At 61.4% G+C, this 56,169-nt stretch carries 59 protein-coding genes and 2 tRNA genes (1 of these 61 only partly in view); 17 read left to right on the forward strand and 44 right to left on the reverse strand.

From position 1 onward, the window contains the following. From VGO04_RS19145 to VGO04_RS19180, 8 genes are all read right to left on the reverse strand, one after another. Positions 1–103, reverse strand: a 103-nt coding sequence (locus VGO04_RS19145) for a flagellar basal body protein (RefSeq protein WP_327497620.1), incomplete at its 3' end; no start/stop codon positions are given. A gap of 11 nt (positions 104–114) precedes the next feature. Beyond that, on the reverse strand, positions 115–456 hold the full coding sequence (locus tag VGO04_RS19150) for a flagellar hook-basal body complex protein FliE (RefSeq protein WP_327497556.1): 342 nt from the start codon (positions 454–456) through the stop codon (positions 115–117). Further along, entirely contained in the window at positions 456–875 is a 420-nt protein-coding gene (gene flgC, locus VGO04_RS19155) for a flagellar basal body rod protein FlgC (RefSeq protein WP_327497557.1), read from the reverse strand. Before flgC ends, VGO04_RS19150 begins: the two co-directional genes overlap by 1 nt. Before the next feature lie 5 nt (positions 876–880). Then, entirely contained in the window at positions 881–1,261 is a 381-nt protein-coding gene (flgB, locus tag VGO04_RS19160) for a flagellar basal body rod protein FlgB (protein ID WP_327497558.1), read from the reverse strand. 170 nt (positions 1,262–1,431) lie between these two features. Continuing rightward, complete coding sequence (locus VGO04_RS19165) at positions 1,432–1,986, reverse strand: flagellar protein (RefSeq protein ID WP_327497559.1); 555 nt, start codon at positions 1,984–1,986, stop codon at positions 1,432–1,434. Further along, positions 1,986–3,377: a flagellar protein export ATPase FliI gene (gene fliI, locus VGO04_RS19170; RefSeq protein ID WP_327497560.1), complete on the reverse strand. Its 1,392-nt coding sequence runs from the start codon at positions 3,375–3,377 to the stop codon at positions 1,986–1,988. Before fliI ends, VGO04_RS19165 begins: the two co-directional genes overlap by 1 nt. Before the next feature lie 18 nt (positions 3,378–3,395). Continuing rightward, the gene (flgF, locus tag VGO04_RS19175; protein ID WP_327497561.1) at positions 3,396–4,121 is read right to left on the reverse strand and encodes a flagellar basal-body rod protein FlgF; all 726 of its coding nucleotides are present in this window, start codon (positions 4,119–4,121) and stop codon (positions 3,396–3,398) included. 2 nt (positions 4,122–4,123) lie between these two features. Next, on the reverse strand, positions 4,124–4,903 hold the full coding sequence (locus VGO04_RS19180; protein ID WP_327497562.1) for a DUF1217 domain-containing protein: 780 nt from the start codon (positions 4,901–4,903) through the stop codon (positions 4,124–4,126). Between the two features lie 182 nt (positions 4,904–5,085). Here VGO04_RS19180 and motA point away from each other — a divergent pair, with 182 nt between their 5' ends. The 6 genes from motA to VGO04_RS19210 all read left to right on the forward strand — a co-directional run bounded on the left by motA (position 5,086) and on the right by VGO04_RS19210 (position 10,405). Next, positions 5,086–5,964 (forward strand): flagellar motor stator protein MotA, encoded by an 879-nt coding sequence (gene motA / locus VGO04_RS19185; RefSeq protein WP_327497563.1) that lies wholly within the window; start codon positions 5,086–5,088, stop codon positions 5,962–5,964. 4 nt (positions 5,965–5,968) lie between these two features. Next, complete coding sequence (locus VGO04_RS19190; protein WP_327497564.1) at positions 5,969–6,913, forward strand: FliM/FliN family flagellar motor switch protein; 945 nt, start codon at positions 5,969–5,971, stop codon at positions 6,911–6,913. A 60-nt stretch (positions 6,914–6,973) separates the two neighbouring features. After that, positions 6,974–7,582: a flagellar motor switch protein FliN gene (gene fliN, locus VGO04_RS19195; protein ID WP_327497565.1), complete on the forward strand. Its 609-nt coding sequence runs from the start codon at positions 6,974–6,976 to the stop codon at positions 7,580–7,582. A 29-nt stretch (positions 7,583–7,611) separates the two neighbouring features. Continuing rightward, positions 7,612–8,643, forward strand: a complete 1,032-nt coding sequence (gene fliG, locus VGO04_RS19200; protein WP_327497566.1) for a flagellar motor switch protein FliG — start codon at positions 7,612–7,614, stop codon at positions 8,641–8,643. Positions 8,644–8,882: 239 nt separating this feature from the next. Further along, the gene (gene flhB / locus VGO04_RS19205; protein ID WP_327497567.1) at positions 8,883–9,959 is read left to right on the forward strand and encodes a flagellar biosynthesis protein FlhB; all 1,077 of its coding nucleotides are present in this window, start codon (positions 8,883–8,885) and stop codon (positions 9,957–9,959) included. A gap of 5 nt (positions 9,960–9,964) precedes the next feature. Further along, entirely contained in the window at positions 9,965–10,405 is a 441-nt protein-coding gene (locus VGO04_RS19210) for a hypothetical protein (RefSeq protein WP_327497568.1), read from the forward strand. Positions 10,406–10,523: 118 nt separating this feature from the next. Here VGO04_RS19210 and visR read toward each other — a convergent pair whose 3' ends face one another. The 20 genes from visR to VGO04_RS19310 form a co-directional block, all read right to left on the reverse strand. Then, on the reverse strand, positions 10,524–11,270 hold the full coding sequence (gene visR / locus VGO04_RS19215) for a transcriptional regulator VisR (RefSeq protein WP_327497569.1): 747 nt from the start codon (positions 11,268–11,270) through the stop codon (positions 10,524–10,526). A gap of 12 nt (positions 11,271–11,282) precedes the next feature. Continuing rightward, on the reverse strand, positions 11,283–12,023 hold the full coding sequence (visN, locus tag VGO04_RS19220; protein WP_327497570.1) for a transcriptional regulator VisN: 741 nt from the start codon (positions 12,021–12,023) through the stop codon (positions 11,283–11,285). 840 nt (positions 12,024–12,863) lie between these two features. Continuing rightward, complete coding sequence (fliF, locus tag VGO04_RS19225) at positions 12,864–14,540, reverse strand: flagellar basal-body MS-ring/collar protein FliF (protein ID WP_327497571.1); 1,677 nt, start codon at positions 14,538–14,540, stop codon at positions 12,864–12,866. Positions 14,541–14,898: 358 nt separating this feature from the next. Then, positions 14,899–15,291 (reverse strand): chemotaxis protein CheT, encoded by a 393-nt coding sequence (cheT, locus tag VGO04_RS19230; RefSeq protein ID WP_327497572.1) that lies wholly within the window; start codon positions 15,289–15,291, stop codon positions 14,899–14,901. Positions 15,292–15,364: 73 nt separating this feature from the next. Then, a complete protein-coding gene (gene cheD, locus VGO04_RS19235) occupies positions 15,365–15,919 on the reverse strand; it encodes a chemoreceptor glutamine deamidase CheD (protein WP_327497573.1) in 555 nt (184 codons plus the stop codon). Further along, positions 15,916–16,305, reverse strand: a complete 390-nt coding sequence (locus VGO04_RS19240) for a response regulator (RefSeq protein WP_025425902.1) — start codon at positions 16,303–16,305, stop codon at positions 15,916–15,918. Before VGO04_RS19240 ends, cheD begins: the two co-directional genes overlap by 4 nt. Then, entirely contained in the window at positions 16,305–17,366 is a 1,062-nt protein-coding gene (locus VGO04_RS19245; RefSeq protein ID WP_327497574.1) for a chemotaxis response regulator protein-glutamate methylesterase, read from the reverse strand. The genes VGO04_RS19240 and VGO04_RS19245 overlap by 1 nt, the downstream gene beginning before the upstream one ends. Continuing rightward, on the reverse strand, positions 17,363–18,271 hold the full coding sequence (gene cheR, locus VGO04_RS19250; RefSeq protein ID WP_327497575.1) for a protein-glutamate O-methyltransferase CheR: 909 nt from the start codon (positions 18,269–18,271) through the stop codon (positions 17,363–17,365). Before cheR ends, VGO04_RS19245 begins: the two co-directional genes overlap by 4 nt. Further along, positions 18,268–18,738 carry a chemotaxis protein CheW gene (locus VGO04_RS19255; RefSeq protein ID WP_327497576.1) on the reverse strand — a complete coding sequence of 157 codons (471 nt, stop codon included), beginning with the start codon at positions 18,736–18,738 and terminating at the stop codon, positions 18,268–18,270. The genes cheR and VGO04_RS19255 overlap by 4 nt, the downstream gene beginning before the upstream one ends. Positions 18,739–18,743: 5 nt before the next feature. Then, positions 18,744–21,023, reverse strand: coding sequence for a chemotaxis protein CheA (locus VGO04_RS19260; protein WP_327497577.1), 2,280 nt, complete (start codon positions 21,021–21,023; stop codon positions 18,744–18,746). Positions 21,024–21,042: 19 nt separating this feature from the next. After that, entirely contained in the window at positions 21,043–21,408 is a 366-nt protein-coding gene (locus VGO04_RS19265; RefSeq protein WP_065784641.1) for a response regulator, read from the reverse strand. Between the two features lie 3 nt (positions 21,409–21,411). Next, positions 21,412–21,705, reverse strand: a complete 294-nt coding sequence (locus tag VGO04_RS19270; RefSeq protein ID WP_327497578.1) for an STAS domain-containing protein — start codon at positions 21,703–21,705, stop codon at positions 21,412–21,414. A gap of 41 nt (positions 21,706–21,746) precedes the next feature. Continuing rightward, complete coding sequence (locus tag VGO04_RS19275; RefSeq protein ID WP_327497579.1) at positions 21,747–23,360, reverse strand: globin-coupled sensor protein; 1,614 nt, start codon at positions 23,358–23,360, stop codon at positions 21,747–21,749. 692 nt (positions 23,361–24,052) lie between these two features. Then, positions 24,053–25,435, reverse strand: a complete 1,383-nt coding sequence (locus VGO04_RS19280) for an FGGY-family carbohydrate kinase (RefSeq protein WP_327497580.1) — start codon at positions 25,433–25,435, stop codon at positions 24,053–24,055. Between the two features lie 4 nt (positions 25,436–25,439). Continuing rightward, a complete protein-coding gene (rhaM, locus tag VGO04_RS19285) occupies positions 25,440–25,754 on the reverse strand; it encodes an L-rhamnose mutarotase (RefSeq protein WP_327497581.1) in 315 nt (104 codons plus the stop codon). A gap of 7 nt (positions 25,755–25,761) precedes the next feature. Beyond that, positions 25,762–26,766: an ABC transporter permease gene (locus VGO04_RS19290; protein ID WP_327497582.1), complete on the reverse strand. Its 1,005-nt coding sequence runs from the start codon at positions 26,764–26,766 to the stop codon at positions 25,762–25,764. Continuing rightward, on the reverse strand, positions 26,766–27,746 hold the full coding sequence (locus VGO04_RS19295) for an ABC transporter permease (protein WP_327497583.1): 981 nt from the start codon (positions 27,744–27,746) through the stop codon (positions 26,766–26,768). Before VGO04_RS19295 ends, VGO04_RS19290 begins: the two co-directional genes overlap by 1 nt. Continuing rightward, positions 27,743–29,239 carry a sugar ABC transporter ATP-binding protein gene (locus VGO04_RS19300; protein ID WP_327497584.1) on the reverse strand — a complete coding sequence of 499 codons (1,497 nt, stop codon included), beginning with the start codon at positions 29,237–29,239 and terminating at the stop codon, positions 27,743–27,745. Before VGO04_RS19300 ends, VGO04_RS19295 begins: the two co-directional genes overlap by 4 nt. A 281-nt stretch (positions 29,240–29,520) precedes the next feature. Beyond that, complete coding sequence (gene rhaS / locus VGO04_RS19305) at positions 29,521–30,510, reverse strand: rhamnose ABC transporter substrate-binding protein (RefSeq protein WP_327497585.1); 990 nt, start codon at positions 30,508–30,510, stop codon at positions 29,521–29,523. Between the two features lie 118 nt (positions 30,511–30,628). Then, on the reverse strand, positions 30,629–31,441 hold the full coding sequence (locus tag VGO04_RS19310) for a DeoR/GlpR family DNA-binding transcription regulator (protein WP_034796966.1): 813 nt from the start codon (positions 31,439–31,441) through the stop codon (positions 30,629–30,631). A gap of 202 nt (positions 31,442–31,643) precedes the next feature. Here VGO04_RS19310 and VGO04_RS19315 point away from each other — a divergent pair, with 202 nt between their 5' ends. The 7 genes from VGO04_RS19315 to VGO04_RS19345 all read left to right on the forward strand — a co-directional run bounded on the left by VGO04_RS19315 (position 31,644) and on the right by VGO04_RS19345 (position 38,572). Next, positions 31,644–33,743 (forward strand): bifunctional rhamnulose-1-phosphate aldolase/short-chain dehydrogenase, encoded by a 2,100-nt coding sequence (locus VGO04_RS19315; protein WP_327497586.1) that lies wholly within the window; start codon positions 31,644–31,646, stop codon positions 33,741–33,743. A 14-nt stretch (positions 33,744–33,757) separates the two neighbouring features. After that, positions 33,758–35,050, forward strand: coding sequence for an L-rhamnose catabolism isomerase (gene rhaI, locus VGO04_RS19320; RefSeq protein ID WP_327497587.1), 1,293 nt, complete (start codon positions 33,758–33,760; stop codon positions 35,048–35,050). A gap of 154 nt (positions 35,051–35,204) precedes the next feature. Further along, complete coding sequence (locus tag VGO04_RS19325) at positions 35,205–35,459, forward strand: GlsB/YeaQ/YmgE family stress response membrane protein (protein WP_025425884.1); 255 nt, start codon at positions 35,205–35,207, stop codon at positions 35,457–35,459. A 141-nt stretch (positions 35,460–35,600) separates the two neighbouring features. After that, on the forward strand, positions 35,601–35,789 hold the full coding sequence (locus VGO04_RS19330; protein WP_327497588.1) for a hypothetical protein: 189 nt from the start codon (positions 35,601–35,603) through the stop codon (positions 35,787–35,789). Positions 35,790–35,880: 91 nt separating this feature from the next. Then, positions 35,881–36,342: a YbaK/EbsC family protein gene (locus VGO04_RS19335; protein ID WP_327497589.1), complete on the forward strand. Its 462-nt coding sequence runs from the start codon at positions 35,881–35,883 to the stop codon at positions 36,340–36,342. A gap of 102 nt (positions 36,343–36,444) precedes the next feature. Then, entirely contained in the window at positions 36,445–36,831 is a 387-nt protein-coding gene (locus VGO04_RS19340) for a DUF930 domain-containing protein (RefSeq protein ID WP_327497590.1), read from the forward strand. Positions 36,832–37,324: 493 nt separating this feature from the next. After that, positions 37,325–38,572, forward strand: a complete 1,248-nt coding sequence (locus tag VGO04_RS19345; RefSeq protein WP_327497591.1) for a glycosyltransferase family 2 protein — start codon at positions 37,325–37,327, stop codon at positions 38,570–38,572. Positions 38,573–38,660: 88 nt separating this feature from the next. Here VGO04_RS19345 and VGO04_RS19350 read toward each other — a convergent pair whose 3' ends face one another. The 4 genes from VGO04_RS19350 to VGO04_RS19370 form a co-directional block, all read right to left on the reverse strand. After that, a complete protein-coding gene (locus VGO04_RS19350; protein WP_327497592.1) occupies positions 38,661–38,882 on the reverse strand; it encodes a hypothetical protein in 222 nt (73 codons plus the stop codon). 240 nt (positions 38,883–39,122) lie between these two features. Further along, positions 39,123–40,886: a flagellin gene (locus VGO04_RS19355; protein WP_414650571.1), complete on the reverse strand. Its 1,764-nt coding sequence runs from the start codon at positions 40,884–40,886 to the stop codon at positions 39,123–39,125. A 181-nt stretch (positions 40,887–41,067) separates the two neighbouring features. Then, on the reverse strand, positions 41,068–42,114 hold the full coding sequence (locus tag VGO04_RS19365; RefSeq protein WP_327497593.1) for an acyltransferase: 1,047 nt from the start codon (positions 42,112–42,114) through the stop codon (positions 41,068–41,070). A 364-nt stretch (positions 42,115–42,478) separates the two neighbouring features. Beyond that, positions 42,479–42,554 (reverse strand) — tRNA-Phe (locus VGO04_RS19370). A 140-nt stretch (positions 42,555–42,694) separates the two neighbouring features. On the opposite strand from VGO04_RS19370, the gene VGO04_RS19375 reads away from it, so the two are divergent. Then, complete coding sequence (locus tag VGO04_RS19375) at positions 42,695–42,952, forward strand: hypothetical protein (RefSeq protein ID WP_327497622.1); 258 nt, start codon at positions 42,695–42,697, stop codon at positions 42,950–42,952. Here the strand turns inward: VGO04_RS19375 and yacG are convergent. The 9 genes from yacG to VGO04_RS19420 all read right to left on the reverse strand — a co-directional run bounded on the left by yacG (position 42,890) and on the right by VGO04_RS19420 (position 49,024). Then, complete coding sequence (yacG, locus tag VGO04_RS19380; protein ID WP_327497594.1) at positions 42,890–43,114, reverse strand: DNA gyrase inhibitor YacG; 225 nt, start codon at positions 43,112–43,114, stop codon at positions 42,890–42,892. The genes VGO04_RS19375 and yacG overlap by 63 nt on opposite strands. Before the next feature lie 5 nt (positions 43,115–43,119). Next, positions 43,120–43,740: a Maf-like protein gene (locus tag VGO04_RS19385; protein ID WP_327497595.1), complete on the reverse strand. Its 621-nt coding sequence runs from the start codon at positions 43,738–43,740 to the stop codon at positions 43,120–43,122. A gap of 44 nt (positions 43,741–43,784) precedes the next feature. Beyond that, positions 43,785–44,003: a translation initiation factor IF-1 gene (gene infA / locus VGO04_RS19390; protein ID WP_004435948.1), complete on the reverse strand. Its 219-nt coding sequence runs from the start codon at positions 44,001–44,003 to the stop codon at positions 43,785–43,787. Between the two features lie 272 nt (positions 44,004–44,275). Then, positions 44,276–44,743 carry a low molecular weight phosphatase family protein gene (locus tag VGO04_RS19395; RefSeq protein ID WP_327497596.1) on the reverse strand — a complete coding sequence of 156 codons (468 nt, stop codon included), beginning with the start codon at positions 44,741–44,743 and terminating at the stop codon, positions 44,276–44,278. 14 nt (positions 44,744–44,757) lie between these two features. Further along, the gene (locus VGO04_RS19400; RefSeq protein ID WP_327497597.1) at positions 44,758–45,234 is read right to left on the reverse strand and encodes a UPF0262 family protein; all 477 of its coding nucleotides are present in this window, start codon (positions 45,232–45,234) and stop codon (positions 44,758–44,760) included. Then, positions 45,231–46,535: a histidinol dehydrogenase gene (hisD, locus tag VGO04_RS19405; RefSeq protein WP_327497598.1), complete on the reverse strand. Its 1,305-nt coding sequence runs from the start codon at positions 46,533–46,535 to the stop codon at positions 45,231–45,233. Before hisD ends, VGO04_RS19400 begins: the two co-directional genes overlap by 4 nt. Before the next feature lie 148 nt (positions 46,536–46,683). Then, entirely contained in the window at positions 46,684–47,124 is a 441-nt protein-coding gene (locus VGO04_RS19410; protein WP_327497599.1) for a DUF2948 family protein, read from the reverse strand. Between the two features lie 105 nt (positions 47,125–47,229). Beyond that, the gene (murA, locus tag VGO04_RS19415; RefSeq protein WP_327497600.1) at positions 47,230–48,522 is read right to left on the reverse strand and encodes a UDP-N-acetylglucosamine 1-carboxyvinyltransferase; all 1,293 of its coding nucleotides are present in this window, start codon (positions 48,520–48,522) and stop codon (positions 47,230–47,232) included. Between the two features lie 250 nt (positions 48,523–48,772). Continuing rightward, positions 48,773–49,024: a hypothetical protein gene (locus tag VGO04_RS19420; protein WP_327497601.1), complete on the reverse strand. Its 252-nt coding sequence runs from the start codon at positions 49,022–49,024 to the stop codon at positions 48,773–48,775. A 151-nt stretch (positions 49,025–49,175) separates the two neighbouring features. Here VGO04_RS19420 and VGO04_RS19425 point away from each other — a divergent pair. Then, positions 49,176–49,250: transfer RNA gene (locus VGO04_RS19425), tRNA-Thr, on the forward strand. A 316-nt stretch (positions 49,251–49,566) separates the two neighbouring features. Then, on the forward strand, positions 49,567–50,280 hold the full coding sequence (locus VGO04_RS19430) for a DNA helicase (protein ID WP_327497602.1): 714 nt from the start codon (positions 49,567–49,569) through the stop codon (positions 50,278–50,280). Between the two features lie 406 nt (positions 50,281–50,686). Here the strand turns inward: VGO04_RS19430 and pncB are convergent, their stop codons facing one another. The 3 genes from pncB to VGO04_RS19445 all read right to left on the reverse strand — a co-directional run bounded on the left by pncB (position 50,687) and on the right by VGO04_RS19445 (position 53,993). Then, positions 50,687–51,991, reverse strand: a complete 1,305-nt coding sequence (gene pncB / locus VGO04_RS19435) for a nicotinate phosphoribosyltransferase (RefSeq protein ID WP_327497603.1) — start codon at positions 51,989–51,991, stop codon at positions 50,687–50,689. Positions 51,992–52,030: 39 nt separating this feature from the next. Beyond that, on the reverse strand, positions 52,031–52,630 hold the full coding sequence (gene pncA, locus VGO04_RS19440) for a bifunctional nicotinamidase/pyrazinamidase (RefSeq protein ID WP_327497604.1): 600 nt from the start codon (positions 52,628–52,630) through the stop codon (positions 52,031–52,033). Positions 52,631–52,811: 181 nt separating this feature from the next. Continuing rightward, positions 52,812–53,993, reverse strand: a complete 1,182-nt coding sequence (locus tag VGO04_RS19445; protein ID WP_327497605.1) for a polysaccharide biosynthesis/export family protein — start codon at positions 53,991–53,993, stop codon at positions 52,812–52,814. A 405-nt stretch (positions 53,994–54,398) separates the two neighbouring features. Between VGO04_RS19445 and VGO04_RS19450 the strand changes: the two genes are divergently transcribed. Then, positions 54,399–56,169, forward strand: the beginning of a protein-coding gene (locus VGO04_RS19450) for a type I polyketide synthase (RefSeq protein ID WP_327497606.1). 5,738 nt of this gene lie beyond the right edge of the window; the window shows 1,771 of its 7,509 coding nt (coding positions 1–1,771); the start codon lies at positions 54,399–54,401; its stop codon lies off the right edge, out of view.

Genomic DNA, 56,169 nt, shown 5'->3' on the forward strand with positions numbered 1-56,169 from the left:
GCTTGTAGCCGGTCGTGTTGATGTTCGCGATGTTGTTCGCGATCACTTCCAGGTTCAGCTGCTGGGCGTTCATGCCGGTGGCGGCGATGGAAAGGGCCTTCATGTCTCGTTCCTTCAGATCTGCATGCGCGCGATTTCGAGATAGGCGGTGACCACCTTGTCGCGGATCGCGATCGCGGTCTGCAGCGATTGCTCGGCGTTCATGACCGAATCGACGACCTCGCGGGTGTTTGCCTGACCGCGGATGCCGTCGAGCGACGCGCCCTCGGCCTTCTTCATTGCATTGATGGTGTCGGTCGCCATGTCGCCGAGAACCGAAGCGAAGCTTTGCCCCTGCGGCACGCCCGGGGTCGCTGCAAGCGAACCAAAGACCGACGAGGACGAAGACGAGGCACGTGTGCCATCCGTCTCTTTCGTGACGGAGAATGCTCCGAGGGATTTAACTGCATCGATCATTATTGCGAGGCTCTCAACAGGTCGATTGTCTGGGAAATCAGGTCGCGGGACTGCTTGATGGTCTGGAGGTTGGCCTCATAGGCGCGGTTGGCTTCGCGCATGTCGGCCATCTCCACCAGGATGTTGACGTTCGGCAACTTGACCATGCCCTTTTCGTCGGCGGCCGGATTGCCCGGATCGAACTCGATGTTGAAATCCGAATCGTCCGTGCCTTGCCGCTCGATCTCGACCAGCGAGGCGCCGCTTGCGCGATCGACTTCGGCGGCAAAGCTGATGGTCTTGCGGCGATAGGGATCGGCGCCCGGCACGTCGCCGGTGGAGCGGGCGTTGGCGATGTTTTCGGAGACGACGCGCAAGCGGGTCGATTCCGCCTGCAGGCCGGAGGCCGATACCTTGAGGGCCGAGGTCAATGGATCCATGGTTCTTACTTCCGTACCGTCATCAGCATCATTCGGTGAAAGGCTTTCACGAGACCGGCGCTGAGCTCGTAATCGCGCTTGATCTCGCCGGTCTTCATCATTTCCTGCTCGATCGCGACGGTGTTGCCCGACTGCTGGATCTGCACGCCGTCGACCATGCCGACTTCGGCCACCTGGGAGGCTGCAAAGCTGTCGGTGAAATGCGCCTTATTGGTCGCCGCCATCTGGAAACCGCTGTCCTGCAGAACGCTTTCGAACGGCTTGACGTCCTTGGCCTTGTAGTGCGGCGTGCTCGCATTGGCGATGTTGCCGGCCACCACGTTCTGGCGAACGGTCAGCCATTGCGCTTGCCTGGACGCCAGTTCGAAAAGCTGAATCGGTTGCATCAAAAGCTCCATGCTTGGTGATGCGAACCTAGGCCGGTAATCTTGCGTGGGACTTTCGTCGGAAGCGCGTCGCCCGAGAACGCGGACTGGGGCGCACGGGGCTAAAGGCAAACGCAGAATGCCGCGCACTCGTAGCGAAGGCGCGGTGAAAAGCGGTCAGGCGTCCCGGGTCAGTTGGCCCGATAGACTTCTCCGGACGAAGTAATCATCACCCAATCGCCATCGCGCTGTTCGAGTGTGGCGAGACGGCTGTTGTCGGGCAAGATCGAGCCGATGCGCACGATATACATGCCGTGCGTGTCTTCAATGAGCGCGCGGCCGTTGGCGACGTGCATCAGCTTGAAGCCCGATTTGCCGGGAAAGGGCTGCGACAGCCCCTCTTCCGAAGCGGCGCCTTCGGGACCCGGACCGCCACCAATGCCAGGCACCGTTGCAGTGGTCAGCTGGTCGATCGCGGCCATCGTCTCGCCATCCGCATCGGGCATGGCCAGCGGCGAGACAGAGACGACGTTGCGCGCCGCACCCTCGGGCAGGTTGCGGGTCGAGCCCTGCCACAGCGGCGGCATGGTGAACTTGTCCTGGTGGAAGAAGGCATACCAGGGAAAGAAGGTCGCGAACGCGGCAAGGGCGACGCCGGTCGCGGCCAGGAACTTGTCGGTCATCGGCATGCGGCTTCGCTTGCGCTGATGCACCGTTTCGTCCGCATCGTAGTCGGTCAACGCCATTACCTCGCTCTCGCACCCGGCTGATTGCCCATCGCCGCCGCCTTCAACGCGTTGGCGAGGTCGCCAAAGGCGTCCTGTGCCGGGCGCTCACCGGCCGTTTGCGTCAACACGTCGTAGATGACCGGCACCTGCTTGATCGCCATGTCGAGGTCCGGATCGCCGCCGGGGCGATAGCCGCCGATCAGGCGAAGGTCGCGGGTTTCTTCGAAGCGGTGGATCAGCGCCTTCAGCCGCGACACCAACTTCTCCTGATCCGGCGTCCAGGCCTTGCGCGCCAGGCGCGAGATCGAGGCGAGCGGATTGATCGGCGGGTAACGCCCTTCCTCGGCGAGGCTGCGCTCGAGAACGATGTGACCGTCCAGAATACCGCGGGTGCTGTCGGCGATCGGATCGTTGTGATTGTCGCCGTCGACGAGAATGGAAATAATCGCCGTGATCGTGCCTGCGCCTTCAGTGCCGGGGCCGGCACGCTCCAAAAGACGCGGCAGTTCGGTGAAGACCGAGGCCGGATAGCCGCGCGCAATCGGCGGCTCGCCGGAGGCGGTCGCAACTTCACGGATCGCATGGGCGAAACGGGTGACACTGTCGACGATCAGGAGCACGTTGTCGCCGTTGTCGCGGTAGTGCTCGGCGATCGTGACGGCAGTCAGCGGCGCCATCTTGCGCAGCATTGGACTTTCATCGCTGGTCGCCACGACCGCGACGGACTTAGCAAGGTTGTCGCCGAGCGTGTCCTCGATGAATTCGCGCACTTCGCGACCACGTTCGCCGACAAGCGCGATCACCACCTTATCGAAGGCATCGGCACGCGCCAGCATCGAAAGCAGGGTCGATTTGCCGACGCCGGAGCCTGCGAAAATGCCAAGGCGCTGGCCGAGGCAGAGGGGCGAAAAGATGTCGATCGCTCTGACGCCAGTGAGGAACCCCTTCTCGACCCGCTTGCGGGTCATCGACGGTGGCGCCGTGTTGGAGATCGAGCGGCGCGTGTCGCCCTGCGGCAGCGGGCCCAGACCATCAATCGGTTCGCCAAGCGCATTGATGGCGCGGCCACACCATTCATCGGTCGGTGCGACGCGGAAGGCACCCTTGCGGATGACCGTATCGTGGATGCCGATCGGGTCACCCGGCTCGATCGGGCAGACGACCACCCGCTCCGGCTCGACCCGCACGACTTCGCCCAGATGGGTCCCGGTGACGCTCTTGTGCGCAACGAAATCGCCGAGCCGCACATGCCGCGACAGCCCCGTCACCGTGTAGTGACCAGGCGAAATCGTCTGCACGTGCCCGCCGGGCGCGATCGAGAATTCGGGTTTGGCATAGCGCTCGACCAGGCCGGCCAGTGCCGCCAGAGCTGTCGATCCCGTACTTGATTTCAGACCTTCGCTTTGCATGCCGATGTCCGTCAGAGATTAGCGGGCGCCGCCGAGGGTCTTGATCGCTTCCTCGAGCGAACCCTCACCGTCGCGCAGCAGCGCGGTGATGTTGTCGAAAGCGCGGGTGACCATGATCAGCTGCGACATTTCCTGGACAGCATTGACATTGGACTCCTCGACGAAGCCCTGCATCACGCCCACGTCAAAACGGTCAACCACAGGCTCGGCCTGTGCGGCCGGCTGCACGGCGCTATTGTCGAGGCGCATGAAGCCCTTGCTGAAATCGGCCTCATAGAGACCGAGCGAGGCGACGGCGACGCCGCCCTGATGGAGCGCACCATCGGCGCCGACGGTGATCTCGCCGCCATTGCCGTTGAGCTGGATCGGCGCGCCGCCGGCATCAAGCACCGGATAGCCGCGGATTGTGACGAGGTCGCCGGTATCCGTGAGGGTGAACCGTCCGTCACGCGTCAGCGCCGGTCCGGAGGGCGTCTCGATCTGGAACCAGGCGTCGCCCTTGATGGCGAAGTCGAGCGCCGAGCCGGTGCGCGACAGCGAACCGTTGCTGGTATTCAGGAACTCCTCGCCCTTGCTGACATAGGCAACCTTCACCGGCTTGGTGTCGCCGAGCATCTGGTTGAACTTCACCTCGGTGCCGCGAAAGCCAACGGTGTTGGAGTTCGCAATGTTGTCGGCGAGTGTGTTGAGGCGCTTCTCAAGGGCCATCTGCGACGAAATCGCGACGTATAGACCGGTTTGCACGTTCAGTTTCCCCCGAGTTTCAGGCTGTTGATGGACAGGAGAAGATCGGAAGAAATGCCGTAGCCGCTCGATGAGCCGAAGACCGCGAGCGGATCGTAACCGTCCGTTGAATTTTTGACTTCCCAGAGTGCTGTGAACCGGTCGAGAAACTCGGTCACCTTGGTCGGATCCTGGAAGTCCTTGAAATCGAGCGCCTGTTCGTAGGCTTCGGCCTGCCGATCGACATTGGTCGCCGCGAATTCGTCCGGCAGCTGCAGTGTCGTTCGCACCACCTGGGCCAGCGCCTCGTCGGCGATGATGGCATAGCCGCTGTTGATTGTCGGCGCCATGCGCGAGAAGTAAAGCGCGAGGCGCACGCCGGCATTTTCCTCGCCGGCGTCCTGCTCCAGCGTCTGGCGGGCATACTTGTCGGCGACGCCCTTCTGCGCCCGGTCGAACGAGGTCGCAGCTGCGCCATGGGCGGCGAAGTTCAGCGATTCGACGAGCTGTTTGTAACGATTGTCCGTCAGCTTGTTGGCAAAGGCGTCTTCCTTGTCGACGCCTTCCGTCAGCGCCTTGCGGATAAACGCCTTGGCATAGGTCATCTCTTCCAGACCATGTGCCTTCATCGCGTAATTGTAGAGCCTGTTATCGGCAAAGAAGTCGTCGATCGATTTCACGTCGCCGATCTTCGACAGATAATATTCCGTCTCGCGCGCCACGTCGGGCTGCTCGGCAACGCGGGCGAGCGACTTCGTCAAGTCGGCCGTTATCAGCTTGTAGCTCGTATAGGTCGTGGTCACGATCGGTTCGCCCCTGCCGCAATAAGACAGGCAGACCATGAGCCTGCCCTAACAAATCCTGACCGGAGAGCCTTGCGCGAACCTGTTCCGACGTTGCGCGCCATTGCGGGTACCGGCCAGCCTCACGCAAGGCTGAAACCGTATCCCGTTAGCGGAAAATAAGATCGCGGCAGGTATCGAAAATGAATATCATCATCGGGCTTCTTGTGACGTTCGGCTGTATCCTCGGCGGCTATCTGGCGATGGGCGGCCATATGGAAGTCCTCAACCAGCCCTTCGAGCTGCTGATCATCGGCGGCGCCGGCATCGGCGGCTTTATCATGGCCAATTCGATGAAGGTGGTGAAGGATACCGGCAAGGCGCTCGGCGAAGCCTTTCGCCACAAGGTGCCGAAGGAACGCGAATATCTCGACACGCTTGGCGTTCTCTATTCGCTGATGCGGGATTTGCGCACCAAGTCGCGCAACGAGATCGAAAGCCACATCGACAACCCCGAGGAATCCACGATCTTCCAGTCGGCGCCGACGGTTCTGAAAAACAAGGAACTGACGGCTTTCATCTGCGACTACGTGCGCCTGATCATCATCGGCAACGCCCGCTCGCACGAGATCGAAGCGCTGATGGACGAGGAAATCCAGACCATCACCCATGACAAGATGAAGTGCTACCACGCGCTGACCACCATGGGCGACGCCTTCCCGGCGATCGGCATCGTCGCGGCCGTTCTCGGCGTTATCAAGGCGATGGGCGCCATCAGCGAAGCGCCGGAAGTTCTCGGCGCCAAGATTGCCGCCGCTCTGGTCGGCACGCTGCTCGGCGTGTTCCTGTCCTATTCGATCGTTGCGCCGCTGGTCGCCAACGTCAAATCGGTGCGTGAAAAGCAGAACCGGCTCTACATCATCGTCAAGCAGACGCTGCTTGCCTACATGAACGGCTCGGTGCCGCAGGTTGCGCTCGAATACGGCCGCAAGACCATCTCGGCCTATGAGCGTCCGTCGATCGACGCGGTCGAGCAGGAAATGATGAACCCCGGCGGCGGCGGCGAAAGCAAGGCGGCTTGATCCCATGAATTCCGCGACATCCAACGTTCACGCATTCGACAGAAAACTCCTGGCGCGCATGACCGGCGCACTCGGTGACGACAAGGTCATCGGCCGGCTGGCACTCGAACTTGGCCAGGTCTTCGGCGAATTCCTGCCCGACATGTGCCGGGCGGAAACGGGTCTCGAGATCGCCATCGGTTATGCCGGCTACAGGACGGGGCTTCGCCGCGACCTGATCGCCGCTCTCGGCACGGGCGTGCTCGTCAGCGACGTTTCCCTGCGCAACTGGTGCCCGGATTTCCAGATCGGTTGCGACAGCCCGATCATCATCACTCTGGTCGAGGCCCTGCTTGGGGCCGAACCCGCCGGCATCGAGGAACCACAGCCGCGCTCGCTGTCTCAGATCGAGATCGACGTCGCGGTGCCGCTCTTCGAGAAGATTGCCGACGTCTTGCGCACGGCCGTCAATGCGCCCGGTGGTTTCGAAGCGGTCGTCGAACGTCCGCTCAACAGCACGGCACGTCCGAAACCCGATCCGACGATCGAGGACGTCCATGCCGGCGCCATCGACATGACGATCGGCTTCGGCCCGGTCCTGTCCACGTTCTCGATCATCATTCCGCAGAGCGTGCTCTTGAAGACCACGATCGTCTTCCCCAAAGGCAGCGGCCAGCAGCGCAAGTCCAAAGCCGAATGGACCGAACAGCTTGAGGAGCAGGTTCGCCGCTCGGCGGTGACGATCGAGGCCAGGATCCGGCTCGAAAGCCTGACGCTCGACACGATCAGCCGCCTCCAGCCAGGCGACGTCATTGCCTTCCACGACACCCAGGACGTGCGCGTCGACGTCAACGCCAATGGCCGCGACCTCTATGTCTGCGAATTCGGGCGTTCCGGGGCGAAATACACGGTTCGGGTCAAGGATACCCACGGCTCCGAGCAGGATATCCTTCGCCACATCATGAGTTAAATCGGCCTGCCGCTCGCGCGCAGCATGCCTGAGGCAAGCTTCAACTGGAATAGTTCTCACATGGCACCCAAGAAAGCACCCATAAACGAACAGGCAGACGTCGCTGTCGGAGACATGGAACTCGACCAGGCGATCAACGACCTGCGCGGTGTCCTGAAGCAGGATTCGGACACGCCGGCAGCCTTCGGTTCGGAGTTCGGCGGCGAGCCTTTGGCCGCGGCAACCGATTTCGGCGGCGACTTTGGCGCACCCGCCGGTGGTCTCGACGCGTTCGGCGGCGATTTCGGCTCCAGCGACTTTGGCACCGACATCGGCGGATCCTCCACGTCGAACGACTTTGGCGGCACGGACTTTGCAGCGACGTCCTTCGACAGCGCAGACGCGACCGTCGACACGCCGCCCGGCAGTGGCATGACGTCCAACCTCGACCTGATCATGGATATCCCGATCGATGTTCAGATCGTGCTCGGCACCAGCCGGATGCAGGTTTCCGGCCTCATGAATCTCAGCGAAGGCGCAACGATCGCGCTGGATCGCCGCATCGGCGAACCGGTCGAGATCATGGTCAATGGCCGGGTGATCGGCCGTGGCGAAATTACCGTTCTCGACGGCGACGATACCCGTTTCGGCGTCAAGCTCATCGAGATCAAGGGCAGTAAGAAGTCATAGAGCCCGATGATCGGGCGAAGGATAAATCCATGATGGATTTCGAAAGTTTCGAGGCGCAGGCGCTATCAAGGCCGCTCAGCCAGACAGACAAGGCGGCGGCCGTTCTGCTTGCCATGGGCAAGGGCGTCGCCAGCAAGCTGTTGAAGTTCTTCACCCAGAGCGAACTGCAGTCGATCATCGCTTCGGCGCAATCGCTGCGCGCCATCCCGCCGCATGAACTGGAAGCCCTCGTCAACGAGTTCGAAGACCTCTTCACCGAGGGCGCCGGCCTCATGGACAATGCCAAGGCGATCGAGAGCATTCTCGAAGAAGGCCTGACCCCGGATGAGGTCGACGGCCTGCTCGGACGACGCGCCACGTTCCAATCCTATGAAGCCAGCATCTGGGACCGTCTGCAGGAATGCGACCCGGCAGCCGTGTCGGTTCAGCTCGCCAAGGAACATCCGCAGACGATCGCTTATGTCCTGTCGATGATGCCATCGAGCTTCGGCGCCAAGGTGCTGCTGCAGCTGTCCGAAGAGCAGCGCCCGGACATCCTGAAACGTGCCGTCAACATGAAGGACGTCAATCCCAAGGCCGCGGCGATCATCGAAAACCGCGTCATGGAAATGATTGCGGAGATGGAAGCGGAACGCAATTCGGCAGGCCCCGCAAAGATCGCCGAAGTGATGAACGAACTCGACAAGCCGCAGGTCGACACCTTGCTCGCTTCGCTCGAATCGCTCAGCACCGCGTCCGCCAACAAGGTGCGCCCGAAGATCTTCCTCTTCGACGACGTGCTCTACATGCCGCAGCGCAGCCGCGTTCAGCTGTTCAACGACGTATCGACCGACATTATCACCATGGCGCTGCGCGGCTCGACTTCGGAACTGCGCGAATCGGTGCTCGCCTCGATCGGCGCTCGCCAGCGCCGCATGATCGAGTCCGACCTTGCCATGGGTGACACCGGCATCAACCCGCGCGACATCGCAATCGCCCGGCGCTCGATCACCCAGGAAGCCATCCGACTGGCCGCCAGCGGCCAGCTCGAGCTCAAGGACAAGGAAACGCAGGCGGCCTAACCGGGCAGCCACCGCTTCCTGTCGGCGCGCGCCCGTGACGTGGGCGCGTCATTCCCCCCAAAAGACAGCATTTCCTGTTGAGCCCCGGTCTTTGCCGGGGCTCAACCCCTTGTCTGGCCTGCCGTCCGGGTCCACTACAAGAACGCGGTCAGCGCTGCTGCAATTGAGCATGCGGCGCACTCTGTGCGCCCGCTCGGACGCGCGACGCTGTGGTGGGAACCGGGGGGACTTCCTGTTTCATGTCGGACGATCAGGATAAAGACAGCAAAACAGAAGCGCCGTCTGAGAAAAAGATGTCCGACGCGGCCGAGAAGGGCAATGTGCCCTTTTCCCGCGAAGCGACGATGTTTGCCTCGACGCTGGCGATCTACATCTTCTTCGTCTTCTTTCTCGCCGACGGCGTCGGCACCATAACCGAAGCTCTCAAGGATATCTTCGAGCAGCCGGAGGCCTGGCGGCTGGAGAATTCCACCGACGTGGTGGCGCTCATCACCCATCTCGTCTGGAAATCGACCGCCTTGGTCGTCCCGATCTTCGTACTGCTGATCGTGTTCGGTGTCGGTGCCTCCATCTTCCAGAACCTGCCGCTGCCGGTTCTCGACCGTATTCAGCCCAAGATGGAGCGCGTTTCGCCAATCGCCGGCCTGAAGCGCATCTACGGCATTCAGGGCCTCGTCGAATTCGCAAAGTCGCTCTTCAAGATCATCATCGTTTCCGTCGCCGTCGTTCTCGTGCTTTGGAATGACTATTTCGCGACGCTCGACCTGATGTTCTCCGATCCCGTCACGATGTTTTCGACGATGTCGGGCGATCTCAACCAGATCATGATCGTCATCCTGCTTGCGACCGCGGTGCTCGCCATCGCCGACCTCTTCTGGTCGCGACACCATTGGTACACGGAACTGATGATGACCAAGCAGGAAGTGAAGGAGGAAATGAAACAGGCGCAGGGCGATCCGATCGTCAAGTCGCGCCTGCGCTCGATGCAGCGTGACCGGGCACGCAAGCGGATGATCTCATCCGTGCCGCGTGCGACGCTCGTCATCGCCAACCCGACGCACTACGCCGTCGCCTTGCGTTATGTCCGTGAGGAGAGCGATGCGCCCGTCGTGGTGGCAATGGGGCAGGACCTGGTCGCGCTCAAAATCCGTGAAATTGCAGAGAAAAACGGCGTGCCGGTCTTCGAGGACCCGCCCCTTGCACGCTCCATGTTTGCACAAGTCTCGGTGGATAGTGTGATTCCACCCGTGTTTTACAAGGCTGTCGCCGAACTCATTCACAGGGTGCATGCATCGCAACCAAAACGGATGACATAACTCCGATGAAAAAGTGCGAATTCTCCGAGACGCGAGAACAGATCGTAGCTGAAGCAATCCGCCCTGTGGCGACCGAACTGCGTCTGATCGACGCCGCTGACTTCATCGCGCTTTTGCGGTTCGAGTCCTATGCCAGCCTCGCGGATCTCGTCGAGTCGGCAGCGGAGCTCTATTTCCTGCCAGGTACCGTGAACTTCGGCCTCGGCGGCAACTACAATCTGGACTGGAACTGCGAACCGGAAATCGTCCTGGACCTCGAACTCAAGCCGCGCGGCGTCACCATCTACGCACGCCTGTCGCTCGGAAACGAGACGGCCGGTATCGAAATCAGCCACATCAACTTCCAGAACCCGTCGTCCGACCCGAACGAGAACACGGTCTTTCTGGCGCAGAGCCTGGCCGATTCGAAGTTCATCAAGTCCTACGAGTTGCCACTGGCGAGCTGAAGCCTTCGTTCGGCGGCCTCATTCGGCTTCGAACGGAAAACGCGGCGTCGGCTCCTGGCGGACAGCCGCTTCACAGCTGCGCTGGAATTTCCCAGACACCGCGATCTGCCAGACGAGTTTAGCTGATGTAGCCAAGGCGGATCGCCTTGGCGATCGCCTGGATCCGGTTCACCGAATCGAGCTTCGTCGTCGCAGCGCCGAGATAGGCGTTGACCGTATGGACGGAGAGGCCCATGCGTTCGGCGATCTCTTCGCTGATGTGGCCGTCGCCTGCCATCTGCAGGCAGGCGATTTCGCGGTCGCTCAACGTTTCCGACGGCGCAACCCGTTTTTCATCCGCCGCCAAGAGATCGGTCATGATCATGCAGCTACGACCGTGCAGGTCGACCACCAGTTCCGCCGAGGCATCGACATAGCTGCCGGCGAAGACAACGTAGCCGTTGCCCTGCGCACCGAGCCTGACCGGAAAGGCGATGCCCGAATAGGGCAACTTGCGCCCCTTCAGCCGATAGGCGAAGGGCGCCAGTTCGGAAAGTTCGGCCGCCTGGTACTCTCCTGCCCCGTTCCAGAGAACCGGCAGCAGCGATTGGTCGAGATGGGCGACCAGTTCTTCGCCATAGGCGGTGACGAGATCGTGCGCATTCGCCTCGGCAAGCGGGCCCCAGTTGTCGAGAACGCAGCTCAGCTTTCGCGCAACCCCCGTGCCTTTGCCGTTAAGGCGCAACACCGCGAAATGCTTGGCATTGATCTGACGCTGCATGGCCTGCAGGCGCGTCACCAGGGTCGCCGCGCGCGCCGCGCGATTGCCGTTCTTGGCAAGCTTCTGCTCGTCCTCGATCCGCCCGCCGCCGAGAAAATGCGTCATCGCGTCCGTTCCTCACACAAGATTGTTGCGCACCGCGTAGGCAATCGCTTCCGACCGCGTCCTGGTCGCAGTCTTGCGCATGACGCTGGTGATGTAGTTGTTGATGGTGTTGCGCGAGATGCCGAGAATGACGGCGATTTCCTCGCTTGTCTTGCCTTCCGCAATCCAGAAAAGGCACTCAAGCTCGCGGTCGGTCAGCTCGAAGTCGCGGTCGTGGCGGACTTCGGCGCGAGCGGTGAAGCTCGCCAGATAACCCGCCAGCAACGTGACGTCGCGCAGGCTCTCCTGTGACAGGATGACGTCGTCGGGAACCAGAAGCATCAGTGCGAACCGCAGCCGTCCGACGTTGAACGTGACGGCGCAGTACTCGCGGCTGATCCCCCGAGGCAGATCGATATCGTCAGGCAGCGCGTGGAAACATGGCTGCAGCACCGCCAGGCATTTTTCCAACTCGGTGGTCTTGGCATGGAGCGCGGTGATGACGCCGGAGAGACGCCGCACGACATCGAACGGCCAGTCGGAGCAGACCACGTGATCAAGCCCACTGTCTTGGGAGAGGTCGTAGCGAGCGAGCAGATAGTGACTGCCGCCAACATACTCCGTCAGCGCAGAAAGACCGCTTCCAAGAGCGCCGCGCCCGGCGACTTCGCCCAGTCGTCGCAAAAGCTGATCGCGCGAGAACCCACCGCCGCGTGCGCGTGTCGGTGCCGTCGGCAAAGGCCAGACAGCGATGTCTGCTTGCGATATGTCCATGAGTTCAGCCCCTGTGCCGGATCCACATCCCGGAACTGCACTTGCGCTGCCGCCGCCAACAGCCGGCCGAAGCCGAATATCACCACCAGTCGCAGATCAGGACGCGAATCAACTGTTAAAAATGTACATCGGGCTGCGAAAAAAAACATCGCCCTCTTCTGGCTATTTACTTCGCGCCGCGTGCGTGTCGCGATTCGCGGCAGCGACGCATCGCCATTGAAGGCTCAGCCGCGGCAGACGCCGCCGTGCGACGGCAACGCATTGATAGGCAACGTATTTTTTCCCGTCACCTTATCGACAGCGCACGGTCGCCGCGCCTGCGCACCCCATTCGGAGACGGCATGAGCGCGATTTCGCCCCGAAAAAGGACCGATTTATGCGCGCCCTGAAGATTAGCAACCCCGAGAGATTATACTTTGTTTTCACAGCTGTGGCTGAAATGCACCAATTCATATTCCGACGCTGCTCATTTTATCGATATATAAATAGTGAAATTCATAGAATAAACCGCTGTATATGGAAGGATATATTTCCAATGATCTCTGTATTGCGAGATGTCGGCATAGTAGACAGCGGCAACAAATGCACGCCATACGGGCGCGACGAATCTATAAATTAAGATACCGTTAAAACATTACCATCAGCAGCACCCGCGGGGACTCGCCCGGACTCACTACGAAACTTGAAGCAAATTGGCAGCGTGGCAAAAGATGGCAGCCGGACTCGCGCAATATTTGCCCCGAACATGGAAACAGCCACCGCGCCTGTCTTAGGCGGGAAAAAACAAATCCCGCCACAAGGGCGGGATCTGCATGAACATCGAGGTCTTTCGGGTGCCGATCAAGCGGCCTTGTCGAGAGCCCATTTGCGCAGGATCTTTGCCGCGCGCTCTTCGCTGATTTCGACCATCCGCGCTAGGCGCCGCTCCGGCCCTTCCTTGACGCGGCGGTTGAAGCCGCCGCTGTCGTCGCCCATGCTGAGCAGGTCGTCGGTGCTGTCGAAGCCGAAGTCCGATCCGAAGCCATCCATGAGCGCGCCGCCTGCACCGGCAGTGGCCGGGGAGAAGTCGGGCAGTTCGAGACCGGCGGCTTCGCCCTGGATTTGGCCGGCGCCACCACCAAGACCAAGCTGGCGGGCAAGCGGTCGCATGCCCATCCAGACGACCAGGAAGGCGACCACGATGAAGGCAAGTGCATTGATGATACCGCCGAGATTGCGGGTCAGCGTCTCCATCACGCCGGGGCCGGCAACAGCCTGGTCGAGCAGCTGCGTCTCGACGAAGTCCATGGCGGTCAAGGTCACGATATCGCCGCGGTTGGTGTCGAGACCGGCGGCCGAGGCGACGATCTTCTGCATGTCGGCGAGATAGGCATCGATCTTCGCCTGGTCGGCCGGTTCGCCGACCATGGCGGCGAGGCGACCGCGATTGACGACAACGGCGACGGAGAGCCGCTCGATCGTGTAGCTGTTCTTGACCGTCGCGATCGTCTTGCTGTTGATCTCGTAGTTGGTCTGCTCTTCCTTTTTCTCGGCTTCGTCGCTCGACTTCGGGCCGGCGCCGCCGGTCGGGGCGGCCTGAGGAATGTTCTGCTGGACGGTTGCGGCATTGTCCGGCTGCTGCTGGCTGGATTTCTGCTCTTCCTTGGTGACGCGCGTGGAGCGTTCGACACGCGATTCCGGATCGAAGACGGTTTCCTGGATCTGCTGCGTGTCGGTGTTGAGCCGCGCCGTCACGCTGGAGCGGAAGTTGTCCATGCCGAGGAAGGGGGCAAGCGCGTTGTCGATCTTCTTCTCAAGTTCGCCCTGGACGTTCTGGACGACGCCGAGCGACTGGTTGAGGGCGCTGTTGGACGGATCATCGCCGGAGGCAAGCAATTGGCCCGTCGAATCGAGCACGGTCACGTCATCGACGTCGAGCCCCGGTACGGACGAGGCGACGAGATGGCGGATGGAAGCGGCAGCGCCGCGGCCAACCGTGGCGCTGGCGCGGATCATGACCGAGGCGGTCGGGTTCTGGTCGGCTTTGCGGAAGCTGCCGCGCTCCGGCATCACGATGTGGACGCGAGCGGCGGCAATGCCGGAGATCTGCTGGATGGTACGACCGATTTCGCCTTCGAGCGCGCGAACCCGGGTGACTTCCTGCATGAAGGAGGTGAGACCGAGCGAGCCGACATTGTCGAACAGCTCATAGCCGGCGTTGGCGCTGCTGGGCAGGCCACGTTCGGCGAGCAGCAGGCGCGCCTTGCTCGTCATTCCGACGGGTACCTGGATGCTCGCGCCGTCAGCCCCGACATTGAAGTCGACGTTGGCTTCGGCCAGCGCGATACTGATCTGGGTGACATCGCTGCGTTCAAGCCCGACATAAAGCGTCTCGAACGAGGGTCTGTTGACGTAAATACCGGCCCCAAGGACCATGCCGACCGCGACGATGCCAGCTGCCGCCAGCGCAATCAGCTTGCCTTGCCCGAGATTGCTCAGGTTCTTCGTGAACGTCGAGAGTTGATCCAACAGACTCATTCTGTTTCCGCACCCAGTATCGCAAGGCCTTTGATCCGGTCATCGGACGAGAGCCCTGCGCAGTTCCTACATTCGGGTTTGCTGGGTATCGACATGCCGCGTATCGACTTCCAATTCGCACGAATCTACCAGCCCCGATCGGGACCCTAGGAAACGAAACTTGCGCGAACTTGGCTTAATGAGCTCTGACGAGCCGGCGAATGCAGGCAAATTCGGACTTGTGCACAGCCTGAAAATTGCGGAAACCGCTGCACTTTGCGAAGCGCGGCACAGCTACGACGCGCCAACAGGCGCGCCATGGTGCTGATTTTTAAGGGAATGTTGACCGGGCGTGGCCCGCGCCTGAGCGCGACAGGCGCTAGAAGGCCTCGAAATCGCCCGCTGCTTTCGTCAGTGGCTGCGAGTGGCCGTGGCGCAACATGCCGTTTCCAAGCGCCTTTTTCATATCGGCAAGCTTGACCAGGCTGACGGCGGTGGTGACGTCGACCATCCATGCGTCGGGGATCGCCGCGGTGATCGTGTCGATGAACTCGGCAAGCCCGCGTGTCTTCTGCACCGCCAGGTCGATGCCCTGCAGCACCATCATCTTGTCCGGGTTGGCAAGTGCGTCGACGCCCTGGTCGCCCAGGAGCTGCGGCTCGATGCGCTCAATCAGGTAGGCAACGTCGTGCAACTCGGTGACGATACGCATCAGCACTTCGGGGAGCGCTTCTTCCACGTGCGGCATGTGGCCCTGGTAGTCGGTCTGCATCGGTATGTCTCACGTGGCTCGGGGCTTCGGTAGAAGGTCGTATTGCGGCCTGCGAGGCGCCTGCCTCGCAGGTTTAGAAGAATTCGATCGAGCTTTCGGCCGGCTTCGGCGGTGCGACCGGACGCTGCTCCATCTGCACGGTGCGCTGGGTTTCTACACCGGTCAGCGCGTATTGCCGGGCCCGACCCGAGGAAGGCCAGTACTCAAGCTTGCGGCCGTGCTCGCCACCCGTGCTCTCGCCGACGATGCGGATGCCTTCGTCGAGCAGGAACTGCCGGGCAAAGGCGGCGTTCTGCTCACCGACGTTGGAGAAGCGGGCAATCGTCTTGGCGCCACCGAAGATCTTGGCTTCGAGGCGATCGCGCCGCGCACCCTGTTTCAGCAGGCCGTTGATGAGCAGTTCCATGAGATGGACCCCGTAGCGGGTCGCATCGCCGCCGGACGCTGGCGACGTTGCAGAACCGGGCAGCAGAAAATGATTCATGCCGCCGACGCCGACCACGGGATCGCGCATGCAGGCTGCCACGCAGGAGCCGAGAATGGTCGACAGCACCACATTGGGATCGTTGAAGACCTTGTACTCGCCCTGGATGACATGCACGCGCTTGCCGGCGGCTTCATTGTTCATTTGAGCGCCCCGAATACGGCTTCGATCGCTGCCTTCATCTTTTCGATGGTGAACGGCTTGGCCAGCACGTTGTTGGCACCAAGCGCTGCTGCCTTCTGGACCAGTGCACGGTCGCCCTGAGCCGTCAGGATGATGAACGCCGCCTTCTTGGTCGCTGGGTTGGAGCGGACCGCCTGCAGGAGGCCGAGGCCGTCCATCTTCGGCATGTTGAAGTCGGAGATCACCAGGTGATGCGGGTTCTGGGCCATGATCTTCATGCCCTGCTCCCCGTCACCGGCTGCGGTGATCTGCTTGAAGCCGAGCTGCTGAAGGGCGTCGCCCAAGAGCAGGCGGCTCGTCACCTGATCGTCGACGATCAGAACTTTGATTTTTTCGGCGATGGACATTATTCGCTTCCTTCCTTGCGGAGTGCCGCTGCTTTCAGGACCTCCTCCCCGATGGATCCGAGGGGAAGCTGAGTTTCAACGGCGCCCAATTCATAGGCGACTCTCGGCATGCCGTAGACGACACATGTTTTTTCGTTCTGGCCGAAGGTCTTTGCTCCGGCATGCCGCATTTTCAGGAGACCGGAGGCGCCGTCGCGCCCCATGCCGGTCAGGATCACACCGATCGCGTTGCGCCCGGCAAGTTCGGCCACCGAATCGAACAGCACATCGACCGACGGGCGATGTCCGTTGACCGGATCGCGGTCCACCAACCGGCAGCAAGGTGCCGTGGGGTTTGCGACCTGCAGGTGACGCTCGCCACCGGGCGCCAGATAAACCTTGCCGATCTCAAGCCGTGCGCCGTCCGTCGCCTCCTGCACCGTCGGCGCGCAGAGCCGGTTCAGCCGCTCGGCGAAGCTCTTGGTGAACGTGTGCGGCATGTGCTGCGTGATGACGGTTGGCGGGCAGTTGGCCGGGAACTTCTGCAACACCGTGATCAGGGCCTCGACGCCACCCGTGGAAGCGCCGATCGCGATGATCTTGCGGCCGGCCCGGTATTCCGAGGCGGTGTTTGCGTTGGCGGCCGCGGGAGACGCAGCGGCCTTGTTGCCGGTGATGATGAACTTGCGCTGCGAACGGGCCGCAGCCTTCACCTTGTCGACGAGACCGGCGAAGGGATGCGGGTCGCCCGGATGCGGCTTGCCGACGCAATCGAAGGCGCCGATTTCGAGCGCGGCGATCGTCGCTTCGGCACCCTTGTGGGTCAGCGTCGAAACCATGATGACCGGCATCGGCCGCAGCCGCATGATCTTGTCGAGGAATTCGAGGCCGTTCATGTTCGGCATCTCGATGTCGAGGGTGACGACGTCAGGATCGAGCTGCTTGATCGCCTGGCGTGCTTCCATGGCATCGGCCGCCTGGCCGACGACGGTTACATCAGGATCGGCGTTGAGCACAGCGGTGATCAGGCCACGCATGGTGGCGGAGTCGTCAACGACGAGAACACGAGCGGGAGCGGTCATGCCCGACCTCCATGAAATTTGCCGGTGTGGCGGTAGGTGGTGATGCCGATGTTGTCGAAGTGCGCCTTGGCGTCTCCCGACACGCGCTCGGAGTGGCCGATGTAAAGATGCCCGTCGGTGTTGAGCATGCCAGCGAAGCGCGACCAGATCTTCATCTGGGTCGGTTCGTCGAAATAGATCACCACGTTGCGGCAGAAGATCACGTCGAACGGCCCCTTGAACGGCCACTGCGCCATCAGGTTCAGCTCGTTGAAGGTGATCAGCCGCTTGACCCGGTCGTCGACCTGCCACTTGAAGCGGCCGCCGGCATTGACCTCGGAGAACCATTGCTTGCGCATGGCCGGGTTGACGGTTTCGAGCGCGGTCGCGTCGTAGGCGCCGGCGCGGGCAAGCGCCAGGATCTTCGGGTCGATGTCCGTCGCAAGGATGCGGAAGTCGTAGTCGGCGGCGTTCGGCAGCAGCGACAGCACGGTCAGCGCGATCGAATAGGGCTCCTGCCCGTCCGAGCAGGCTGCCGACCAGATGCGCACCCGGCCACCCGCCTTGGCGCGCGCGATCAATTCCGGCAGCACGTCCGTCTTCAGGTGTTCGAAGTGATGGTTCTCCCGGAAGAACCGGGTGAAATTGGTCGTCAGGTGCGAAAGCATGTCGCGGCGGGCGGCGGCACCGGCCGGCGAGGCGACCAGCTGGCAATAGTCGCGGAAGCCCTTGAGCCCGAGATTGCGGATGTGCTTGGACAGCCGCGAATAGACGAGCGATGCCTTGCTCTCGTTGAGGTAGATGCCGGCATCCGCATAGATCATCGCGGCGATCTCGGTGAGATCGCGACGGGTCAGCGGATACTCGCCGCTTGCCAGGCACTCGTCCGGCGACAGCTTCTGTTCGAAGGCGACCTGGTTCCTCATGCGGCTTCCCTTTCTTCCTGCGGGAAGATCGCTTCCAGCTCAATGAGGCAAATCATCCGGCCTTCGATCGCGAGTACGCCGCGGGCGAAGCTCTTTTCGAACTCCGACGAGATGACGTCGGGTGTCGGCTGGACCTTGTCGTCGGTGATCGTCAGGATGTCGGACACGGCATCCACCAGGAGGCCGACGACCTGACGCTTGACCTGGGCGACAATGATGACATGGCGCACAGTCGGCTCAGCCGGCTTCATGCCGAGCCGGGCCGAAAGATCAACGATCGGCAGCACGGCGCCGCGCAGGTTGATCACGCCGAGCACATAGGGTGGTGCATGCGGCATCGATGTTGCAGGCGTCCAGCCACGGATCTCGCGCACCTGCATGATGTTTACGCAGAATTCCTGATCGCCGACGCGGAAAGCGATCAGCTCTCGCCCGTCCGTGGTCAGATTTTTTGCGGCATAGGTCATTGTCATTATCCGGCAGCAGCAAGTGACATTTCAGGTTTCAGCGAATGCCCGCGCGAGGCGGCGACAATCGCATCGACATCAAGGATTAGCGCCACACGCCCGTCGCCGAGAATGGTCGCGGCGGCGATGCCTGGCACGTGGGTGTAGTTCGCCTCAAGGCTCTTGATCACCACCTGGCGCTGCCCCTGGATCGCGTCGACCATGAGGGCACGCTGGCCACCACCTTCCGACTCGACCAGCAGGGCGACACCTTCGACCGGGTTCGCCTGGGTGCCGCGGAAGTTGAGGATGCGGCCGACGTCGACGAGCGGGCAGAAGGAGTTGCGGATCGAGATCAGCCGCTGGTTGGAACCGAACGAGTGGATCGCAGACGCTTCCGGCTGCAAGGTCTCGACGATCGCGGTCAGCGGCACGACGAGGGTCTGGTTGGCAACCGTGACCACCATGCCGTCAAGTACGGCGAGCGTCAGCGGCAGACTCATGGTGAAGACCGAACCGTGGCCCGGTTTCGAGGAGATGTTGATGCGGCCGCCGAGCGCCTGGATCGAGCGCTTGACCACGTCCATGCCGACGCCGCGGCCGGAGATGTCGGAGATCTTGTCGGCCGTCGAGAAGCCGGCGTGGAAGATCAGGTTGTCGATCTCTTCGTCCGAGAGGTTTGCGTCGGCTGCGATCAGGTCGTTGTCGATCGCCTTCTGGCGCACCTTCTCGCGGTTGATGCCGGCGCCGTCGTCGGCAAGCTCGATGACGATGCGGCCCGAACGGTGCTTCGCCGTCAGGCGAACCGTGCCTTCGGCGCTCTTGCCGGCGGCAAGGCGCTTTTCAGGCGTTTCGAGGCCATGGTCGACCGCGTTGCGGATCATGTGGGTCAGCGGTTCGGCGAGCTTGTCGATGACCGTCTTGTCGACTTCGGTGTTCTCGCCTTCGGTGATGAGACGGACCGACTTGCCGGTCATGTCGGCGATTTCGCGAACGATACGCGACATGCGCTGGAAGACCGGCTTTACCGGCTGCGCACGGATCGCCATCACCGAATCCTGGATCTCGCGGGTGAGCTGCTGCAGCTCTTCGAGGCCCATGTTGATCGAAGACGTGCCGTTGGTGTCGTTTTCGACGACGCTCTGCGACAGCATCGCCTGGTTGATGACGAGCTCGCCGACAAGGTTGATCAGGCGGTCGACGCGGTCGAGATCGACGCGGATGGTCGGCGTGCCGGCCGCCTGCTGGGCAGCAGCGCTCTGTGCGGCGGCACTGGCAGCGGGTGCCGGCTTTTCCGCCGGCGCGCGGGCGGCAGACTGCGCCATCTGCAGCACGTTGCTGGCGGTACCCGCGGCGGTCACTGCGGTGCGAATGTCCTGCTGCTGGGCGGCGAGCTGTTCTTCCTCCTCGACCACGCCAACAGAGACTGCAGGTTCGTCATCAAGGATCGACAGATCGAACGGAACCGGCTGCATCGGCAGCTCTTCGCCGGGCTGCGAGGCCTCGTCCTCGACGAGCGAGATTTCGAGATCGCAATCCCATTCGGCGAATTCGAACACCGTGCGGATCGCGTCCTCGCCCTTGTCGGACTTGAGCTGGATCTTCCAGAAGAAGTAAGCGCTTTCCGGGCTCAACCGATCGAGCGTCGGCAGATCGCCCATATCGCAATGGATGCTCATCTCGCCGAGGCGGGAGAGGTCGCGCAGAAGCAGCGTCGCCTCGTTGCCCTTGGCATAGAGATCGGACTTCGGCTTGAAGACGATGTCGTAGACGGGCATTTCCATCAACAGCGGCTCTTCGGGCGTATCGAAATCGTCGAAGGAGAAGGCGACCGGCTGGAAGCCTTCGTCGTTGACGACGGGGGCCGCTGCGACCGGTGCGGCCTTGGCGACCGGCTCGGGAGCCGCCGACGCCTGCGGCACTTCACCGTTCGCCAGAGCTTCGAGTTCCTTGATCAGCTGGCGGCTGCGCGCCTCGTCGACGCTGCCGCCATCGCGGGCAGCGTTCGTCAGATCGGCCAGAACGTCGGCCGACTTGAGCATGACCTTCAGAACCTCAGGACCGGGGTCGAGCCTGTTGGAACGAACGCAATCAAGTGTCGTCTCGAACACGTGGGCGAAGGAGACGAGGTCGTCCAGTCCGAAGGCGCCCGCGCCACCCTTGATGGAGTGCACCGCGCGGAAAACGGCATTGACCGTTTCAGGGTCGCGATCGCCGTCATTGAGCTTCAGCAGACCCGATTCCAGCTCGGCGAGTTGCTCCTCGCATTCCTGGAAGAAGATCTCTTTGATTTCGTTCATATCCATTGGAGGCTATCCCCGGACTTCAGGCCGTTACGCGCTCGATTGCATCAATCAGTTTGGTCGGGTCGAACGGCTTGACGATCCAGCCGGTTGCTCCCGCTTGACGCGCACGGTTCTTCTTCTCTGCGTCGCTTTCCGTGGTCAGCACCAGGATCGGAACGGCGCGGTAACGGTCGTTCTTACGCACACCTTCAATGAAACCGAATCCGTCGAGGCGCGGCATGTTGATGTCGGTGACGATCACGTCGGGGTTGGCTTCCTCGAGAACCTCAAGACCCTCGACGCCGTCTTCCGCCTGGATCGTTTCGAAACCGGCATTGTTCAACGTGACCAGCAGCATGTTTCGGATCGTCCGGGAGTCGTCGACCGTCAGAACGCGCTTCTTCATTTCTCAAATCTCCTTTGCCATCAGATGATCGATCTCGACCCCGATGAGCTGTGTCGTTTTCTCGAAAGCGTCCGACACCTTGCTGAAGGTGAAAGACAAATGATCCTCTTGCCAGGTCTTGGCACCGGCCATCAGCACCTGGACACAAAGCGTACCCACCCGCTCGACAGCCGACGCGTCGATCACGATGTCGCTGCCCTTGAGCGCGAGCAGCTTCTCATGCAGCGCAGTCGCCTCGTTCAGGTCCAATACCGGAGCGAGGCTGAGCGTCTTTTGAGCGGTCTTCTTGCTGGCCATTCCTGTCTTCCTCGACTGCTAACTTGGTACTGCCCTTGAATTCAGCGATGCCACCCGGCGAGTTGCCGCTGCGGCCCGTCGTCAAACAAAGACGCGGCCGGCTCATCGGCCACCATGGCTGAAACCGCCCGGCGCTGCTCGCTGCCGGCTGATGCTGCAACCGGATGGCGACGCTCCAGGCGGAACTGGCGGATCGTTTCGCCGAGTTCGACGATGACCGTATGAAGGTCATCCGATGAACGGACGGCCTCGCCGGCCAAGGCGGCACTCGCCTCGACGCCCCGCGAGATCGTGCCGATCTCCGCGGCAACACCCCGGAGGTCGCCGACCTGCTGCTCCGCCTCGCGGGCAATGCCCGACACGGCCGTGTTGATCGCGGTCACCTGCTCGACAATGCTGCTGATGGCATCCTGCGTGCGGCCGACGATCTCGACGCCGGTCTCGACCTGTGCCTTGGTGCCGGTGACCAGCTGCTTGATCTCGCGCGCCGCTTCACCGGAGCGCTGCGCCAGCGCGCGCACTTCCTGGGCGACGACGGCAAAGCCGCGACCGCTGTCGCCGGCGCGTGCCGCCTCGATGCCGGCATTGAGCGCCAGAAGATTGGTCTGGAAGGCGATCTCGTCGATCACGCCGATGATCTGCCCGATCTTTTCGGCGGACGCCTCGATGTCGGCCATGGCGGTGATGGCCTGGCCGGCGATCTCGCCGCTGCGCTCGACGGCGACGCGGGTTTCATTGGTCTTGGTCTCGGTCGCACTGATGCGCCCGGACCCGGTCGCCATGCGTCCAGCCATGTCGGCGAGTGCTGCAAGCTGCCCCGTCAGCGCTTCGGCTTCGGCGCTTGCCTTGTCGGAGAAGGTCGCCGCGCCGCCGCGCATACGACCGACCAGCGTCTCGGCAGCATGGCTGCGCTGACCGGACACCTGCAAGCTCTGCTGGATCTGTTCGAGTGCGGCGTTCATGCTGGCGACGATCGGCTGATAGGCCTCAGCCGCCGCTTCCGGCAGCCGCACGCCGAGATCGCCCCGGCTCAAACCATCGGCAAAGTCGCCAAAGAGCGCCTGGACTTCGTGTTCGTCGGCGCTGCGTTGTTCGGCCAGTTGCCGCTGATGCTGCTGGCGAAGCGCGTTGAAGCGAAGCGAGACGCCGATCTCGGTGTCGACGAAGACGGTGCGCACGAGCGCGGACACAAGGTCGCAGAGTTCGCGGCGACGTGCCTTGCCCATCGGCAGGAACGATTTTGGCCAGGCCTCTTCGATGAGGCCGACGAGAAGATGTTCAAGGACCACCGCATGGCTTGCCATCTGCCAGCGCGGGTCGAGGCCCATGCGGGTCGACGTGTCGGCGAGAACCTTGACGCGCTCGGCGTAAAGGCCATCAAAGCGCGCGTCGGTCAGGACGTTCCAGTGCGACGACTGCAGGTCCTGTAGGCGGTCGATCTGGCGGTCATTGTCGAAATGGCGGGCAGCGTCGGGATAGGTCTGCAGCCGCTGAAACAGGTCGCGAAGCGCTAGATCGATCCGGGGAGAGAGTTTCTGCCGGTGGTCCCGGACGCGGTTGCAGCTCTCGTCGTCGAGCCCGGCAAAGCGCAAGCGCTCCAGCAGGCTGCCTGCCTGGCTCTTCTTTGCCTGTTCTGACGATGCTTCCTGCCTCAACGCTGATCCCCGGGTAATGCGCGTTTTCGAATTTGCCTCGGGAATGTCAGGGGAGCCACGGTCCACCGGACGTGCACGCCACATCGATGAGATCAGCCCCCGCCATGGCGTCTGCCGTCTGTCATCCCGCAAGTAAATTCGGTGAAGAATGGATACCGGACCTGACCGGTACGGCGGGGCGGCATCATGCCTTGAGGAGACTTGTGATTTTTCCCATTCCGACGTGTGGGACCATGTTTATGGTTAATTCCTTGCTTGAAGGTTAACGGTCCCTCGCCTCTAATCGGAATCACTAAAATTCGCAGGGTGTTTTCGCGCGCCTTTTTCGCACCGCAACAAAACTGTAATAAAAGCGCCAGAAACCAACAGGTTCTCACTCACAAGAGTTTAGAATTGTACTTTGACTTGCGCTCGCGTATCGAAGCGAAAGTGAAGTGGGCGCTGCATGCGCGAAGAAACCTTCGCACCACGCAAAGCGACACCATGACGGTGCGCTTACAGGAAACGAACAATGATTGTTCTTGGCATCGGCGCCGCACTCACAGCATTCCTGACAATGATGGCAGTATCGATCGTTCTCAATATCGAGCACAACCGATCGGCAAAACGCAGTTCCGTGTTTTGATCAGGCTCTAGGCCGTCTTTTACTGGCACACCCAGATTTTCCGGTCGGGAGCAACGGCTCTCTACGGCTATTGTTGTTCAATCGCACGCCGCTGGACTGCCTCTCGCCACGATCTGGCATATTCGGCAAGGCTCTCAGGGATGTCGCCCGCGATCGGCTCCACCCCGGTGCTGGGGTTGGAATTCTTAACCAGGCACGCCGCACCGAGGCTCGTCCCCGTGACATTGTGGGGATCGGCAAGAACCGGCCGGCCGGTCGCCGCCGCCAGCATGCGCAGGTAGGTCGCATTCACGGCGAAGGGTCCCTCGACGACGATCTCTCCGCGCGCACCGATGAGGTCGAGACAGGTGGCGGTCATCATCGCCAGGTAAAACGAAACGACCGTGAAACGCTCGCCCGGGGCAAGGGCCTGCGCATCCGTGGCCCAGGTCGCTTTCAAATTGGGAAACGGGCCTGATCCCTCGGGGACCGAAGGCAGCAGCATGTGCCCGGCGCTCGCAACGGCGTCTTCCGTCTCAGGCGAGGCTGGAACCACTTCCTCCCCCAACAGAAGCTGAAACGCCCGTCCACCCATGAAACGGGCAGAAGGCACAGGCTCCCCGAGCGCATTGACGTTGATGAGTGTATCGCGGCGCTCATCAAGTGTCTTCGGCTCGGCGCCGACCGCCAGCATGACGACCCAGGTCCCGGTTGAAACCACCGAGAACGGCGAGGCACGCGTCAGAAGATGCGGCAGCAGCGAGGCGTTGGAATCGTGAATGCCGCAGTAAACCGGCGTGCCCCGGGCGACGCCGGTTTCGGCACAAAGTTCCGGCAGCAGAACACCGGCGACGTCACCGGCCTTCACCACAGGCGCAAACAGCGGACGCCAGCCCTGGCGTTCGACCAGCGACGAATAGGTACCGGCTCTCGGGTTCCAGAGGTCCGTGTGACAGCCGAGCGAGGTGAGTTCGTTGCAGCGCACGCCGGTCAGGCGATAGGTCCAGTACTGCGCATAGGTAAGGATCGAGGCGACCCGCGCAAAATCATCCGGAAATGTTCTTTGCTGCCAGTAGAGTTGCGCGCCGACATTGAGGCCCATCGGCAGGCGCGCCGAACCCGTCTCTGAAAATGGCGGCCTTGCCGCATCATAGTCGGCGGCCAGGGTGTCCGGACCGGCGAATTCGTAGTCCAGCACCGGCAGCGCCAGGCTTCCCTCCGCGTCGAGCACGACCGCGGTCGCGCCATGGGTGGTGATCGAGATCGCCTCGAAGGCGTGCTCGGCGTTGAGGGCCGCGAGACTTTCGAGCACGAAGCGCCAGAGATGCTCGACATCGAAATGCGGATAGGGACCGTCGCTCAGCACCGTGTTTGCGGCCTTGCGAACGGCGATCTCCTCAAAACGATCGAGATCAACTGCCGCGACCTTGGCATTGGTCTTGCCGATATCGATGACGCCAACGACCCGCATGCGTTCAATCCATCTGGAACACGGTCTTGAGCGGCACCGCCACCGGCTCATTGTCGGCGCGGGTCTCCATGATATCGGCCATGTAGGCCCACCATTTCTGCATGACCGGATGCGCCGGCAGATCGGCCATGCGGTGATCGTCCGTCCGCCAGAGTACGCCGAACAGCAGCCCCGTCTCCTCATCAAGATGGATGGAGTAATCGGAGACGCCGGCCTCCTTCAAAAGCGCTGCCAGCTCCGGCCAGATCGCGTCGTGGCGCGCCTTGTATTCGGCGGCCATTCCGGGATTCAGCCGCATGCGGAAGGCGTATTTTTCCATGAAAGCCTCAATGCGCAAGACGACGACGAGCCCGCCGCCAGAGGATGGGAAGCGCGATCACCGAAATCAGCAAGAGACCGATGAAGATAGACATGACGATGCCAGGCACGTTGAGCAGGCCGAAGCCGAAAGTGACCATGCCCATGATCAGCGCCGCGAGCACGACGCCTGGGATGGTGCCGGAGCCACCGAGAATGTTGACGCCGCCGAGCACCACCATCGTCACCACCTCAAGCTCCCAACCGAGTGCGATCGTCGGACGGGTCGAGCCGAGGCGCGAGGTCAGGCAGATCGAGGCAAGCCCCGCCATCAGTCCTGTCAGGAGGAACAGGATGAACTTGATACGCCCAACCCGGATGCCGGAAAACAGCGCCGCCGTCTGGTTGTTGCCGATGGCATAGACCGCCCGACCGAAATTGGTCTTGTGCAGGACGACGCCATAGACGACGGCGAGCACGACGAAGAGCGTGAACTCGAAGGAGAACACCCACCACACATACCCCTGCCCGAACCAGGAGAAGCTGTCGGGATAGCTGGTAAAGGCCTGGTCGCCGAGGACGATGAAGGAAAGCCCGCGGAAGAGGCTCATCGTGCCGATCGTCACGACGATCGAGGGCAGCCCCAGGCCGGTGATGAGGAGGCCGTTGATCGCGCCGCAGACGAGGCCGACCGAAAGGCCGATCGCAACCAGTGCCGGCGTGTCGAAGCCGAGCTGGACGGCATAGCCCATGGCCGTAGAGGCAAGCGCAATGATCGAGGCGACCGAAAGGTCGATCTCACCGGAGATGATGACGAGCGCCATGGCAAAGGCGATCAACGCCTTTTCGGTGAAGTTGAACGTGGCGTCGGAGAGGTTCCACGGATCGAGGAAATAGGGTGACGCCAGGGAATTACCGAGAAAGATGAGACAAGCGACGACAAGGAGCAGGCTTTCCCAGCTCTTCAACAGCCGCGCGCCGCGGCCCTCCAGACGATCGGGAATGTGGCGAGGGGAAAGGTGGGTTTCGGCCATCAGACAGCCTCCGCTTTTCTGAGGATGACGCGGCCCTTGCGGCGTTCGGCACGGGCGTTGACGGCGACGGCGACAATGATGACGAGGCCCGAGATCGCCATCTGGGCAAAGGGTGAGATGTTGATGACCGGCAGCGCGTTCTTGATAACGCCGAGGAACAGCGCGCCGAGCACGGCACCTGCCACCGTGCCGATGCCACCGGCGATCGAGATGCCGCCAATGACACAGGCCGCGATGATATCGAGCTCGAAACCAAGGGCGATGTCGACATAGGCGACAGCATAGCGCGACACCCAGAGATAACCGGACAGCCCCGCAAGCGCGCCCGAAAGGCAATAGGCAAAGAAGCGGGTGCGGCCAACATCGATGCCGGTATAGACGGCCGCATGCGGATTGCCGCCGACCGCAAAGAAGGCGCGGCCGAGCGCCGTGCGGCTCATCAGCAGAAAGACCAGCCCGATCATGACCACCGAGAGCCAGGACAGAACCGGGAAGCCGAAGAGCGCGTCACGCGGCAAGGCCTTGAAGGCGTCGCTCATCTGGTGGGCGTTGATCCACTTGCCGTCGCTTATGAGGAAGATCAGGCCGCGGTAGATCGTCAACGTACCAAGTGTGACGACGATCGGCGGGATATCGAGCTTCCAGACGAGCGCGCCGTTGACCATGCCGAGCAGCGTGCCGAGCGCCATGACCGCAAGGATGATCAGCGGGATCGGGAGGCCCGGATAGGCGGCGTTCAGCATCGCCGCCACCATGCCGCAAAGCGCAAGGTTTGCCGCCATGGAAAGATCGATGCAGCGGGTCAGGATCACCGCCATCTGGCCGAGCGCCAGGATGATGAGGATCGACGTGTCGTTATAGACACGCGCCAGGTTCGACGGTGCGACGAAAGGCGGGAAGCGCCACGTGATGAGTGCGAGCAGCACGGCAATCGCCCCGACCAACAACAGTTCCCGGTTCTTGAGGATGTTTGCCATCACGCGGCCTCCTGGATGCCCGCAGCGGCACGCACCAGCTTTTCCGCCGTCAGTTCGGCGCGCTCGAAACGCCCGGCGATCCGCCCCTCGCGCATGACGATGACCCGATCGGACATGCCCATGATTTCTGGAATTTCCGAGGACACCATGATGACGCTGAGGCCTTCGGCCGCAAGCTCGCTCATGAAGGCGTGCACAGCCGCCTTGGAACCGATGTCGATGCCCTTGGTCGGCTCGTCGAGGATGATCACCTTGGGCCTCGTCGCCAGCCACTTGGCGATGACGACCTTCTGCTGGTTGCCGCCAGAGAGCGTACCGACGTCCTGGTCGAGCGAGGCGGCGCGCAGGTCGAGGCGCGACGTATATTCGCGAGCAAGCGCAAACTCGTTAGCAAGCTTCAGGAAGCCCGCGCGCGAGGTCCGCGCCAGCGACGGCAGCGTAACGTTCTGGAAGATCGGCAGACCGATGATCGCGCCCTGGCGACCGCGCTCTTCGGGCACGTAGACGATGCCGGCCCCAATCGCCTCGGCCGGGCTGCGGATTACCAGCACCTGGCCGTCGAGGCGGACAGCTCCGGCGGACGGCCGGGTAACACCGATCAGCGACTGCATGAACTCCGAACGGCCCGCGCCCACGAGGCCGTAAAAGCCGAGGATCTCGCCGCGGCGAAGCTCGAAATTGATGTCCTCGAACTCGGTCGGGTGGCGGTAACCCGAGACGGTGAGCACCGGCTCACCGATCGCCACCTCCTTCTTCGGATAGACAGAACCGACGGCGCGGCCGACCATGAGGCGCACCAGTTCATCCTGGCTGACGTCGGCGATCAACCCCTCGTCGACCATGGTACCGTCGCGAAAGACCGTGTAGCGGTCGGCGATCCGGAAGATCTCGTCGAACTTGTGGCTGATGAACAGGATCGCCTTGCCGTCGGCCTTCAGACGTTCGACGAGAGCATAGAGCTCGTGAATTTCCTTGTGCGACAGCGCCGCCGTCGGCTCATCCATGATGACCACCTGGGCATCGACGGAGAGCGCGCGGGCGATCGCGACGAGGTGTTTCTTGGCGATGCCGAGGTCACGCAGGCGGATCGTCGGATCGAGATCGGCGCCCGCGCGTGCCAGCAATGCGCGCGCATCCGCGTTCAATTTCTTCCAGTCGATCAGCCCGAAACGGTTGCGCGGCGCGTGGCCAAGGAAGATGTTCTCGGCGACCGAGAGTTCGTCGAAGAGCACGGTCTCCTGGTGGATCGCAGTCACGCCAGCGTGCGCCGCTGCAAGTGCTGTCGGAAAATGGACCTCCTGATCGGCCACGCGGATCGTGCCACCGTCCGGCTGGTAGATGCCCGTCAGGATCTTGACGAGAGTCGACTTGCCCGCGCCGTTCTCGCCGATCAGCGCCGTGACCGATCCCGGATAGAGCGACAGCGAAACGTCGGAGAGCGCCTTCACGCCGGGAAAGGATTTCGAAATCCCCTCAAGCGCAATGGCGGGCTTCATCCGCGATGTGAGCGTATCCTGGAGCAAGAGACTGTCCACCAGTTCAGTGTTTCGATAACGCAAAGGCGCTGGCCGTCCATGCCTCACGGCTCGGCAGTTTGGGCTGCCCCTCACCCTAACCCACTCCCCGCATGCAGGGAGAGGGAACGAGGACGCTGCGCTCCTGCCTCCCTTGTCGCGAAGGAGGAGCATCGGTTGCCGCTCGTCCCTTCTCCCCGCGAGCGGGGAGAAGGTGCCGGCAGGCGGATGAGGAGCCGAACCCTTCGGATCACTTCGCCCGATCAGAAGATCTTGGCGAATTCCTCTACGTTCTTGGCATCGTAGACGAACGGGTCGGCCATCGCGCCTTCGTTGTTGTCGTCGAGCTTGACTGCGCCCATGCGGCCCATCTTCAGTTCAGCACCCGGCTTGGCTTCGGCACCGTTGATCAGGTCGTTGGCGATCATCGTTGCGGAATAACCGAGGTCGATCGGGTTCCAGATGGCAAAGGACTTGGAGGCGCCAGACTTCACGTGACCTGCCATCTCCGAGGGCAGACCAAGTCCCGTCACATTGATCTGGCCGATCTTGCCGGCGTCCGTGACGGCCTGAGCGGCGGCAACGATGCCGACCGAGGTCGGCGCGATGATCGCCTTCAGGTTCGGGTAGGACTGAATGAGGCCTTGTGTTTCGCGATAGGACTTGTCGGCCAGGTCATCGCCATAGACGGTCGCCACGACGTTGATGCCCTTGTAGTTGCCCTGAACCTTCTTCATCTCGGCGATCCAGGTGTTCTGGTTGGTCGCGGTCGCCGAAGCCGAAAGCACGGCGACGTCGCCGCCCTCAGGCAGGTTGTCGGCGGCGAGCTTGATGATCATGTTGCCGATCAGCGGGTTCGACGACGGATTGAGATGCATCATCCGGCCGTCCTTGGCGACGCCCGAGTCCCAGGAGATGACCTTGATGCCGCGGTCCATCGCCTTTTTCAGCGCCGGAACCAGGGCGTCGGTGTCGTTGGCCGAAACCGCGATCGCGTCAACCTTCTGGGCGATCAGCGAGTTGATCACTTCGATCTGGCCTTCGGCGGTCGTCGAGGTCGGGCCGGTGTAGATCACCTCGACATTGCCCAGTTCCTTGGCTGCTTCCTGGGCGCCCTTGTTGGCGGCCTCGAAGAAGCCGATGCCGAGCGCCTTGACGACGAGCGCGATCTTCTTGTTTTCCGCATGCGCAGCATTGGCCATCAGCGCCAGCGAAACGGCGGCCGTGACCATCAGTGACTTCAGGATCTTCATGCTCATTTCCTCCCTTTGACCGGCGCGTGATCAGAACGCATCCAGTGCTGCCTTCCTCCAATAACAACGACCCGACTCCCTTGACCGTGATCGCCGCCTTCCCCTCTCCTCGCTCGCCTCAGGCGGACGAAGACATATTCTCCGCATCCGTGCCGGCTCTCGAACTGGCCACGACCAGCCGCACGCCGGCATTTTCGAGCATCGCGGCATGTCGGTCCTCGATGCCCGAATCCGTGATCACGGTCGCGATCCGCTTCAGCCCACACAGGATCAGGCTCGACCGCTTGTGAAATTTCGACGAGTCGACCAGCACCACCAGTTCATCGGCCTGGTCGATGAGTTTCTGTTCGGCCTGGATCAAAAGCGGATCGGCCTCCATCAGCCCGAGGGGGCCTAGGCCTTGTGCCCCCATGAACATCCGGCGCGCATAAAAATTGCGCGTCACGTCATTGTCGAAGGGACTGAGGATAATGTTCTGCTCACGGTAGATCGTGCCGCCCGACAGCATCACCGTGTTCTTCGAGTGCTTCAAAAGATGTTCGGCGATCGGGAACGAGTTGGTGAACACTTGCATCCGACGATTGCTGAGGAAATGCACCATCTGGAACGTGGTGGTGCCGCCATTGATGATGATCGGCTCGCCATCCTCGCAAAGCGCCACCGCCTCCTTGGCGATCGCCTGCTTCTCGCGGGCGTGAAGCCCCTCATTGACCTTGAACGGGCGGCCGGCGAGGCCAACGAATTGCGGCGGGTTGATCGCCTCGGCGCCGCCGCGCACCCGGCGCAGCTTCTTTTGCACGTGAAGGGCCGCGATATCGCGCCGGATCGTCGCCTCGGAACTGTCGGTCAGATCGACCAGTTCCTGGACGGTGACGACGGGCTTTTCCTGAACCGCCGACTGAATGATCCGGTGTCTTTCTTTCTCGTGCATGCGTTCCTCCGATGCCACCAATGCTTCCATCACGACCGACCATTGTCAATCACAATCAATCATATTTTTTCATTGTGCAGCGCAATATGCGCGATCTTGATCGTTTTTGATTGACAATAACGCTCAAGCGATGTGATCTGATGCCAACCATATCTCTGCGCGGCCGCCAAGCCGTGCGGCATCAGACCGGGAGGAATTCGAGATGTTGGACAAGCAGCAGGGCGCACGACTTGCAAACCTTTGGGACGAGGCGAAGGCTGCCGGCATGAGCGAATCCGAGCGGCTGCTGTATCGCTCGAACCTGCTCGGTTCCGACAAGCGCATCACCAATTACGGCGGCGGCAACACCTCCGCCAAGGTGATGGAGAAGGACCCGCTCGGCGGCGGTTCGGTCGAGGTTCTCTGGGTCAAGGGTTCCGGCGGCGACGTCGGCACGATCAAGCTTGACGGCTTTGCGACCCTTTACATGGACAAGCTCAACGCGCTGAAGACAATCTATCGCGGCGTCGCATACGAAGACGAGATGGTCGGCTACCTGCCGCACTGCACTTTCAACCTCAACCCGCGCGCCGCCTCGATCGACACGCCGCTGCATGCCTATGTGCCCAAGAAGCACGTCGACCACATGCACCCCGACGCGATCATCGCGATTGCCGCCGCCAAGAACAGCCGCGAGCTGACGGCGAAGATCTTCGGCGACGATATCGGCTGGCTGCCCTGGAAGCGTCCGGGCTACGAGCTCGGCCTGTGGCTCGAAAAATTCTGCCTGGAAAACCCTGCCGCTCGCGGTGTCGTGCTCGAAAGCCACGGTCTCTTCACCTGGGGTGACACCGCAAAAGAAGCCTATGAGACGACGGTCGAGATCATCAACAAGGCGATCGCCTGGTTTGAGGCCGAGAACACCGGGCCGGCCTTCGGTGGCGCCGTGAAGCCGGTGCTCGACGCGGCTGCCCGAGCCGATATCGCCCGCAAGCTGATGCCCGTCATCCGCGGCCTGATCAGCGCCGACGAGAAGAAGATCGGCCATTTCGACGACAGCCAGGCGGTGCTCGACTTCGTCACCTCGAAGGACCTGAAGCCGCTGGCGGCACTCGGCACCAGTTGCCCGGACCATTTCCTGCGCACCAAGATCCGGCCGCTGGTGATCAATTTCGATCCGGCAAATCCCGACGTCGCCAAGACGCTTGCCGCCCTTCCCGAGGCAATCGCTGCCTATCGTGCCGACTATGCGGCCTATTACGAGCGCTGCAAGCACGCCGACAGCCCAGCCATGCGCGACCCGAATGCGGTCGTCTATCTGGTGCCCGGCGTCGGCATGATCACCTTCGCCAAGGACAAGGCGACCGCCCGCATCTCCGGCGAATTCTACGTCAACGCCATCAACGTCATGCGCGGTGCATCCGGTGTGTCGACCTATGTCGGCCTGCCAGAGCAGGAAGCCTTTGACATCGAATACTGGCTGCTGGAGGAAGCGAAACTCCAGCGCATGCCGAAGGCAAAGAGCCTTGCCGGTCGCATCGCGCTCGTCACAGGCGGCGCCGGTGGCATCGGCAAGGCGACGGCCAACCGGCTGATGCAGGAAGGCGCCTGCGTGGTTCTCGCAGATATCGACGAGAGCGCACTTGCTGCCGCAGTGGCTGAGCTTTCGGCGCGTTACGGCAAGGATGTCGTGCGCTCGGTCAGCATGAATGTCACGAGCGAAGCAGCGGTCGAAGGCGGCTTCGCCGACACGCTGCTCGCCTTCGGCGGTCTCGACATTCTCGTCTCGAATGCCGGCCTTGCCTCGTCCGCCGTGATCGAAGACACGACGCTTTCGCTCTGGAACAAGAACATCGAGATCCTGACGACCGGTTACTTCCTCGTCTCACGCGAAGCTTTCCGCATCTTCCGCCAGCAGAAGGCCGGCGGCAATGTCGTCTTCGTTGCTTCGAAAAACGGCCTTGCCGCTTCCCCCGGCGCGTCCGCCTATTGCACGGCCAAGGCCGCCGAGATCCATCTCGCCCGTTGCCTGGCGCTCGAAGGAGCCGCGGCTCAGATCCGCGTCAATGTCGTCAACCCGGATGCGGTGCTGCGCGGTTCGAAGATCTGGACCGGCGAGTGGAAGGAGCAGCGCGCCGCCGCCTACAAGATGGATGTGGACGATCTCGAGGCGCATTATCGCGAACGCTCGATGCTGAAGCTCAGCGTCTTCCCGGAGGATATCGCCGAGGCGATCTACTTCCTGTCGTCAGACATGTCGGCGAAATCGACCGGCAACATCATCAATGTCGACGCGGGCAACGCCCAGTCGTTCACGCGCTGATCAAGGAGCGGACCATGACGACGATGATCAGCCAGGCAACGATCGACGCCGAGAACGAAAGCCGCCTCACCGCCCTTCGCCGCGACTACGAAAGCCTCGGCGAGCGGCTCGACCGACGTGGCGTCGCGATCGACGAAATCAAGAACAAGGTTGCCGCCTATGGCGTTGCCGTTCCTTCCTGGGGTGTCGGCACCGGCGGCACCCGTTTTGCCCGGTTCCCGGGCAAGGGCGAGCCGCGCAACATCTTCGACAAACTCGAGGACTGCGCCGTCATCCAGCAGTTGACGCGAGCGACGCCAACCGTCTCGCTGCATATTCCCTGGGACAAGGTCAGCGACAATTCCGAACTCAAGCACAAGGGCACGTCTCTCGGCCTCGGCTTCGATGCGATGAACTCCAACACCTTCTCCGACGCACCCGGCCAGGCGCATTCCTACAAGTTCGGCTCGCTGTCGCACACCGATGCCGCCACCCGCGCCCAAGCGGTGGAGCACAATCTCGAATGCATCGAGATTGGCCGGCAGCTTGGCTCCAAGGCGCTGACGGTCTGGATCGGCGATGGCTCCAACTTCCCCGGCCAGAGCAATTTCACCCGCGCTTTCGAACGTTATCTCGACGCGATGAAATCGGTCTATGCGGCCCTGCCGGATGACTGGCGGGTCTTTACCGAACACAAGATGTTCGAGCCGGCCTTCTATTCGACCGTCGTGCAGGACTGGGGCAGCAACTACCTGATTGCGAAGGAGCTTGGCCCCAAGGCCTTCTGCCTGGTCGATCTCGGCCACCATGCGCCGAACGTCAACATCGAGATGATCGTTGCCCGCCTCATCCAGTTCGGCAAGCTCGGCGGCTTCCACTTTAACGATTCAAAGTATGGCGACGATGACCTCGACACGGGCTCGGTTGATCCCTACCGCCTGTTCCTGGTCTTCAACGAACTGGTGGATGCGGAAAGCCGCGGCGCCAGGGATTTCAAGCCGGCACACATGCTCGACCAGAGCCACAATGTCACGGATCCGATCGAGAGCCTGATGACCAGCGCGATGGAGGTCTGCCGGGCCTATGCCCAGGGGCTGATTGTCGACCGCAAAGCGCTTCAAGGCTACCAGGACGACAATGACGCGCTGATGGCGACTGAAACGCTGAAGGCCGCCTTCCGCACGGATGTCGAACCCATTCTCGCCATGGCGCGGCTTGAGAGCGGCGGCGCCGTGGCGCCGGTCTCGGCCTATCGTGCAAGCGGCTATCGCGCGAAGGTGGCTAAGGAGCGACCCGCCGTCGCTGGCGGTGGAGGCGGCATCGTCTGACCCGGTAAAGCAACGCAGCGCCCGCATTTTCGGATGAGGCGCTGCCACCTGCGCTCTGCCATGCAAAAAATCGTCGCGCGATGAAATTGCCCCCTATCTGATTTCGATTCCTGATCTATCTTTCCTTGCAGATACAGCGGAAAGGGAACCGTTCATGGGCATTGAAAGCATTCTCGTCTTCCTGATCGTCGGCGCGATCGCCGGCTGGCTCGCCGGCCTTATCGTCAAGGGGTTCGGCTTCGGCCTCATCGGCAACATGGTGGTCGGCATCATCGGCGCCTTCATCGCCGGTTTCCTCTTCCCGGCAATCGGTATCAGCCTTGGTAGCGGCGTTCTCTCGGCGATCCTGCACGCGACGATCGGTGCCGTCATCCTCCTGGTGCTGATCCGTATCGTCAAACAGGCCTGATCCCCAGCAATCGGCGCCGGCTCACCCGCACATCCAAACCGCGTCCGGCGTCGTTTCAACTGGACGCGCGAGGGGTGCCGTAGCACTGTGCTGTGACGGGACCAACAAACCCGAAATGGCTCACCGGCCGACGGAGGCAGCATGAAAGTGCTCTATACCGACAAGATCGAAACGGCGCTCAAGTCGTTCATCGCAGATCACCCAGGCGTCGAGACCCGGGACCAGGCGATCCTCGCAATCCTGGACAACTGGTTTACCAGCCATGGCTACCTTCCGCCGCAACAGGAAGGCAGGCGTCCCGAAGACCTTGACGCCTCGAATGACGATTGAGAGATTTGCGCACCCGACGCCGGAGAACCGTGTTGTTCTTCGTGCCACGACGCCGATCGCAACAGCACTTCAATAGCGTGACCCTTTCGCCATGAGCCTTACCTCCGTCAAAGACTTCTTCTCGCAGCACGCCCCCGACATCGACGTCATCGAGCTTCAGCAAAGCACGGCAACGGTTGCGCTTGCAGCCGAGGGCCATGGCGTCGAGCCGGCGCAGATCGCCAAGACGCTGGCGCTCCGGGTCGGCGACGACGTGATCCTGATCGTCACGCGCGGCGACGCCCGCCTCGATAACAAGAAATACAAGGCGCGCTTCGGTACCAAGGCGCGCATGCTGGGCTTCGATGAGGTGGAGGCCGAAACCGGGCATCCGGTCGGCGGCGTCTGCCCCTTCGGGCTCGCCAAGCCGCACAGCGTCTATTGCGACAGGTCGCTGGAGGCCTATGACATCGTCGTGCCGGCAGCGGGCGCTACCAACGCAGCGGTGCATATCAGCCCGGCCCGGATCGTCGAATTGACCGGTGCTGAATGGATCGACGTTTCAGAAACGTGATTGCCCCGCCTTGGAATGGCCACAAAGCTTAACTGAGTACGAACACCTGTCCCGGCGGTGATTTGCCGGTCCCCCCTTTTCACGGCCAGGAGTTCGTCGAGCATGAAGACTATCGCGTATCCGCTGATCTTCGCCGCCTCATTTTCACCGGCTCTAGCAATGGATCAGTCCCTGGTGCGACAGTTCGAAAAACTCGATCCGCAAACCCGGCTCGAACAGCGCTGCGACACCGAGGCGATGGAGCGCATCAATGCCGACAAGTCGACCTTCAAGCCCGACAAGGTCATCGCCTACACCTTCGCCGAACCTGTTGTGACGGACGACAAGATGAAGGCGTCGGGTGCCGTGTTTCGCAGCAAGGGCGAGTGGTACAAGCTGAAGTTCAAGTGCCGCACGGACGCGGAGCACCTGGATATCCTGTCTTTTGAATACAAGATCGGCGAGCTTGTGCCGCACGAGAATTGGGATGAGTTCTATCTCTATCCCTGACCGCCGATGACGGGCAGGCACAAAAAGCTCGCCCGCTTAAAGAACAGCCATCAGGAACAGCAGCGAGCCGAGCGAAAGCGCGGCCATGATGCTCATCAGCAGCCTCATCATATGCTCTGCCATGTGGTGCATCCTTACTCGGCTCCCTCGCAAGAATGTGGGCATTTCGCGGCTCCGGCGCAGCGGCGCATTCGAACGGCAAGAAACGCTGCGGCTATCACCATCCAGCCTGCGCCAACATGGTTAACAAAACGCTAACAACGCTTTCCGGAGCGACCGGGCCGTCATGAGCCAGCGGGGGCAGACCAGTGCCGCCACTATCCAAGACAAGGCTCACACAAGATCGAAACGGAATAACGGACCCACTGGGATGGCTTCCCCAAGCGCGGTCCCGTTACGCCCTTTTCACAGACCTTATGGTCGGACGATGCAGGCGAGACGGCCGATCCGCCGCACGGCAAGCCGCCCGTGACGACTGACCATGGAGAGACGCGTGAGCCAGGTGAAGCTGAGCATTTGCATTCCAACTTACAACCGCGCGGCCTTTCTCGAGAAGGCACTCGACTACTTCGTCAACCTTTACCAGTTCGCCTACAAATACGAGATCGTCATCTCCGACAATGCGTCCACCGATGACACAGGCGAAGTCGTCGCGCGCTTCATCGCCAAGGGGCTTCCGATCCGTTATCTGCGGCAGGCGGAGAACTACGGCTCCGGCGCCAACGCTGTCAGCGCATTCAGCCGCGCGACGGGCGAATATGTACTTTACCTCGCCGACGACGACATCCTCATCAACGACGGCATGCGCGAGGCAATCCGTTACCTCGATCTCAATCCGGAAGTCACCGCATGCTATGCCCCCTGGTATACGCATGACGAGGTCGAGGAGCGTGACGACCCGCCGTTCTACTCCGTGGACCGCGATACGCGCTTCAAGAAAAGGGAGTTCGAGAGCGTCTTCGATTTTCTGGTCGAGCGTCACGTGTTCCCGGAGATTGGCATTTACCGGACTTCGGCACTACGCTCGGCCTGGGTGCCCCGGAACTTCGCCTATTGGGCCTTCGCCTATCTCGCTCACTTCCTGGACCAGGGGGCCGTCGCCTTCTTGTCGAAGCCATTCTATCGACAGGTCACGCGCTCCAAGATTGCCCGAGACCGGCCGCAGGCCGGCCACGCGGACGTGCTGACCGCCTGGGACAGCTATCGCGGCGGCCTTGAATACTTCCTCTATACCGGTGCCAAGCGTGGCGCGGTGCGGATCACGCCGGATCGGCGAGCCTATCTCGACGCCCAGGTGAAGGACTTCACCATGGTGCGCATGACCGTGGCCCTGCGGATGTGGATATACAAGAAGGATTACATCCGCGCCTACGAACTCTATACCCGGCTGATGCTCGCCGGCTTCGAGCATCATCCCGACGTGCAGCGAGCAAAGGCCGTGCTGCCGCTCATGGTCGCGCTCCAGACCGTCATGTGGCACACCAATGCGGTGGCGGAGATCGATCGCCTGGTGCTCCACGGCGTGGACGATCGCAGTGCGATCGAGGAGTTGCTTCGGGACCTGGGCCTGCGTCGGGAAATCGCCGTCGTGCCCGATACGACGCAGCTGACACCGGAGGAGATCGCCCGCACCGCGGTGTTCGTCACCGCTGACAGCGACCGAAAACACTATCTTCGCAAGGGTCACCTGCCAAATCTCGTGGTCAGCGAAGGCGATATCCTCAGTCACGTCCTGCTTTGAAAATGAAAGGGCGCCGCTGGCGCCCTCGTCTGTTTCGACGTTGTCGCCCCGGGAAGCGAGCGACGAACAAGCTTGTCCCGTGGCGCAGCTATTTGCGCATGATGCCCTTATAGTAAGCACCGTTGCGCGGCGGCGGACGGTTTACGACCTTGGCCTTGGGATTGTATTTCTCGCTTTTGTGGCCTTCGTTGATGGGCGTCGTCGAAACACCCTTATAGTAGCTGCCACCGGCAAACGCCGGAGCAACACCACCCGCGGCGACCGTCGCCGCCACGAAGGCCGCCAGAGACAGTTTCACAAAACTACGCATTTCCGATCCTCGTTGACCCTGCCACGCCCCGTTTTCCCCGGCGCCGTAGCTTCGATTGCGCGGCGACACGCTGCGCCGCTCAGGTCCTCCCGGGCGCCAGAATAGGCAGAAGCTGCGACACGCCTGTAACGCAGGTGACAGCGACGAAACCGGGCGTCCGCTAGCGCGAGAATCAGAGAGCGGAAGTGCGTGAGATAGACGACGGGGCGCCGTTGGCGCGGCCCGTCATCGCGGACCCGATCAGCGGAAAAGCTGCAGGATGCTCTGAGCGTCGGTGTTGGCGATCTGCAACGCCTGCACACCGAGCTGCTGCTGGGTCTGCAGGGCCTTGAGCCGCGTCGAGGTCTCGTTCATGTCGGCATCCACCAGGCGGCCGACACCCTTGTCGATCGTCGCCATCAACGTCTGAGCAAAGGTCGTTTGCATGTCGATGCGCGCAAGCAACGACCCGAGCGCCGCCGCCCCATCAATGGTCCGTTGCAGGACCACTTCAATGTATTGAAGGTAGGAACCGACCGACTGCGGGTTGGCCGCAACATCGATGTCGAGAAAGTTTCTTCGCGCGATCGGCTCGATGTTGACGGCGATGTTGCTGAATCCGACAAAGGTCCCGGCGCCCGACTTTCGATCGACGGCTGGATCCGATTTGATCTCAATGCCGCCCGCGCCGTTGTTCTGAATGATAGTGTTGGGACGGGTGATGAGCGATTGAAGCACGGTCACCATCTCGTCGGTCGTCTCGATCTTGCCGGTGTCCTTGCCAAGAAGTGCGTTGACCTGATTTCTGTCGAACGAATGTGTGCTCTGGGCTTCGCCGTTCACCGAGAAATTGAACGAAATGACGACGTCCTTGTAAACCTCGAAAGGCTCGAACGCCAACGTCATCTCCGATCCGCGCGACCCGAAGCTCGCGTTGGGTGAAAGCCCTCCAGCACCCCCTGTTGTGGTATTGACCACCAGGTTGGCAACTTCGACGTAGGAGCCGTCGAGTCCTGAATTTTGCTGCGTCTTGAAGCCAATTTGATTGATGATAGGGGCATGGGGCGGGTTGGGGTGATTGTAAGTCAGGACCGACGCGCCCGCGCCGGCGGCCGTCGCGGCGTGCGCGAGGACCGCCGCATATTGGCTGTAGTTCGATATGACCCCGTTGGCCCCGACGCCCAGCACCGCATCCACGGTTGCCCGGTCGACAGTGACCGGCGTCGTCTTTCCAGGATGCAGCGGCAGCGACAAGCCCTGGGTGCTGCTGTCCTTGTCCACGATGACGTCGAAGGTGATCTTGTCGCCGGGGCTCGTAAAGCTGATTGGGCCGCTGAATGTAAAGGTGAACTCGCCAGCCGTGCCCGCCCTGTTGTTGTAGTTGCTGTTGATCGTATATCCGTCGACGTCGACCGAAGTGACGAAACGAATGCCTCCGACGGTCCTCATGTCGCGCGTGTCGGCCTGGAGGATGCCGCCGCCTGAGCTGTTGAACAGGGAGGAGTCGCGCAGGAAGAAATCCGCGGTGTTGAGCGAAATGCCGTTTCTCGAATCGCGTGAAAACGATGACGCAACCGAGGTTCGGTTGAGGTCGCTGTCATAAATATCGGAAACATCGGTTTTCAGCCAGTTCTGCCCACTGAAGCTCGACGAATTGACGATGCTCAACACCTGCTGCTTGAGCTGATCGAGTTCCTTTTGAAGCTTGCCCTTGTCGACGCCTGGCTCGCTTGCAGCCACCAGTTTCGCCTTGAATTCGCTGAGAATGCCAGTGACGGCGTCCATAGCCGCATAGGCGGTTTCCACTTTGGCGGCGCCCAGGCCAAGCGCATCCTGCACCGCAGACACGGCCTTGCTGTCGGAGCGCATCGTCGTCGAGATCGACCAGTAGGCCGCGTTATCGGCAGCGGTCTGAATGCGAAGTCCGGAGCTGACCTGGTTCTGCGCTACCGTGAGCCCGGAACTGATATTACGCAGAGTCTGGAGCGCAGAAATTGCTCCAGCGTTCGTGTGAATGCTGACCATATTAGTGACATCTTAAAATTGAAAAATGCCCATCATGGGCCACTGTGATTGTGGCGATACAACCAGATGGATGGTTAACGCACACCTAACAAAAAGGGGCCGGCCGGAATCCCGATGCAAAAATTGCGTATAGGCTGCGTGTACTTGGCAGAAGTTGCGCTCGCCACCACGCCTCTTGGGGTCAAGCCCGCTCCGCCGCAAGCGCGGCAGGCTGGGTCACCGGGAACGATGTCTTGAGCGCATCGAAATGCTTCTCGATCAGGTGCCAGGATGCCGTCGCGACGACGACGGTGGCGGTGCTCATGACGAAGAACGTGACTGGCCCCGTTTTGTAAAGATCGGGCCACTGGCCGGCGATAAGCCACCAGAGCGCCATGTGATACACATAGGTCGCGTAGCTCACCCGGCTCAAGAAACGCGTGGCCGGATTCGCCAGAAGATACGCCGAGACGCCCTTATAGCCGTTGTAGGAACTGAGCACGATCGATGAAAGCGCATAGATGCTGAGCAGCCGATAGGTCTCCGAGTGGCCAAACTCGGCGCCGATCGCGAACGGCGAAGCGATGAGTGCGATCGATGCGAGGTTGTTCACTTTGCTCGTCAGCACCGCCTTGACGTCGGCATTGTCCTTCACCAGCGCAAGGAGGGCGCCTGCGGCCACCGGATCAAACGAAAAGACGATGTTTGACCAGGCGAGAACGCCAAGCTCACGGGGATTGGCCCGCACGATGACCGAGATCGCAAAGATGATGCAGTAGGCCACGAAGATGCGGCGCCGGCTCAGGAAGAGGATGATGAGCGGAGCGGTAAGGTAGAACTGCTCGACAATGTTGAGGCTCCAGAGATGCGCTGCAACCCAGGGCTTCCAGCTTTCGTTGATGGCGAAATAGAGGTTGGACATTTGAAACGTATGCCAAACCAGACTTTCCCGGATGCCGTCCATATTGAACAGCGCAGCCACGACAAGCATCAGCAACAGCGCCGGCACCAGGCGCAGAGACCGGCGGACATAGAAATTGATGACGTTGATCGTCGCGCCGCTGTCCTTCGCCGATAGCAATATGGTGCCGATCAGGAAGCCGCTGATGATGAAGAACAGGGAAACGCGAACCGATTCCAGCGTCGGATGCTCGTTCCAGTAATGAACATAAAGAACCCCGGTCATGGCGATCACGCGAAGCCCGTCAATTTGCTCTCGCCTGCCGCCGCGCACTTCCGTCGCAGTCATGTCAGTGTCCCGCCGAATACAATTAAATAATTGCTACTTAAGTATATCCTTGGAGAGTACGCCGCTTCCGTCCACTTGTGAAGAGGCACGACCGACTGTGACCAGTTGAGACCGATCGCTTGCAGCAGCGTCTGGCCGCAGGTGGAACGCTTCGCCTTGCCACGGTGCCACGCTCGGCCCATCTCAGCCGATCGATCGGCTCCGTCGAGCGTCGTGGCGAGAAAGACGGCGATAAGCGTCGACGCGTGACGACCCATCGAGGGGCCGCGAAAGCCCATCGCAAGCAAGGTCGTGTCCATGCTGAAAACGACAACACGAGACCGCTCGGTGTACGTCTAAGACACCAGATCTTTCAAGAGAAGAATGGTGCCCGGAGGCGGATTTGAACCACCGACACGCGGATTTTCAATCCGCTGCTCTACCAACTGAGCTATCCGGGCATCCTGCCGTTTCGGGCAGCGGCTCCTTGCGGAACCCTCGGGGCGCTTGTTTGTGCCCCGGAAGCGAGCGGGGTTATAACATCTTGTTCGGCGGTGTCCAGCGGCAAATGAAAGTTTTTTGACCGAAATCCTGTGGACAGATGAAAAAACCGAAAAATCAAGCAGATTCAGAGAGATCGCGTTTCGCGTCTCTCGCCCGCTCGCGAGAAAACAGCCTTTGGCAGCCGACAGCGGTGGCGAAAATCGCCGACCTTGATGCCGGGCAGCGACGTGCGCCTGCGACGGAGAAGATATCGGGTAACGAACGCCATGCGGCGCGGTTGGCGCACAGCGCGTCAACGCTCGTCGTCGTCGGCCTTCGATTCGTCGTCGGCGACAGGGATGGCATAGGAACCTGAAAGCCAACGGTTCAGATCGACGTTCCGGCAACGGTCCGAGCAGAATGGATAGTGTTCGCGATGTGACGGCCGCCCGCATTCCGGACAGGGGCGCGGCGCGCGCAGAGGCGCAACGTTCGAAGCGCTCTTCTTGCTATCGTCGTTCGTCGTGTCGTCGGGCACCAGCTTCAGCCTTCCAGCCAGCTATTGTGCACGTCGTAGCCTTCGCCGACAAGCAGGCCAACCGTTTCGTAGAGCGGCAGGCCGACGACGTTGCTGTAGGAACCGACGAGCTTCACCACGAAGCTGCCAGCGATCCCCTGGATGCCGTAGCCGCCCGCCTTGCCGCGCCACTGGCCGGAAGCGAGATAGCTTTCGATGTCAAAACCGGAGAGGCGCTTGAAGCGAACCTTGGTGTCGACGACCTTCTGGCGCAGCGTCTTGTCCGGCGTGATGAGGCAGACACCGGTATAGACGCGATGGCTGCGGCCGGACAGCAGATGCAGGGCGCTCGAGGCTTCGCTGACGAGCTCCGGCTTCGGCAGGATGCGCCGGCCGACGCAGACGACCGTGTCGGCCGCCAGGATATAGCTTCCGTCCCAGCCGGCCTCACCCTTGATCGCGGCAAGTGCTGCCCGCGCCTTTTCGGCCGACAGCCGCCTTGCGAGCGAACGCGGATGTTCAGCGCGCTTCGGCGTTTCGTCGAGATCCATCGGCATCAGGCGCGCGGGCTCGATGCCCGCTTGCGCCAAAAGCTCGACGCGACGCGGCGAACCGGACGCAAGTATCAGTTTCTTGGCCACTGTCATCGGAACGCGGAAATGCTCCAGGAATTGCGGAGAGCCGAGCTGGCTTACTTGAAGCGGTAGGTGATGCGGCCCTTGGTGAGGTCGTAAGGGGTCATCTCAACGAGAACCTTGTCGCCCGCGAGCACGCGGATGCGGTTCTTGCGCATGCGGCCCGCCGTGTGGGCGATGATCTCATGCTCGTTTTCGAGCTTCACGCGGAAGGTCGCGTTGGGAAGCAATTCGGTGACCACGCCCGGAAATTCAAGGACTTCTTCTTTCGCCATGTAGGACTGTTCTTTCTATCTTTGTTTAGGGAACCGTCAGGTATCCCGAAAATTTGCCGGAAACTACACAATCGACGAGGATTTGTGAACCATCTAACGCCGGCTTTTGCGCTTTTGTGACGCCTACAGCGCCTGGCGTCTTAGCAGACGGGTCAAGGTCGCTGTAGCACTTTGATCTGCTGCGTGTCTTTATCCTTAATTCGATCCGGAACTAAGGAAACGAAGGCTGCGGCCGCCCGCCGACGGTGCCGGCGGTTTTCGGCTCCTTGCCCTCAGGCCTTCTTCTGATGATGCGGACCGACCAGCCGATGATTGATCAATGTCGCAAGGTGATCGCGAACGGCGCGATAGGCATCGACAATCTGCTCGCGCGTACCGACTGCCACCGTTGGGTCCGGTGTCGGCCAGTAGACCACGTCCACCGCCATGGAGCGAGTCAATTCGAGCGCCTTGTGGTGCGCTTCCGGCGCGAGCGTCACGATCAGGTCGAAGTAGTCATCTTCAAGTTCGTCCAGCGTATGCGGCTGATGACGGCCGAGGCTTAAGCCCACCTCTGCCATGACGACGTCGACAAAGGGATCGCGTTCGCCGTGCCGGACGCCTGCGGAGGCGACGTAGGTGCCGGCAGGCAGCGCCGCCTTGGCAAGCGCCTCGGCCATCGGCGAGCGAATGGCGTTCATGCCACACATGAAGAGAACCGAGCGAGGCGTTTTTCTGTCCGGTGCATCGGTTCCCGTCATGCCGGTTCCCGCTCTCAGCCGCGCCAGTAGAGCACGCAAACGAGCGTGAACAGCCGGCGGGCGGTATCGAAATCCAGCCGGATCTTGCCGGACAGGCGATCCATCAGGGTCTGCGAGCCCTCGTTGTGGATGCCGCGGCGCCCCATGTCGATGGCCTCGATCTGGCTGGGCGTCGCCGAGCGGATCGCCTCGTAGTAGCTCTCGCAGATCATGAAGTAGTCCTTCACGATCCGGCGGAACGGCGTCAGCGACAGGATGTGCGTGGCGACGCCTTCACCCTTTTCGGTCGAGATGGCGAAGACCAGCTTCGCGTCCATCAGCGAGAGATTGAGCTTGTAGGGACCGCCGGGATGGCCGGCCGGCTCGAACAGGTTTTCTTCGAGCAGGTCGAAGATCGCAACCGCGCGCTCATGTTCCACGTCAGGGGTCGAGCGGCCGATGGTCTCGTCCAGAACGACATCGCAGAGGCGCAGGTTGCGGTCCGCCTTCATCCGGCATCCCCGAGATTGAGGCGAATGGCGACGGAGCGCGCATGGGCCTCCAAGCCCTCGGATTTTGCCAGCACGATCGCCGCCGGCCCGAGGATCCGCAGTTGCTCCGGATCGAGCCGCAGGATCGACGTGCGCTTCATATAGTCGAGTACGCCGAGACCGGAGGAAAACCGCGCCGAACGCGCCGTCGGCAAGACGTGGTTGGAGCCGCCGACATAATCACCGATGACTTCAGGCGTGTGGCGCCCGACGAAGATCGCGCCGGCATTGCGGATCTTTTCGACCATCGGATCGGGATTGGCGAGCGCCAGCTCCAGATGCTCTGCCGCAATGCGATTGGCAAGCGGCACGGCGTCTTCGAGATCGGGCACCAGAATGACGGCGCCGAAATCGCGCCAGCTGGCCGATGCGGTTTCAGCCCGCGGCAGCGTCTTCAACTGCCGCTCCACCGCTTCCTCGACCGCCTGACCGAATTGCGCATCGTCGGTGATCAGGATCGACTGAGCACCGACGTCGTGTTCGGCCTGGGCCAGCAGATCGGCGGCTATCCAGTCCGGATCGTTGTACTTGTCGGCAATGACCAGGACTTCCGAGGGACCGGCGATCATGTCGATGCCGACGGTGCCGAAGACCTGGCGCTTGGCCGCGGCCACATAGGCATTGCCGGGACCGACGATCTTGGCGACCGGCGCAATCGTCTCGGTGCCATAGGCAAGGGCAGCAACCGCCTGCGCGCCGCCGATGCGGTAGATTTCCTCGACGCCGGCAAGCCTTGCAGCGGCAAGCACCGCCGGGTTGATCTTGCCGCCCATGGCCGGCACCACCATGACGATGCGGGGAACGCCGGCGACCTTTGCCGGAAGCGCGTTCATCAGCACCGAACTCGGATAGCTCGCCGTGCCGCCGGGCACATAAAGACCGACGGCATCGACGGCCGTCCAGCGCGAGCCAAGGCCGACGCCCATGGAATCTTCGTAGATGTCGTCCTTCGGCCGCTGGCGTGCGTGATGGGCTTCAATGCGGGTGGCGGCAACTTTCAGCGCGCCCAGCACCTCCGGCTCGACCGCCTGGATCGCCGCATCGATCTCGGCGGCACTGACCACCATCGGCGTCACCGAGAAATCGACACCGTCGAAGCGCTTGGAATAGTCGGCGAGTGCTGCGTCGCCGCGCAGGCGCACCTCGTCGATGATGGCCTTGACCACCGCATTGACGTCCTCGGACACCTCACGCTTGGTCGTCAGGAATGACGCGAACTTTTGTTCGAAGTCACCGTCGAGATTATTGAGCCTGATTGCCAAAGGAAACGTCCTTGTATGCCGGTGTCGTTGCGGTCTACAGCGCCGCGCGTCTTTGCAAGACGCGCCAAGGTCGCTGTAACACTTGAAAGCTGCTGCATAATTTTGTCCTTAAACCGATTCCGATTTAAGGAATTATGCAGTAGCAGCGTCAAGCGCCTTCAGGATGCTTGGGCTTGAAAGCGGTTTCCCACGCCCCGCCGGTATCCGCAAGCTGCGTTTCGATGCATTCAACGTCAAGCGCGATCGAGGCATCGCCGGCAAGAAGCAGTTCGATCGTTCCCTCGGGTGCCTCGCCGCGAACCGTGAACTTCAGCGCCAGGAGGGCCAGCACCGCCTCGTCATCGCGCCGGCTGAAGCCGACGGAGCGCACCGCATTCACGCGCTTGAAAAGAAGAAGAGCACGCCGGCGCTCGAACGAACGACGCTTGCCCTCGGCCGTCTCCCAGACGAAGCGGTTTACGATCAGCGAAAACTGCTTGCGGCGGGCGTCGTATTCGAGCCCCGACACCTTGAACACGGCGTCCTGGACGTGAGCAGAGACGACAGCGAGATCTTCCTCGTCGAGCGCCAGCAGTTTCAGACCGTCCATGCCGTCCATTCCTTTCGTTTCGCTGCACATCGTCCGTGCCACAATTGAAATGGACATAGGATGTCACGCCTGAAACCGCAACGGTTTCAGGCGTGACGGCTCAAATCAGTCGCTGACGCGCTCGACATGCGCGCCGCAGCGGGTGAGCTTTTCTTCCAGCCGCTCGAAGCCGCGGTCGAGGTGATAGACGCGCGAGACCATGGTTTCGCCTTCGGCGGCAAGACCGGCGATGACGAGCGAAACCGAGGCGCGAAGGTCGGTCGCCATGACTGGCGCGCCCTTGAGGCGGCTCACGCCCTCGATCTTCGCCGTCTGGCCGGAGAGCGAGATCTTGGCGCCGAGACGGGCGAGTTCCTGCACGTGCATGAAACGGTTTTCAAAGATCGTCTCGGTGATGTGCGACGTGCCCTTCGCCATGGTCATCAGACCCATGAACTGCGCCTGCAGGTCGGTCGGGAAGCCCGGGAAGGGATCGGTGACGATATCGACCGGCTTGATGCCGGCGCCGTTGCGCACGACGCGGATACCGCTGTTGGTCTCGGTGATTTCGGCACCGGCGCGGCGGATCGCTTCGAGTGCGGTGTCGAGCAATGCCATGTCGGTGTCTTCGAGAATGACGTCGCCGCCGGTCATGGCAACGGCCATGGCATAAGTGCCGGTCTCGATGCGATCAGGAAGAACGCGGTGACGCGCGCCGGAGAGCGAGCGCACGCCCTCGATGGTAATCGTCGAGGTGCCCTGGCCGGTGATCTTGGCGCCCATGGCGTTGAGGCAGTTGGCAAGGTCGACGACTTCAGGCTCGCGTGCCGCGTTGCCGAGCACCGTGGTGCCATTGGCAAGGGTCGCTGCCATCATCAGCACGTGGGTCGCTCCGACGGAAACCTTCGGGAAGGTGTAGCGTGCGCCGACCAGGCCGCCTGCGGGCGCCGTCGCGTTGACGTAACCGCTATCGATCTCGATGTTGGCGCTGAGCGCCTGGAGGCCCTCGATGAAGAGATCGACCGGGCGCGTGCCAATGGCGCAGCCGCCGGGCAGCGAAACCCGCGCCTTGCCTTCGCGCGCGAGAAGCGGGCCGATGACCCAGAAGCTTGCGCGCATCTTCGAGACCAGCTCGTAAGGGGCGGTCGTATCGACGATGTTGCGGCAGGTGAAGTGGATGGTGCGGGCGTAGCTTTCGCCCTGGCGTTCACGGCGGCCATTGACCGAGATGTCGGCGCCATGGTTGCCGAGAATACGGATCAGCTGTTCGACGTCGGCCAGATGCGGCACGTTTTCGAGCGTCAGCGTGTCGTCGGTCAGAAGCGACGCGATCATCAGCGGCAGGGCCGCATTCTTTGCGCCGGAAATCGGGATGACGCCGTTAAGCTTGTTGCCGCCTACAATCCTGATGCGATCCATGAGGCCTCTCGAACGGGCTTGGCCCGCCTTTCCAAAAAAATCCGATGTTGTCTGAAGGCGCTCTTTAGTCGAGACGCCGCGAAATTAGAAGTACCTTGAACGGCGCTCATCCCCGCAAGCGCAAAGGTCGCCGCAACAATCAGTCGATCCCCTCGGATTTGCATTGATCCGGGGAATTATGCCTTGGATGTCAGACAGCCCCCGCTGCCTGCGATGGAAAGCCGACGGAAAACGCCGCCGCTTAACCGTATTAATCTTGGGATTCGTCCGTTTTTGCGGCAGGAAGGCCGCTGACCTCATCGGCGGCTCCGGAACGCCGCGCCCGCATCTGCTGCTTGCGGCGCATGAGGTTGTCGCGCAAGTTCCTGGCAAGGCGCGCCTTTTTCAGGTCCGCTTCGGTCGTGTCCTTCTTCTTTTCCTTGCGCGCTCTGCCTTCGCCCTGCAGCCCATCGGGCGCCGACGCGGCTTTTTCGCCTTCTTTATCGTCTGTTTGCATGTTCATGCCTTAGCGCAAAACCGGGACCTTCGGAAGCCGCGAGGACTTTTCTCACAGGTCTTCGCGAAAAACTTTGAAATGCTGCTTGCACTCCCCGTCCAGCTATGGCAATAGCCCCCTCGCTTGATGCGGCTGACACACGAACCGGCCGCCAGATGCTGCTATAGCTCAGGGGTAGAGCACTCCCTTGGTAAGGGAGAGGCCGAGAGTTCAAATCTCTCTAGCAGCACCATTTTCTCTCAGGAAATTCAATCAATTACTTTTGGTCTGCTCTCAGCAGAACCGCGTCCGCTTTAACGTGTGTTGATCCAGAGCTTTCGTTTCGTCCGCATCGGCTGACGCCTCCCCCTTTGCGACGACACCGGCTATCGCAGGACAATTCCTCTCCACCATCATCTGCGCTATCCTTCGATTCGGGCACGCCCATGCCTCCCCCCTCCAAATCGGGAAAGTAGACTTCATACGGGGCACCTTCATCATCGAACCGACTGTTCGGGCATTGAGCACAAGGAGGGGCTGCGAAGATCGCTCGCATCAGGAGGTTACCGATGAAACTGTCTGCGCCCATCTATCATTTGAAGCGCAGGGCCAAGCGCCTGTCGCGCGATGAAGGCATTCCGCTTCATGCGGCGCTCGATCGCATTGCCGTCGACGAGGGGTATGCCGGCTGGAGTTTGCTGGCGGCAAGGAATGCGGCGGCCCTCTCTGCACCCGAAGCGCCGGATCAACTTCGTCCGGGAGATCTCGTTCTCCTCGGTGCGCGGCCGGGCCAGGGCAAAACGTTGAAAAGCCTCGAGTTTGCCGTGGACACGATGAAGGCAGGGCATCGCGCGTACTTCTTCACCTTGGAATACACCGTGGCGGATGTTGTCGAGCGTTTCGCGGCCATCGGCGCGGACTATGCGCAATTTTCCGCGCTCTTCGACATCGACTGCTCCGATGCGATCAGCGCCGACTACATCATCAAGGCGCTTGGGTCAGCGGCACCAGGAACGCTGGTCATCGTCGACTACCTGCAGCTTCTCGACCAGAAGCGGGAAAACCCTGAACTTGGCGAACAAATCCGTAGTCTTAGGGCGTTTGCGCAAGCGCGCGGCTTGATCGTCATCTTCATTTCTCAGATCAACCGGTCCTATGACGCGACGGTGAAACCACTTCCCGACATTGACGATATCCGGATGCCGAACCCGCTCGACCTCAGGCTTTTCGACAAAGCCTGTTTCCTGAGCAAGGGCGCCATGCACTTCCGGGCAATGACCTGAGGCTCAGCCACCTGGCTGACATCGGGAACGTATTGGCCCATGCCGCGTTACCGTTTCAAAGGAAGCAACGCGGAGGCTTGCAAATGAAAGGCATCGTACTCTGGCTCATGGGCGTGCCGCTCATCGTCATCATCCTTCTCTACATGTTCGTGTTTTAGAGAAACTATACGCAACGGTAAGTTGGCACCTTAACGCAACCTTAAGATTCCACTGCCAGATTTGACATTGCGATGATGGACAATCGCAACATCTTTGATCCCCATTTGAAACCGGCTTCTGCCGGTTTCTTTTTGCTCAACAACTCCGGACGAAAAACCGCTTCGCACTTTTACTGGAGTTGTAATCTCTTGACGCTCCACAACTCCGGACGAAAAACCGCTTCGCACTTTTCCTGGAGTTGTTCTGGTCAGACCTTGACCGCCTGCTCGACGAAATCCTGCGACCCGAAGAACTTGAGGTACCGTTCGACTTCGGCCGGCTCACCGGTCGCCTTGCGTGGATTGTCGGAGAGTTTCACCGCCGGGCGGCCGTTCGCCTCGCTGACCTTGCAGACGATCGAGATCGGGTTGAGGCCACGGATTTCCGTCGGCGCGCAATCGGCGAAGTCATTGGTGAGGTTGGTGCCCCAGCCGAAGCTCATGCGCACACGTCCCTCGAAATGTCGGTAGGTTTCGATGATGGTGTCGACATCGAGACCGTCGGAGAAGATCAGCAGCTTCTCACGCGGGTCACGGCCCATCTTCTTCCACCAGACGAGGATCTTCTCCCCACCTTCGATCGGGGGTGCGCTATCGGGACGGAAACCCGTCCAGTCGGCCACCCACTTCGGTGCGTCACGCAGAAACGCCGCCGTCCCGAACGCGTCGGGCAGCACGATCAACAGGTTGCCGCCATAGAGCTGGTTCCAGTCCTGCAGCACCTTGTAGGGGGCAGCGGCCAGTTCCTTGTCGTTGCGGGCAAGGGCGGCTGCCACCATCGGCAATTCGTGCGCGTTGGTGCCGAGCGCTTCCAGATCGTTGGCCATGGCGAGCAGCACGTTGCTGGTGCCGGAGAAGGAACTGCCGATGCCTTCCTTCAGCGCCTCGACGCACCAGCGCTGCCAGAGGAAACTGTGGCGGCGACGCGTGCCGAAATCTGAAATCCTGAGATTGGGATACTGCCTGAGGCGCTCGACCTTGGACCACATCTTCGCCTTGGCACGGGCATAGAGCACGTCGAGCGTAAAGGGGCCGAGGCCCTTCATCGCCGAGCGCGAACGCAGCTCGTTGATGATCGCAAGCGCCGGAATTTCCCACATGGTGGTCTCTGCCCAGCGCCCCCGGAAGGTCAGCTCGAACTGCCCGTCGCGGCGCTTCAGCTCATAGTCCGGCAGGCGGAACTTTGCGAGCCAGGCGAGGAACTCTGGCGAGAAGATCTGCTTGCGACCGTAGAAGGTATTGCCGGCGAGCCAGATCATCTCCTTCTTGGAGAAGCGCAGCTCGCGCGCATGGTCGAGCTGCTCGCGCAGTTCATGCTCATCGATCTCGTCGGCAAGTCGCACCGTCTTCGTGCGGTTGATCAGCGAGAAGGTCGCATCGACATCCGGGTACAGCTGCCAGATCATCTGCAGCATCAATAGCTTGTAGAAATCCGTATCGAGCAGGCTGCGCACGATCGGATCGAGCTTCCAGGTATGGTTATACACTCGCCTGGCGATATCGGTCTTCGTCATCGGTGAAATTGCTCCTTCCTCTGAAGCGGGGCCTCGACCCTAATTCAGCTCGACGCCGGCATCGCGCATGCGCGTCACCATGGCCTGTAGCGAACCGTTGAGGTCGATGCCCCGACAGGCGTCGAGAACGACGGATGTCGAAAAGCCCTGGGCCACCGCATCAAGCGCCGAAAACGCGACGCAGAAATCCGTCGCCAGCCCGCAGAGCGTCACTTTGCGAATGCCGCGATCCCTGAGATAGCCGGTGAGGCCGGTCGGGGTTCGACGGTCGTTTTCGAAGAATGCAGAATAGCTGTCGATTTCCGGCCGGAAACCCTTGCGGATCACGAGCTCGGCGCGGGTCCATTCGAGTGCCGGGTGGAACTCGGCACCGGTACTGCCCTGCACACAATGGTCGGGCCAAAGCGTCTGGGCGCCGTAAGGCATGGCAATCATCTCAAACGGGGCCTTGCCGGGATGGCTGGAGGCAAAGCTCGAATGGCGGGCCGGGTGCCAATCCTGCGTCAAGACGACATGTTCGAAGCGACCGATGAGCCCGTTGATCATTGGCACGATCTCGTCGCCGCCTTCAACGGCAAGCGCTCCGCCCGGGCAGAAATCATTCTGCACATCCACGACGATCAACGCTTTATCTGCCATCACCTGACCCCTTGGGCAATCAACCTTCATCGATCACCAAAATCGATTTAAGTCCAAGATCAATCACAGAATTTGAGCGACGACAAGCCGGTTCGCGTCCCTTTGGTCTCCCGCACGCGCACAAATAAAAAGGGCGCCGACCTATCCGGTGGGCGCCCTTTTAAAAAGCCGATGAACGTCTTCAATTGCCGTTGAGATTGTCGGCGATCGAGAAGCCGGAGTTGGCGATACCAACCGGCTGAGCAACGAAGTTGAGGAATTTCGAGAAATCGACCGACGGATGACGCGAGGCATAGATGACGTCGCGGTTCTTGACCGGGAAGGTCTGGCCGACGATCAGGCTGTCCGGCTTGCTCATGTCGAAGCGATAGACGATCGGGTAGCGCCCCTGGCTGTCGGTCTTCATGCCCTTGCGCAGCATCTCGTTGAAACGCTGCTGACCGAGCAGGCTCATGACGACGTCAGGCTCTTCGTAACGGAAGATGAAGTAGCCCTTCATGTCGAGCGTGTAGTCCGAGCCGCCGCCGGCAAGGCCCATGGCTTCGAGCAGGTTCAGGTCGTTTGCGCCGAATTCGACACGCTGGTTCGCCTTGACCGCACCAAGGATGGTGAAGCGGCGCGGATCGCGCGTCACGAAGATCTGGTCGCCCGGCTTGACGTGGATGTTTTCCGACGGGTTGTCGATAATCGACTTCAGAAGCACTGTTCCGGTCTTCTTGCCGCGCACCAGCGTTACATAGGTCTCGTAGGGCTGCGCAGCCGGACCGCCGGCCTTGGCGATCACTTCGTTGATCGTCTCGTCGACGAGGCTGAGCGGCACGACGGAGGATTTGCCGACGGCGCCGGAAACGGTAACGTTGCGCGACGCAGTGCTCATGCTGGTAACGATAACGTCAGGCTCGACCGCCTTTTGCTTCAGCGCCTCGAGGATTTCCTGGCGCGCCTGCTCCAGTGTCAGACCGGCAAAGCGCACGGGGCCGACATAGGGGATTGCTGCCTTGCCGTCGGGCTGAACGACGAGATCGATACTGGTCTGCTTGGAATCCTGCGTGGAGAAGAGGCCGTCGCTGCCGGCTTCGAAGATCGAAACTTTCAGCGCGTCGCCGACGCCGATCACCACCCGGCCGACACCGCCGCCAACGCCGAAACGGCGGTTGAGCGTCGAGGAGACATAGTCGGAAACGAGGCGCGCGGAACGGCCATCCACATCGACGATATCAAAGACGGTCGCATTCTGGCGGCCGATTTCGGCGCCGGACTGCCCGGCATCCTTGACGATCGCTCCCGCCAATGGCCCCTCACCCGGAACGGCCTGGCATCCCACGAGGGCAGAACAAAGCAGAAGGGCACCGACTCGTTTCACTACGACACTCCAAATTCAGCACAGCCATGATTTTACTCACAGTTCCGTACCGCATCATCTCCCGGCAGGGATTTCGCCGGTCTCTGAAAAGCACAATCGCCGTCTCACAACAAGTCACCCGAAGACCAAGACGGGCAAATTATTTGAAGCCGCGTCTTTCTGGTCATACCTTCGATACCTTGAGCGCGATTTGCCGCCCTGTCCGACTTGGACTGACGTTGCCAGCGTGTATATCTTCAGTCTTTGGGGTTGAAAGCTAGGGACTTTAAGTTAAAAGCTGACTAATGAGGCGGGACGAATATAACCGGGAAAACCGGGTAGCATAACGATTGGCGATTGCATTTCGGCCTCCGACCGGCAATTGCAGATGCAACTTTAACGGCAGTTTAGAGCGTTCGATCATACATGGCTGTTGAGATTATTGGGCGTGCATGCCTCGCCCCTGGAGCAGAATCGCCTTCGGCGTTGTTCAAACTTCTTCGTCAAGGCAAGTGCACCGTCACCAGCATTCCGTCGGATCGCTGGGACGTGGCGCGATTCTGGCATCCGGTCATGGGCACGCAGGGCAAGACCTACTCCTTCGCCGCCGGCGTGCTCGACCAGCTCTATGATTTCGATCCTGCCGTCTTCGGCATGTCGCAGCGCGAGGCCATGTATATGGACCCGCAGCAGCGCGTGCTGCTCCAGCTCGCTTGGCGCGCGCTTGAAGACGCCAACATCTCGGCAACATCCCTGCATGGCGAAAATGTCGGCGTCTATATCGGTGCGTCCAGCCTCGACCACGCCAATCTGACGGTCGAGGATCCGGCTGCCGCTGGTCCCTACTTCATGACCGGCAACACCCTGTCGATCGTGTCAAACCGCATTTCGCACATTTTCGGCCTCAGCGGCCCGAGCATGACGGTCGACACGGCCTGTTCCTCCTCGCTGGTCGCACTCGACCAGGCGATGCGGGCGCTGACTTCAGGCGAGATCGACACGGCGATCGTTGGTGGCGTCAATATCCTTGCTCACCCCCTGCCCTTCGTCGGCTTCGCCCAAGCGCGCATGCTGTCGCCGGAAGGGCTTTGCCGCGCCTATGACAACGACGGCGCCGGCTATGTCCGCGCCGAAGGTGGCGTGGTCTTCGTCCTGCGCCGCTCCGATCGGGCGCGCCGGGAGAAGGATCGCAGCTACGCGCGCATTGTCGCGACCGGCGTGAACTCGGCCGGCCGCACCAACGGCATTTCGCTGCCCTCACGCGAGGCTCAGGCCAATCTCCTGAAGGCGATCTATGAGGGCAACGGCATCGACGCCAACCAGGTGGCCTTCGTCGAAGGTCACGGGACGGGCACCAAGGTCGGTGACCCGGCCGAAGTCTGGTCGATCGGGACCGTCATCGGCGCCAAGCGCCGGGCACCCGTGCCGATCGGCTCGATCAAGTCGAACATCGGCCATACGGAACCGGCGTCGGGCCTCTTCGGCATGCTGAAGGCCGTCATGGCGCTCGAAAACAATTACCTTCCGGCTTCGCTTCACTTCGATACGCCCAACGAACATATCGACTTCGACGGCCTGAACGTCCGCGTGACCGCGAACCCGATCGAACTTCTGCGCGGCAAGCGCGCGCGTCTCGCCGGCATCAACTCGTTTGGCTTCGGTGGCGCCAATGCCCACGTGGTCATCAGCGACCCGGAACCGGCGGTCGACGAAAAGACCTCCAACCCGTCCTCGTCCGGTCACGTCTTCCTCGCAAGCGCGCACACGGCCTCCAGCCTCGAAGCCCTGCTCAAGGACTACAAGACGGCGTTTGCAAATGCGTCCAAGGGCGAAGTCCGCTCGATGGTTGCCGCATCGGGTGCCAACCGCACCCATATGCGCCATCGTTTCGCAGCCCGCAGCGACCAGCCCGAGGATATCGTCCGCGCGATCGCAAGCCATCTGGAGAAGGCCGGCTCGGGTATCGGCGAGGTCGGCGAGGCCGTCGTTCGCGACGCCAAGGTTGCCTTCGTTTTCTCCGGCAACGGCTCGCAATGGGCCGGCATGGGCGTGGAAGCATTCCGCGAGAACCTGCACTTCCGCCAGTGTTTCACCTCGGTCAGCGCGCTGTTCAAGTTCCATTCCGACATTGCGCTCACGGACCTCCTGACCGATCCGGATCTCGACAAGAAGCTTGCCGACACGAAAATCGCCCAGC

It is taken from the genome of Ensifer sp. (assembly GCF_035999185.1).
Lineage (GTDB): Bacteria > Pseudomonadota > Alphaproteobacteria > Rhizobiales > Rhizobiaceae > Ensifer.

What these genes read in the sequence shown, in the direction of transcription:
- VGO04_RS19150 (WP_327497556.1), bottom strand. Translation starts at nt 456, where the DNA reads ATGATCGATGCAGTTAAATCCCTCGGAGCATTCTCCGTCACGAAAGAG.
- flgC (WP_327497557.1), bottom strand. Translation starts at nt 875, where the DNA reads ATGGATCCATTGACCTCGGCCCTCAAGGTATCGGCCTCCGGCCTGCAG.
- flgB (WP_327497558.1), bottom strand. Translation starts at nt 1,261, where the DNA reads ATGCAACCGATTCAGCTTTTCGAACTGGCGTCCAGGCAAGCGCAATGG.
- VGO04_RS19165 (WP_327497559.1), bottom strand. Translation starts at nt 1,986, where the DNA reads ATGGCGTTGACCGACTACGATGCGGACGAAACGGTGCATCAGCGCAAG.
- fliI (WP_327497560.1), bottom strand. Translation starts at nt 3,377, where the DNA reads ATGCAAAGCGAAGGTCTGAAATCAAGTACGGGATCGACAGCTCTGGCG.
- motA (WP_327497563.1), top strand. Translation starts at nt 5,086, where the DNA reads ATGAATATCATCATCGGGCTTCTTGTGACGTTCGGCTGTATCCTCGGC.
- VGO04_RS19190 (WP_327497564.1), top strand. Translation starts at nt 5,969, where the DNA reads ATGAATTCCGCGACATCCAACGTTCACGCATTCGACAGAAAACTCCTG.
- fliN (WP_327497565.1), top strand. Translation starts at nt 6,974, where the DNA reads ATGGCACCCAAGAAAGCACCCATAAACGAACAGGCAGACGTCGCTGTC.
- fliG (WP_327497566.1), top strand. Translation starts at nt 7,612, where the DNA reads ATGATGGATTTCGAAAGTTTCGAGGCGCAGGCGCTATCAAGGCCGCTC.
- flhB (WP_327497567.1), top strand. Translation starts at nt 8,883, where the DNA reads ATGTCGGACGATCAGGATAAAGACAGCAAAACAGAAGCGCCGTCTGAG.
- VGO04_RS19210 (WP_327497568.1), top strand. Translation starts at nt 9,965, where the DNA reads ATGAAAAAGTGCGAATTCTCCGAGACGCGAGAACAGATCGTAGCTGAA.
- visR (WP_327497569.1), bottom strand. Translation starts at nt 11,270, where the DNA reads ATGACGCATTTTCTCGGCGGCGGGCGGATCGAGGACGAGCAGAAGCTT.
- visN (WP_327497570.1), bottom strand. Translation starts at nt 12,023, where the DNA reads ATGGACATATCGCAAGCAGACATCGCTGTCTGGCCTTTGCCGACGGCA.
- fliF (WP_327497571.1), bottom strand. Translation starts at nt 14,540, where the DNA reads ATGAGTCTGTTGGATCAACTCTCGACGTTCACGAAGAACCTGAGCAAT.
- cheT (WP_327497572.1), bottom strand. Translation starts at nt 15,291, where the DNA reads ATGCAGACCGACTACCAGGGCCACATGCCGCACGTGGAAGAAGCGCTC.
- cheD (WP_327497573.1), bottom strand. Translation starts at nt 15,919, where the DNA reads ATGAACAATGAAGCCGCCGGCAAGCGCGTGCATGTCATCCAGGGCGAG.
- VGO04_RS19240 (WP_025425902.1), bottom strand. Translation starts at nt 16,305, where the DNA reads ATGTCCATCGCCGAAAAAATCAAAGTTCTGATCGTCGACGATCAGGTG.
- VGO04_RS19245 (WP_327497574.1), bottom strand. Translation starts at nt 17,366, where the DNA reads ATGACCGCTCCCGCTCGTGTTCTCGTCGTTGACGACTCCGCCACCATG.
- cheR (WP_327497575.1), bottom strand. Translation starts at nt 18,271, where the DNA reads ATGAGGAACCAGGTCGCCTTCGAACAGAAGCTGTCGCCGGACGAGTGC.
- VGO04_RS19255 (WP_327497576.1), bottom strand. Translation starts at nt 18,738, where the DNA reads ATGACCTATGCCGCAAAAAATCTGACCACGGACGGGCGAGAGCTGATC.
- VGO04_RS19260 (WP_327497577.1), bottom strand. Translation starts at nt 21,023, where the DNA reads ATGGATATGAACGAAATCAAAGAGATCTTCTTCCAGGAATGCGAGGAG.
- VGO04_RS19265 (WP_065784641.1), bottom strand. Translation starts at nt 21,408, where the DNA reads ATGAAGAAGCGCGTTCTGACGGTCGACGACTCCCGGACGATCCGAAAC.
- VGO04_RS19270 (WP_327497578.1), bottom strand. Translation starts at nt 21,705, where the DNA reads ATGGCCAGCAAGAAGACCGCTCAAAAGACGCTCAGCCTCGCTCCGGTA.
- VGO04_RS19280 (WP_327497580.1), bottom strand. Translation starts at nt 25,435, where the DNA reads ATGCGGGTCGTTGGCGTCATCGATATCGGCAAGACCAATGCCAAGGTC.
- rhaM (WP_327497581.1), bottom strand. Translation starts at nt 25,754, where the DNA reads ATGGAAAAATACGCCTTCCGCATGCGGCTGAATCCCGGAATGGCCGCC.
- VGO04_RS19290 (WP_327497582.1), bottom strand. Translation starts at nt 26,766, where the DNA reads ATGGCCGAAACCCACCTTTCCCCTCGCCACATTCCCGATCGTCTGGAG.
- VGO04_RS19300 (WP_327497584.1), bottom strand. Translation starts at nt 29,239, where the DNA reads ATGAAGCCCGCCATTGCGCTTGAGGGGATTTCGAAATCCTTTCCCGGC.
- rhaS (WP_327497585.1), bottom strand. Translation starts at nt 30,510, where the DNA reads ATGAAGATCCTGAAGTCACTGATGGTCACGGCCGCCGTTTCGCTGGCG.
- VGO04_RS19310 (WP_034796966.1), bottom strand. Translation starts at nt 31,441, where the DNA reads ATGCACGAGAAAGAAAGACACCGGATCATTCAGTCGGCGGTTCAGGAA.
- VGO04_RS19315 (WP_327497586.1), top strand. Translation starts at nt 31,644, where the DNA reads ATGTTGGACAAGCAGCAGGGCGCACGACTTGCAAACCTTTGGGACGAG.
- rhaI (WP_327497587.1), top strand. Translation starts at nt 33,758, where the DNA reads ATGACGACGATGATCAGCCAGGCAACGATCGACGCCGAGAACGAAAGC.
- VGO04_RS19325 (WP_025425884.1), top strand. Translation starts at nt 35,205, where the DNA reads ATGGGCATTGAAAGCATTCTCGTCTTCCTGATCGTCGGCGCGATCGCC.
- VGO04_RS19330 (WP_327497588.1), top strand. Translation starts at nt 35,601, where the DNA reads ATGAAAGTGCTCTATACCGACAAGATCGAAACGGCGCTCAAGTCGTTC.
- VGO04_RS19335 (WP_327497589.1), top strand. Translation starts at nt 35,881, where the DNA reads ATGAGCCTTACCTCCGTCAAAGACTTCTTCTCGCAGCACGCCCCCGAC.
- VGO04_RS19340 (WP_327497590.1), top strand. Translation starts at nt 36,445, where the DNA reads ATGAAGACTATCGCGTATCCGCTGATCTTCGCCGCCTCATTTTCACCG.
- VGO04_RS19350 (WP_327497592.1), bottom strand. Translation starts at nt 38,882, where the DNA reads ATGCGTAGTTTTGTGAAACTGTCTCTGGCGGCCTTCGTGGCGGCGACG.
- VGO04_RS19355 (WP_414650571.1), bottom strand. Translation starts at nt 40,886, where the DNA reads ATGGTCAGCATTCACACGAACGCTGGAGCAATTTCTGCGCTCCAGACT.
- VGO04_RS19365 (WP_327497593.1), bottom strand. Translation starts at nt 42,114, where the DNA reads ATGACTGCGACGGAAGTGCGCGGCGGCAGGCGAGAGCAAATTGACGGG.
- VGO04_RS19375 (WP_327497622.1), top strand. Translation starts at nt 42,695, where the DNA reads ATGAAAAAACCGAAAAATCAAGCAGATTCAGAGAGATCGCGTTTCGCG.
- VGO04_RS19385 (WP_327497595.1), bottom strand. Translation starts at nt 43,740, where the DNA reads ATGACAGTGGCCAAGAAACTGATACTTGCGTCCGGTTCGCCGCGTCGC.
- infA (WP_004435948.1), bottom strand. Translation starts at nt 44,003, where the DNA reads ATGGCGAAAGAAGAAGTCCTTGAATTTCCGGGCGTGGTCACCGAATTG.
- VGO04_RS19395 (WP_327497596.1), bottom strand. Translation starts at nt 44,743, where the DNA reads ATGACGGGAACCGATGCACCGGACAGAAAAACGCCTCGCTCGGTTCTC.
- VGO04_RS19400 (WP_327497597.1), bottom strand. Translation starts at nt 45,234, where the DNA reads ATGAAGGCGGACCGCAACCTGCGCCTCTGCGATGTCGTTCTGGACGAG.
- VGO04_RS19410 (WP_327497599.1), bottom strand. Translation starts at nt 47,124, where the DNA reads ATGGACGGTCTGAAACTGCTGGCGCTCGACGAGGAAGATCTCGCTGTC.
- murA (WP_327497600.1), bottom strand. Translation starts at nt 48,522, where the DNA reads ATGGATCGCATCAGGATTGTAGGCGGCAACAAGCTTAACGGCGTCATC.
- VGO04_RS19420 (WP_327497601.1), bottom strand. Translation starts at nt 49,024, where the DNA reads ATGAACATGCAAACAGACGATAAAGAAGGCGAAAAAGCCGCGTCGGCG.
- VGO04_RS19430 (WP_327497602.1), top strand. Translation starts at nt 49,567, where the DNA reads ATGAAACTGTCTGCGCCCATCTATCATTTGAAGCGCAGGGCCAAGCGC.
- pncB (WP_327497603.1), bottom strand. Translation starts at nt 51,991, where the DNA reads ATGACGAAGACCGATATCGCCAGGCGAGTGTATAACCATACCTGGAAG.
- pncA (WP_327497604.1), bottom strand. Translation starts at nt 52,630, where the DNA reads ATGGCAGATAAAGCGTTGATCGTCGTGGATGTGCAGAATGATTTCTGC.